This window comes from Dehalococcoidia bacterium, from assembly GCA_028711995.1.
GTDB lineage: Bacteria > Chloroflexota > Dehalococcoidia > SZUA-161 > SpSt-899 > JAQTRE01.
Genome location: JAQTRE010000008.1, coordinates 1 through 48,404 on the forward strand (window position 1 = coordinate 1; position 48,404 = coordinate 48,404).

Genomic DNA, 48,404 nt, shown 5'->3' on the forward strand with positions numbered 1-48,404 from the left:
GAGGTTTACTCTTCTACCGCCTGATGGAGCAGGCAATAGCTTGTGCCCCCGTGCCGCGTCAAATGATCGTAGGAGGCCATCCACAACATATGGTATATGGTTGAGTAAAGTGCATACCCACTTAAAGTAAAAGGCTATTGTTATTTCGAGAGAGAGGGGGCTTCGAGAGTGCAGAGACACTTCTCTGCCGAGGTTTTAGGGGTGTCCCCTAAATTTCTTTTTCTTCCCCAAGAGTGGGGGCAAGGGGGTTGATTGGCTCTTAGCTAGAGCTGCTTAGATTATGGGTATGCACGTTTTCACCTATGGTACTCTGATGTTCGATCCCGTCTGGTCGAAAGTGGTCAGCGGCACATATGAAAAGAAGGAAGCCAGGGTGTTCGGCTACAAACGGCAAAAGATGAAAGGGGAAGTCTATCCGGCGATGGTTCCGGGAGACGATACCGACTTTGTGAACGGAATCGCTTATCCCAATGTGAACTTCAACGATCTCAAACGGATCGATGAATTCGAAGGTCCCCACTTTCAGCGGGCCTTGGCGGGATGCCGGTTACCCGATGGAAGCACGCTGATTGCTTGCATCTACGTCCTCGATGACCGATTCAGCGATCGGGTGATGGACGAACCATGGGATCCGGCACGGTTCTCTGAATCCGGGATGGATGAGTTTTTGATGAATTATGGATTGGAACCCTGAAGACTACGCCAGAAACTCCGGCGCTCAGTTGGCATGGGCCCGGGAATTTATCTCTAGACTCAATCTGGCAGGGAATGAAGCGCTGCTGGACGTCGGTTGCGGCGACGGCAAAGTCACCGCGGAATTCGCCACGGTCGTGCCCCAAGGCTTCGTGCTCGGCATCGACAGCAGCAGTGCGTTTATCGACTATGCCCGGCTGCACTATCCACCTTCTCTTTACCCCAATTTGCAGTTCGAACAAATGGATGCCCGAGAGTTGGCCCATACCCGACGGTTCGACGTCATCTTCTCGAACGCCACCCTCCACTGGGTGGAAGACCATCGGGCATTCCTTCTCGGCTGTGCGCGTCTCTTGAAGCCGCAGGGTCGGCTGATAATATCCTGCGGCGGCCAAGGCAACGCAGCCGATGTGTTTGCGGTGATAGATGAACTGATCCGAGAGCCCCGCTGGGCTCCTCACTTTGAGGATTTCTCCTTTCCTTACTTCTTCTACTCTCCATCCAAATACGAACGCTGGTTAACCGAAGCAGGCTTTCACCCCATGCGATTGGAACTGGTGGAAAAGGACATGACCCACCATGGACGAGAAGGCCTGGCAGGCTGGATTCGCACCACGTGGATGCCCTACACGCATCGTGTCCCGGCCGATAAGCGCGAGAAGTTCATCTTCGAATGTGTGGACGGATACCTCAAAAAACATCCGGTAGACAAGCTATGGTGCAGCCATGTTAAAATGGTACGGTTGGAAGTGGAGGCCCATATCTAAGGAGGATTTAATGAAGCTCATACAGTACATCGATGTCAAAGCAACGCACCTCGAAAACGATCAGGCGAAAGGGGTGGATGCGCGAGTGGTCATCGGCAAAGCAGACGGCGCGACCAATTTCTGCATGCGAGTCTTTGAGATTTCCGCCGGAGGATATACGCCCAATCACTCCCATGATTGGGAACATGAGATGTTCATCCATTCCGGCAAGGGCGAAGTTTACAGCGATGGCAAAGGGAACCCAGTCAAGCCCGGCAGTGTGATTTTCATCCCCGCTAATGAGATCCACCAGATACGAAACACCGGCAAGGAGCTGCTGGTTATGGCTTGTCTTGTCCCATCGAAAGCCCCTGAACTATAATAAACTAGGATGGCTTTTGAGAGATGTTGGAGAGAAACATGCAGACATGGAAACCGACAACCAAGCGTTTTGTTGCCTATTTTGATATCATGGGATTCAAGGAAATGGTCTACCGCAATGGCCACAACACCGTATTGGACAAGATGATCAAACTGAGGGAGCGAGTGGATCTGATAGAGAACGAGGCCAGGCGATTGCTCAACCGTCAAGAGGATTCCGGCCCAAGGAAGAAAGCGCGCCGTTCTATGGATGTCCCCATCCTGCCCGTATTCTTTTCTGATTCCATCTTGTTCGTCTCCCAAAATGATTCCAAGGCCTGCGCCAGAAAGATATTATTATCGGCCTCATGGTTGCTTGCTGCGTCGCTCATCCAGGGCATTCCCATGAAGGGCTCGTTGGCATATGGGATGCAGACGGCGGACTTTGAAAAGTCGCTGCATTTCGGGAAACCATTGACCGATGCATACCTGCTGGAACAAGAGGTGGGCCTGTATGGCGCCGTCTTGCACAACTCCATGGAAACCTATCTCAAGCAAAATAACATGATTGACCGGCCGATTCGGAATCACAACATCGTGGTCCGTTACAACATTCCCCTCAAGAAAGGTAATGCCACACACTACTGTGTCAATTGGCTCGGAATGTTCGATTTCCTAAAGCAGGACCCGGAGCCAGTTGTATCTGCTCTGTATGATACAGTTTCAGGCAGCATCAGATCCTATGTGGATAACACGGTCACTTTTATGAGGGCCGTTCAATCCGAACAGCCTTGCCAGACATTCATCCCGGGCAACATACAGGAGGACCCTGAAAACTGAGTCCGATTTGTTCTCACCCAAGCGGCAGGAGCCCTGAAAGATGTCAACGGTGACACTTGAAACCGGTTCTCTCCGGCTTGAAATCCTTCCGGAAGCAGGGGCGAGCGTGGTGACCTTTGCCAGGCGGTTTGGCGGCGTCTGGCTTCCCCTTCTCAGAGAGACGCCCCCGGAGGCGATCGCAGCTCTCAATCCTTCCCTGATGGCTTCCTTCACGCTTCTTCCGTGGTCCAATCGCATTCCGGAGGCTACCTTTAGGTTTCAGGGACACCACTATCCTCTGCGGGCCAACACGCCGGAAGGTTATGCCATTCATGGTGATGTGCGCCGCCGACCCTGGAAGGTCATCGCCAAACGTCCCGCCGCAGTTACATGCGAGATAGATTCCAGGGATTTCTCCGACTTCAATTTCCCCTTTCCCCTCACCGCTCAAATCCACTACGAGTTGTCAGAGACTGATTTCGATACCACATTGATGCTCACCAATTCAGGAAACACTCCGATGCCCGCCGGATTCGGATTTCACCCCTATTTCAATCGAGCCTTTGGCGCACATGGTGTTGATGAAGCCCAACTGCAGCTTCACGTTGCAGGAGTATATCCTCCTTTGCCCGGAGGCCCGATGGCCTTGGTGACCAGAGAACAGGATTTTTCCCGTCTCGCTTCAATTGACAAGCGCGATATCAATCACTGCTTTGGAGGCTGGACGGGTCAGGCAACCATTGTTTATCCCGGTGCAGGGGTGCAACTTCGGCTGGACTGCGCCCCTGTTCTGGGGCACGTGGTGGTTTTCACCCCGCCGGACAAACCTTATTTTGCCGTCGAACCTGTTTCCCATGTGACGAACGGGTTCAACTTGTTCGCCCAGGGTCAAGCGGGCACAGGGATACAGGTGCTGGAGCCGAGAGAGTCGATGGCCGGAAGATTTCGGCTCAAGGTACTTCAGTAGAGGGATATCTCGATTTTTCCGCCAGGGAGCCCAGCAAGGCAGCCCCTTGGACCCGTGACAATGAGCCGTATCTATGGTAATATGGGACAACTCAGAGATATTTCCTGCAGTCGCCATCAAAAATCGGCGGGCGAAAAACGGAGTCAGATGACGCGGTTGATTCGCGCGAATTGATAGGAGGGCAAAGGATTGGAGTTTCTCGATAGTTGGCTATGGTTGATTTTCATTGTAGCGGGACTATTTCTGGCCATATTGGAGCTGCTGATTGGAGTGGATACAGGGCTCGATCTCGTCATCATGGGATCCGCCTTTGTTATCGGGGGATTGGTCACATGGCCAGCCGATTCCTGGGTGCTGACTGCTGTGATCGTCAGCCTGCTCTCATTGGCATATGTGGCATTCGGCAGAAGATATATTCACCGGCGCATGCTGGTCAAAGAAGAAAGGACGAATATCGATGCGCTGATAGGCATGCAGGGGACCGTATTGAAGGCAATTTCAGAGAACGTGGATGGACTGGTCAAGGTTGGGCATGAGGAGTGGAGGGCCAGAGCCGAAGGGCAGATTGCTGAAGGGATTGGGATAGAGGTTACGGGTATCAGTGGAGTGACTCTGCTGGTCACGAAAAGCGAAAGGAGTAGCTGAAAATGGTAATCGCACTAATCGTCGTACTGGTTGTGATCGCATTGCTGGCGGTGATCACGCTTGCCAAATCCATCGTCATCATTCACCAGGCACAAAAAGGGATTGTGGAGAGGTTCGGGCGCTATAAGGAGACGCTGGATCCCGGACTTCGATTTATTATCCCCTTTGCGGATTCCCTCATGGGCAGGGTAGACTTGCGAGAGAGTGTCCTGGACGTGGAGCCGCAGCCGGTCATCACCAAGGACAATGTCACCGTGACCGTGGATGCAGTCATCTATTACTACGTTACGGATGCCAAAAAGGTCAGCTACGAAGTGGCCAACTTCTACATCGCCATCAGCAAGCTGGCGCAAACCAATCTTCGTAACCTGGTCGGCGATATGAGTCTGGATGAATCATTGACCTCAAGGGAGCGTATCAATGCCTCCCTCCGCAATACCCTCGATGAGGCTACCGACAAATGGGGAGTGAAGGTCACCCGTGTGGAAGTGAAAGCCATCGAACCCCCTCGGGATATCTCGGATGCGATGAGCAAGCAGATGAAGGCCGAACGGGAAAAACGAGCCACAATTCTAACGGCAGAGGCCTATCGCCAGAAGCAGATACTGGAAGCCGAAGGAGACAAGCAGAATGCCATCCTGAAAGCTGAAGGTCTCAGGCAACAGTCGATTCTGCTGGCCGAAGGCGAGAGGCAAGCGGCCATCCTCCGCGCCGATGGCGAAGCCAAAGCCATCGAGACAGTCTCTGTGGCAGCCGATAAGTTCTTCGTCGGCAACGCTCAGAATCTCAAACAGCTTCAGGTGGCGCAGGCTTCCCTGGAGAAAAATACCAAACTCGTGGTGCCCGATAAATCCAGGCTCATTAATGTGATTGATATGTTCAGAACGCCGGAGTAGCAAGTAATCTGGCAGAATGGCGTAGCCAGTGGCACGGTAGGCTCTCTGACAAAGTGATGAGCCAGCCGTCATCCGGACAAAGACCAGCCGACTTCGGTCGGTGCAATGTTTCACCCAATATGGGCAACGTCTTAATCATTCTCCGAGTGAAAGGAGGCCAAAATGCCAATCAAATATTCAATCTCCGATGATGGACACTTCATCCATGCGGTCGCTAGTGGTTCCGTGACAGGCCCAGAATTTGTCGAATACGAAGTGGCCCACGCCATTGATGAACGGATCAAGCCTCCCATCGCCGAGTTGCTGGAGATTCAGCCTGGCGCTTTGAGGCAGGTCACAACGGACGATATATCGAAGGTGCTGGAGCGGCGCAAGGAATCAAAAACCTGGCCCACACCGCATCGGTGCGGCATCGTCGTATCGTTGAGCGATATGCACGCCTGGAATTTGGCCAAATTCTATGAAGGCATGACCATCCTTCATTCGCCGGAAATAGTAATCGTCTTCAATGATGTCAGTACTGCCAAAAGCTGGCTTGGCTTCAACAACTTCCATCCGAAGAAAGGCGGGGCACGCGGCTAATTTCCCATCCGACGGGCTCCCGCTGATCAGTGAATATGGGCCGGGAACTGCTCTCGTCGAGAGTGTGCCGATTTGGTGGAGTTTCCGTCCTGGCCGATGTTGCACCTCCCCATATATAATTGCTAGAATTGACACATGCAAATCAGCATGATCGAAGGAAGAGACCTGTCGGAGGCCTTCTTCCATTCCTGCCGCAAAGTACTGCAGGAAGGCTATCAGTACGTGATCGATAAGGGAAGCTTCGAGGGGGCAAAGAGAAGAGAACTCGACTTTGCAGTAATCCACATCAAACAGCCAGGGAACAGACCGCTTGTGCCGGATGTCCCCCAGGGTGTACCTCCACCGACCAGCGATAACTACATCAACGAATACATGTCCTATCTCATCACGGATGCCATTCAGCCGCATGAGCAATATACTTACGGTCAATATCTGGCTCCCCAAATCGATACGGTGATCCACCGCTACAAGAACGACGGACCAGAGTGCAATCAACTGTGCATGACGGTCGGAGGCAAGGAATCCCTCGATCTGGAGCATCCCCCATGCCTGAGGATGGTCGATACCCGGATCCGATATGGCAAGCTACACTTTATTATCTACTTCAGAAGCTGGGATTTATGGGCCGGGTTTCCCACCAATCTCGGCGGCCTCCAGCTTCTCAAAGAATATATGGCTGGTGAGATCGGAGTGGAGGATGGGGAGATGATCTGCGTCAGCAAGGGACTTCATCTCTATGAATACTCTTGGGAACTGGCCGCCTCTGTGGCGAGGATTAATCTTTAATCCTTCAAGAGCAAGAAGAGCATTACACCATGCATTCATCTCTACGGTATCGGGCACTCCATCATTGGCGATAGGCGCTCTGAGGATAAGGAAGTGCAGCGCATTTCCTCTGTACGATTTTCTCTAAACCAAGGAGACAAGCTGAGTCTTGGTTTCAGCCCTCAATCAATAGTTGCATCAACTTCAATTACCGTCTTACAGGAGCATTGCTGCGGCTTACCCCGGTCATCTAAACAATAGCAGCCCCTCTCGCATTGACAGTGTCAGAGGCGTTGACAATTGGAGCTGAAGTGTTTAATCTAAGCCAAATGCCTATTCATCCTCGAAAGGGGCAGCCTGCGGGCCAAATAGAAGTAACTTATCCCGATGGTTCAAAAGGCGAATTGGCGCTGGAATTTCTGGCTAGACTGGGTGGCGGCAGAGCGGCCGAAGTATATTTAGTCAGAGATAATCGGACAGGCAAGCTATACGCGGAAAAAGTATTTAAGACTCAACAAGGCCTCTCCACATCTGCCCGGGGTTTGGTCTATCGAATATTTTTTCAAGCCCCTCCACCATATGAGGCAAGGGAAAGCGCAGTCCGCGCGTCCCTGTTTCGCAGAAAAGTGCTGCGGGATTTAACAGAGCTCTGGTTTGGCAGACCGCTGGTCGCTGATGCCTACTATACCCGCTGGCATGAAGAAGAAAAAGCCTTTGTATTGGGCACAGAATATATCGAAGGGAGAGGTCCCAGACCAGGCCCAATTAACCGACGATTCTTCCGCCGCTTGCTCCACAACTATCCGACTCGATTCTTCAAAACAATCACCAGATCGAAGTTCAGCAGAGAAAAAAACTCGAATTGGGAGATCGATGAGGCTGTCGCTCAGCTGGACAGGTTCAAGGACAAGTTTCACCAGGCTGGATTCACAGGCTCGGAATGGCAGGTGGATAAGACCCTCTCCGTGCCAACCAGCAATCTGCGTAGAGATGCGAGCAACGAGTGGATATTGATTGATGTGGAATCGGCATTTCCAGCGCTAATCCGGCCCCATTATCTTTGGCAGGCACTCAAAATCGGCTCAGTTCCTCTGTTCGATGATGTTGATTTCACCACGCTCCACAAATATGTGGATGGCAACCGTGTGGAACTCGTTGATCGGCTCGGGGAGGATCGAGTACAGACACTGAATGGCTATGTAGAGCAGTTAGAATACTTTACCAGGGCGTGGAAGGAAAGCGAACCCGCTATATTCAGCCACAGACATCGCCTGATAACTGCCCCGCTGTTGCGAGCGAAAATCCGTCAGGGCCTTATCGATTACTGGCAGATAACCGGGCGGATATCGGCAGAAAAGGCCGAGCATCTCAAGACATCCCGATTGCGCTTTTTCGGCTACGCTTCATGGGATTTCGCCAGAGAACTCTGTTCCCTGCCTTTGAGCATTCCAGGCTCACTGAAGAAGCTCGGCCAACGCCTGATACAAACCGTGACATGGTCGCTTCGCCTGTTTTACTACGCGCTTTTCTCGGAGAACCGGCTGCGAGAGGAAACCGAACGCTTCGTGAACCAGAACATCAATGATTGGCAGAACTCAGGGCGGCTGACTGAAGCGGAGGTAGCCCAGTTGAGAAAGGATGTTCAGTCGCCCTCTTCGGCGGAATATCTGAAAGGCTTTTTGGTCCAGCTGGGACTTCAGGCGTTAGAACCTCCGGTCATTGGCTATGCAGCTGTTGTTTGGCTGGCTGTCTATCTGGGTTCCCCTGAAATCCTGGCGGCTATTTTCATCTCTCCATTGTTAAGAACAGGCTATACGCTATATCGAAAGCTGAAGAACAGGAAAACAGGAATATCCTACCGATACGCGTTTTGGGTCGGAGTACTCCCCCACGTAGGAATCATGGCTTACCCCGCGCAGATGTCCTCTGCTAATCCCGATCTTTCTATCTTTCTGGCCCGTTTTCAGGCATCCCGGTTCGGCTCTCATGTGCCGTTGTTTGGCGGCACCGATTCGCGTCTGGAACACCTTTGCATCAAGGCCATAAATGTACTGGCCTCACTGCAATATGAATTAGGCAATCTGACTGGGGCGATAGGGAAAAGCTTGCACTTGAACAAAGGCAACTCTTGAATAGGTGCCAATTTCGAAGATGGGAGAAGTTTCCCCGGGTGCAGTCGGACAAAAGAGGCTTTGATCAGTAAACCATCTTCAAAATCCAGGCGAAGGGCCGTATAGGTGCAGGAATACATTGGACCGGAATGTGGTCCCTGGGGTAGCGGCGTCTCCAGGCGATGTATCTCTGATGTCCCCAGATAATTGCCCAGAGGAACACAGCCCCGTAGATATACCCCCCAAGAACATCGCTGGGCCAATGAATCCCGCGGTAAATCAACCACAGTCCCATCATCGGGATATAGAGGCCCAGAAGGACACAAATGGCGGTGCGCCAGAACCCGGGTTTGAACAAACGGAGAACCAGATAGATCAGAATCCCGCAGAACATGAAAACGTGCATCGCCGTACCGCTGGGAAAGCTGCAGTCACCATTCGGTCGATAAACGACTACCAAATCAGTCGCCGGTCTGGGTCGATCTATGAGATATCGCAGCACCGGGTTCAGAAAATCGGCGACTCCTACTAGCCCTACGAATACGGCCTCGGCACGCTGGCCTTTCAGCCACAGCCATACAATGGCCGCCAACCCTGTTATCCCCGCCACCCCCACAACACCCATGCGATTGTTGAAGTTGACCAAAGGACCCAGAAAGTCTTCGGCATCTACTCTTTGAATCCATTCGGTTATGGCCAAATCCCAGGAGAACCAGTCCAGCCTCACCGCTTCGATGGTGAGAAATGCCAACACGCCCAGAATTATCAGGAAGACATACTTTCCCTGGGGCACTGCGCACAATGGGTTGCCTTTTGAGTCATTAGACATGGTCTGCACCGTGGTTTTCTTGCGCTTATTTTAGCATTATACTTTAGTTGAATGCATCTATTGCCACCACCCCAAGAGGAGCGATACTGTGAGCCCTCAGGGTATTCCGATTTTGTACGGTGGATTTGCCACTGATTCCACGGTGATGTAAACTAGGTTTTAAGGATTTGCCATTTCAATTGGGGGCATCTGCCGATGCGGATTCTGGTTGTCGAAGACGAGTCCAATATCGCATTATTCGTCAAACGGGGCCTGATCGAGGCGGGCTATTCCGTTGATCTGGCACAGGACGGTAATAGTGGGTTGGAATTCGCCATCAGCTATACCTACGATGTGATTGTGCTGGACATCATGCTGCCGGGAAAAGACGGCATTTCCATCGTTCGGGAGCTACGCAGTCGGGGAATCAAAACCCCCGTAATTTTTCTCACTGCCCGTGACACCGTGGAAGACCGGGTGCTGGGGCTTGAAATGGGTGCCGATGATTATCTGATCAAGCCCTTTGCATTCTCCGAATTGCTGGCGCGTATTCGAACCCTGCTGCGGCGGCCTCCCCTGCAGGCGCAGGCTGTTCTGACCATTGAGGCATTGGAGTTGGATACGATCCGGCATGAGGTGCGCTACGCCGGAAGGCGCATTGAACTGAGCGCTCGGGAATTCGCGCTGTTGGAATACATGATGCGCCACATCAACCAGGCTGTCTCCCGCACCCAGATAGCAGAACACGTCTGGAACATCGATTTCAACACCGATTCCAATGTGGTGGATGTATATGTAGGCTACCTGCGACGCAAACTGGACAGGGCCGGAGCCCCGCCAATCATTCGTACGGTGCGTGGCATCGGCTATCGTCTCGTCAGTACAGAGGCAGAGGATGAATAGGTGGATGCCATTTCGGACTAAAGCCTCCGCCAAAGAGAGATTCAAGGCTCTTGCTCCGCATTCCATTCAACTGCGCGTTCTCCTTCTGGTCTTTATTCTTGTTCTGGCAGCAATGGTTTTGCTGGCAGCATACACTCTCGACCAGTTTGAAAAATCCACCCGAATCGAACTCGAGCATGAGGGCCTTCTGTTGTCAAGCGCCCTGGAGGAGGCGGGTATTGTCCCGCTGGCTGAAGCAAGAGATATTCCCGGGCTGCAGGAGAGGATCAATACCCTTTCATCGGCTCTCCGGAACGCTATTGAAGTGAATGTCATACTGTTGAAGGATGATGGGTCGGCAATCGTTGCCAGCAACATCCCCGGTAACATCAGGGAGACGTCCACTCGGGAACATGAAGTGCTTCTGGAAGCCCTGAGCAGGGGAGGGCCCGTCGTATTCACGGGGCGTAATCCCGAACATGAAGGCCGCCCGGCTCCTTCCGGTACGCCAATCGAGGCATCACCAGAGCCTCATTTCTTTGAAGCCCACCGCTTCTTAAGTGTCACCACGCCGCTGACGATCGATGGCCAGAAGCTGGGCAGCATTAATGTAAAGGTCTCCCTGGACGAGCTTCACGAGGACCTCGTAGAAGTCCGCTGGACCATCATTGCTGCGGCCAGCACAGAGATCGCGTTGGTTTTGGGTGGCCTGATCTTCTTACTCAATATTCAAGTCTTCCGGCCGCTCCGGCGCATGGGTGTGAAGATGCGAGCTATTTCCGGTGGAGACCTGACGCAGCGAATCGGCCACCAGGGATCCGAGAATGAGATTGGGGAACTGGCGAACACTTTTGACCGTATGCTGGATCAACTGCAGGCATCTTTCGAGCGCGAGAAGCGTTTTACCACCGATGCCGCTCATGAGTTGCGCACCCCGCTGGCGGCTCTGAAAGGGCAAATTGAAGTTGCTCTAAGCCGATACAGGTCTCAAGAGGAGTACCGGGACACGTTGCAGGACCTTCAGGAAGAAGTGGACCGCCTCACTCGCCTGAGCGGTGACCTGCTGTTATTGGCCCGGTTGGGACAGGGTCGGCTTCAGCCGCGATTTGAAAGGGTTGATCTGAGCGACCTGCTTGGAGCCATAGCCGACCAAATGCGACCATCGGCCGATTTGAAAGGGATCAATCTGACGGAGAAAGTCCCCCCGGACATCACCATGCAGGGCGACGCCGATCATCTCATCCGTCTCTTCCTTAACCTGCTTGATAATGCCATCAAGTATACCCCGCCCGGCGGCCGGGTTGTATTAGAAGCTGAAGCTACTCTTGAAAGAATTCGTATTTCGGTCAGCGATACCGGACCGGGCATTCCAGAGGAGCATCTCCCCTTCCTTTTTGACCGGTTCTACAGGGTGGAAACGGCCCGGTCTCGGGATACCGGTGGTGCGGGACTGGGATTATCCATTGTCTATGAGCTGGCTCGCAGCCATCATGGCACCATTGCCGTGGATAGCAAACCGGGCCAAGGGACCATTTTCACCGTGGAACTGCCAAGAAATCCTCAATAGCCGCTTATCCCCATCCGGCCAACCATTGATATCTTCCCGCTCCGGACCCTTCGAAGTTAAGAGCTTTCTTATCTTTGTCTCATCGCTTTATTAACCTTCGTAGATATACTAAACTTATAGCTCTATCATTTCTCACCTGGGAAAGCTGTTGTTGGCAGAATAAATCGGTGGGCAGACTCATTGCCTGCGTCATCCGGATCACATGATGGAACTGAAAAGAGGCGGTACAATCCCAACTGGGGACTGGTGAAATTGTCCGGGAGATCAACCGAACGGAGAGTTGAAGTGTGAAAATAGGCATACTCATCCTGTGGAGATGTGGGTTTGTAATCCTGCTCTTGATACTGATGTTTGACGTATCAGGAGGCATTGCCAGGGCAATGTTTGTGGAGTCCTGGCCGCAGAATCCCGCTGCGCCCTCCGATTGCCATGCGGACTTCGTGGTATTCGGTGATTCTCAGGGCAGTTTTGATCCTCTCTGGACGATCTCCCCCGACTTCGATAAGCTGCCCGGCCTGATAAATCAAATCGACGTGCCGATGGCTTTCCACGTGGGAGACATGTACACCGGCGACACCTTCTTTGCGCGCGGCGTCAGAAACCAAGCAGAATCGTTTCTGGGAGATGTGGCAACCCTGCGAATACCGATGCACCCGGTCATGGGGAACCACGACGCCCGGGGAGGAGGGTGGAATGTAACCAAAGAGCTAATCTTTCAAAATACGAGCACTTACTATTCTTTCGATCAGGGAGACAGCCATTTTGTGATTCTCGATGCTTTCATGCCGGGATATGAGCATACCCTCTCGCAGGAGCAATTCAGATGGCTGGAGGCCGACCTCGCCAGCACCAGACAGCTCCATATTTTCGTATTCGTACATGCGCCGCTTTATCCTTTAGGGTCTCATTTGGGAGGATCGCTGGACAAGTATCCTGCCATGAGAGATCAACTAGGCGCGCTGCTGGTTAAATCCGGTGTGGATATCCTTTTTTGTGGGCATGAACATTTCTACGCCAGCTTCGGCTATGATGGACTGATGCAGGTCACTACGGGAGGGGTTGGTGCAAAGCTGAAGTCCCCCGCCAGCCCCAAAGAATTGGCCGGAGAATACGGTTATGATATGACTAAAGTGAGTCGGCTGAAAACACAGAAGGTGCTGCACTATGTTTGTGTGAGCACCAGCACTCTCGATATTACAGTTACGGCTTACGATCTTGAAGGCAATATGATTGATCAATTCAGTATCGCGCCCTAATGATGACACCGAATAGCCTGTCAGACAATGACGTTGGGGTGGCATTGCTCCGAGGTGTGAACTGCGTTTCCGTGATACTCATCGAGCCATGCACGCTGAGGCCACCAGCAATAGCATCCCTTTGATTTCACCACGCGGGCAAGCGAGATCATCAATAGTTATGCCATTGTTTAGACAATATCTGGCTCAATTCGCATCAGCCCTCTGGCCCCCTATGCTGCCAACAATTGAGAGTGATCTGCTCCGTTCTGCTTTTCCCCATTATTATGCTCCCATTCGGCATCATTCCCAATCAGATGGAAAACCCGGAAGCCTCTGCCGTATTTGTGCCCCTCGATTTCATGCGCCGCAAGAGATACGGATTTTCCGGCATAAAGCCATACCAATAAATGAATTGGGACCTTTTCCCAATCTCAATTCAGCCGTGCCGGCGTGTTATAATAGACTCTGCAAGGAGACCTAATATGGCAACAAAAGACCTCCCGTTTGACAAAGAGCAATTGGAACCCATTGTGCAGAGATATCCCACACCGTTTCACATCTATGACGAAGCGGCCATGAGGGAGAATGCTCGAAAGCTCAGCCAAGTTTTTTCCTGGAACAAGGGCTTCAAGGAGTACTTTGCCGTCAAGGCAACGCCCAATCCCTATATCATGAAAATTCTTCTGGCGGAGGGATTTGGCGCGGATTGTAGTTCTCTGGCGGAACTGGCACTGGCGGAGAAGGTGGGAATCAGCGGCGAGGATATCATGTTCACGTCCAATGATACCCCGGCAGAGGAGTTTCGGAAGGCAAAAGAGTTGGGCGCGATCATTAACCTGGACGATATCACCCATATCCCGTTTTTGGAAAAGCATGCGGGCCTTCCCGAGTTAATCTGCTTTCGATACAATCCGGGTTCGCTCAAAAGAGGCAATGTCATCATCGGCAGTCCGGAGGAGGCCAAGTACGGATTCACCAGGGAGCAACTCTTTGAGGGCTATCGCATAGCCCGGGATAAAGGCGTCAAGCGGTTTGGGATTCATACCATGGTGGCATCCAATGAGCTCGATGCCCACTACTTTGTAGATACTGCCGAAATCCTCTTCAATCTGGTGGTTGAGGTTTATCGAAAGTTGGGAATTCTGATTGAATTTGTTAATATCGGCGGAGGAATAGGAATCCCCTACAAACTCGACCAGCAGGCAGTTGATCTCGATGTGGTGAGCCGAGGAATACAGGAGCGCTACGAAAGGATTATCGCCGCCAACGGACTGGCTCCGCTGAGATTGTACATGGAATGTGGGCGCATGATCACGGGGCCTTATGGCTATCTAGTGTCCCGGGTCAGGCACATCAAGAATACGTACAAAAACTTTGCCGGTCTCGATGCGTGCATGGCCAATCTGATGAGGCCTGCCCTCTACGGCGCGTATCATCACATTACTGTTGTGGGGAAGGAGAAGGCTCCGCACAACATAACCTATGACGTCACGGGCTCGCTCTGTGAAAACAACGATAAATTCGCCATCGATCGCCAACTGCCCGAACTTGAACCCGGCGACCTGGTTGTGATTCACGATGCCGGCGCTCACGGCCACGCGATGGGCTTCAACTACAATGGCAAGCTGCGTTCCGCAGAGTTGCTCTTACGCCCCAGCGGAGAGGTAGTGCAAATCAGGAGAGCCGAAACCATCGACGACTACTTTGCGACCCTCGATCTGGATGGACTGGCACGTTTTCCGGTCTGACATCCATCCCGGGCAAGGGGGACATCCCTGCAGAATGCCACCCAGATTCTGCAACTGTGACGCGGACTGAATCAAGTTTATTAAGGAGAGTTCATGGATATTGCCTATTTTGAAGATATCGTAGTGGGACACAAAGGCACCGTAGGCACGCACATTGCTGAGAAGGATGAAATGATCGAGTTCGCCCGGAAATTACCAGGGGAAACACCCTGGATTTGAAGGTGCCGTCATGAAATCGATCGATTTTTCCAAAACAGCCGGTCAATACGGAAATGCCTCTCTGGTTCAAAAGTCAGCCAGTGGGAAGCTGCTCGAACTACTGGCCATAAAGGAGACTGACGACGTTCTGGACATTGGATGCGGGCCAGGCGATCTTACCTGTCAGATCAGAAAGCTGACCTGTGGCAGAGTGACCGCCATAGACTCGGCGGAAGGAATGATCGAGGAGGCGAGACGAAAACACGGCGTCTCCGGCATCTCTTTTGAAATGAGTCCGGCGGAGAAGTTCAGTTATGCCGGCGAGTTCGATGCTATCTTCTGCAATTCCGCGTTTCAGTGGTTTAACCCCCCGGGACCTGTTTTAGAGAGTTGCTACCGGGCGCTCAAAAAGCAGGGGCGAATGGGAATTCAGGCTCCGGCAAAACTGTCCCCGGCGCGTAAGATCCCCTCACCTAACTTCGAACGGGCCATCGAAAGCATCAGAAAAGACCCTGCGGCGAAAGGAACATTTGCCCACTTCCATGACCCCTGGGTGATGTACGACACATCCGAGGAATACCGGTCCTTGTTTGAGTCTTTCGGGTTCAAGGTCGAGCATGCGCTGATCGAAAAGGTAGTGAGTTTTCACACTCCCGAAGAAGTTTTCGCCATCTTCGATACGGGCGCGGCGGCAGGTTTTCTCAATCAGCAATACTACAGTGTACCCATAGACGAAAATTACGTAGATCATTGCCGGGGGATCGTAAAGCGCTCCTTTGCTGAACAAGCTGGCAAAGATGGAAAGGTAGAACTGATCTTCTATCGCGCATACGTGTTGGCCATAAAGAGCTGAATCAGCTGATCTCTGATAGCTAAGAAGCCTATGATTACTGGGGCAGGATTCTTTCTGCCGGGGGTTTGGGGGTGTCCCCCAAATATACCCTCTTCCCCCATGATTGGGGGGCAGGGAGTTGATCAAGATTCCCTAAATCCTATGATCATCATCGAGACCAGAAGCATCGTCAAACGGTATAAAGACATCACTGCCGTGAACGGCGTCGATCTCCGCATCGAAGCTGGCGAGTGTTTCGGGCTTTTGGGGCCAAACGGCGCCGGCAAGACAACGCTGATCAAAATGGTCACCGGGGTGCTTCCCATTACGGATGGGGAAGCCCGGGTGGCGGACATGGACGTCTCCAGAAAGCCGCGTCAAATAAAGGCCCTCATTGGCGTGGTGCCGCAGGAAGATAATCTCGATCCAGATTTCGGTGTACTCAAAAACCTTCTCGTCTTTTCTCGCTATTTCGATATTCCCTCAGCCGAGGCCAAACAACGGGCGCTGGCGAATCTGGAGCTTTTCGAGCTTGCCGGTCGGCAGAAGGCCAAGATAAGGGAGCTCTCCGGCGGAATGAAAAGGCGCTTGCTCATTGCGCGGGCCCTGATAAATCAGCCTCGTATCCTGGTACTGGATGAACCAACAGTCGGCCTGGACCCGCAGACCAGACACATGGTCTGGCAAAAGCTGAAGTCCTTAAAAGAGCAGAATACCACCCTGCTGCTGACAACACAGAATATGGAGGAGGCAGCCGTCCTCTGCGACCGCCTGGCGATAATGAACGAGGGCAGGATCATGGCTCTGGGAACGCCTCGGGAGCTTATTGACAGATACGGCGGCAGCCAAATCATCGAAGCCAAACTCAACTCGGCTGAAAGGGTCTCTCTGGAAGCGGGGTTGAAGCAACAGGGGCTCTTCTGGCAGGAACTCGGAGACACGCTCTATATCTTCGAATCAGACGGGCCTGAACTCCCCGCCGACCTTAAGAACAAGCTGATCATCATCAGCCGAAGGATACCTACACTTGAAGATGTTTTCCTCAGACTTACCGGGAGGGCGCTGGAGGAATGAGGATGTTTTCGCCGGCCGCGTTCCATGTGTGGCAGCGCAATCGGGATGTCTTTCTTGCCCTAGCGGGCAGCGAGGTGCCGGGACTGCTGGCGGAACCGCTGATGGTGCTGGTGGCTATGGGATTCGGACTCGGCGCTTATCTGGGCGTAATCGATGATCAGAGTTATATCGAGTTCATCGCTCCCGGCATCATCGCCGGATATGCCATGTTCAGCGCTGTCTTCGAATGCACCTACGGCAGCTTTGTCCGATTGGATTACCAGAGAACTTACGACGCCATTATTTCCACACCCTTGAGCGTGGAAGATGTGGTCGCCGGAGAGATATTCTGGGGAGCTACCCGGGCTTTTATCACTACCCTTGCGGTGATGATCATCGCTACAATGTTCGGGCTAATTCATTCGTACATGGCCCTTCTGGCTCTGCCGCTGAGCTTGATCTCAGGTCTGATGTTCGCATCCATTGCATTCACCTTTACCTCGATAGTCCCTTCGATCAGCAGCTTCAACTATTTTTTCACCCTTTTCATCACGCCGATGTTCTATTTCAGCGGCATCTTCTTCCCTCTGGACGAGTTCCCCTCAATGGTGCGAACCCTGAGCTGGATTGCCCCGCTCACGCCGGTGGCTCACGCCACCCGCTCGCTGGTCCGGGGCGAAATGGACATAGTTGTTCTGTGGAGCCTGCTGCTCATGATGGCCATAACAGCGATTTTCTTCTGCCTGTCGCTGGTGTTGATGCGGAGAAGGTTGCTGAAATAGGGTGCATTGCCGTGCGATCTCAAGAAAGGATGGTGGAGAGTGAAAGAAGTTATCGCTAAAGTAATCTCACAGCAGGGCACATGTTCTGCCGGACACAGAGTCGGGGAGGAGTTTATCATCGGTCAGGAGACCCCGCCGAAGATGTGCGCCTGGGCATATTACACCCTCTTCCCCTTTGCCACAACCTTGCAGTTCGGCGGGTCGTTTCCCTGGGAGAAGGATAAAGGTAGGGTCACTGTGGCTTGCCCGGATCCGGGGAACCCGGTGATTTTTGAGCTGAGAAGGATGGACTAGGGGACCTTTTGGATGTTTAGATAATGATATTGTCATTCCCGCGAAAGCGGGAATCCATATGACGAAGCCTGGATTCCCCCGTATCAAGTACGGGGCAGGCTTATCAAGTCCGGAATGACGGACGTTCTAAAGCCGTTACTGAAACGCTACACCAGAACATCGGATAAGCGGTTGCGAGATTACACTGACAATCACCCTTCTTTGCCGCTCTCTTCCCTGCTCGATGGGTCTTCGATATTCAACAGATTCTTGAGGTTAGCGAAAGGTTGGAAGGTGGCAGGCGGCTTCTGCTTGCCGGGCATGATATCGTTGGGATCGACCTTGGCCCGCTGCGCGTGCATCTGCTCGTGACAATAGATGCACAGAAGCTCCCAGTTGCTGCCATCCGGCGGATTGTTTTCGTGGTTGTGATCTTTGTGATGAACTGTGAGTTCGCGAAGTCTTACCCCGGAAAATTCACGTCCGCACCACGCACAGACCCAGGGGAACATCTTGAGCGCCCGCTCTCTGTAAGTCCTCTCTCGCTGATCCTGATACCTCAGCGAATCAGCAATGATCTGTTTCAGCCTCTCTTCATCCGATAATGGATTTTTCGATGACATGTCAGCACCCTAAATACGAATGGCCGTCGAATCTAAGGCGTAGTATATTCAACAGCCATGTCTATTGTCAATTGCTGCCGCTTTGTCACACTTCACCTTGGTGCCTACTCTCTTGTAAATCATGAACTCGTTAGCGATAATGGACTCATGGCAGTGGGATTCGGGCCCTTAAGAGAGGTTTAGATCGGAATATGGCGACAGGTCGATATCTGGCAACCGTTCTGGCAATAACAGTTCTTGCCGTTATTGCGGGCATCTTCCTCTGGAACAGCGAGACTTCCCAGGTTCTCTCAGACGATGGCAATACAATATGCGATGGATGGTGCCTTGGCCCCGAAGATGCCGCTCTAATTATTGAAACATTCCCGGACTTCACCTGACACATTTGTCGGGAAAAAGAGCAGTTTGCTCTGCAAGCCTTGGGAATGTACCCCGGACAGGTTCGGTTTGAATACCACCCCTATCCGTACTCCGATTTCGGACTCACGCTCGCCCAAGGACTTGAAGCAGCAGGTGAGCAAGGGAAGTTCTGGGAGATGCACAACCGGATGGTAGAGGATGCACCCGAGAACATGGCAGAGCTTGTGGCTGTAGCTGAAGCAGCAGGTTTGAATACGGAGACGTTCACCGCAGCAATTGACAGCAGGAAATTTGCCGAGAAAGTCCGTGCCGCTAAGGAGTCGGCGGCAGGCAGAGGGGTTGGAGAGGTGGCGTTGTTTATCAACGGCAAGGAATATCAGAAGTCCCCGGGCACATTGGATGATCTGATTGGGGCCATCGAAGATGAACTGACAAAGACCAAACAGACAGAGGAAGTTCATTGAGCCGCATTGCGCCCTTCCTCCAGAACCCCTATTTACACCTTTTCCTCCGTCTGTTCGTCGGCGGGACGTTCATGCTGTCGGCAATTTTCAAGTTTCCCCACCATACCGAGTTTGTGGATATTGTCAAAAGCTATGACCTTCTGCCCGATGCTCTGGCAGCAGCCTATGCCAATGCCCTCCCCTGGGTGGAGATTCTGGTGGGGTCATACCTGTTGCTGGGAGTACTGATCCGACCCGGCGCTGTGATTGCACTTCTGATGTGCGTCAGCTTCATGATCGCCAACATCACCTCTCTGGTGAGGGGAGATGAACAATGCGGCAGCTGTTTTGGAGACGTGATTACACTCCCGGTCTGGCAAGCCATCGCCATAGACATTTTCCTCCTTATTGCAGCCGTTGCGTTGCTGGCGGCCAGCGGCAGGTCATTACTTGCGCTGGATGACCTCCTCTTAAAAAGCGATAAACCCTCTTGATCCCAAACACCTCTCAATCACTTCCCCGATCTGCTGGAAGAAAACGACACCTGCCGTTGAACCGGTAGCATGTTGGGCAGTAGGTCATCCCCTGCGATTGCCCTTACGATCCGGGGGCAGACACTCACATTCGCAAAGCAGGCCAATTTGGTGTATAATACTTTTGTTAGTTTCAGTTTGGGCTGCTATTTACTGATCATCCCAATTCCCTCGCGTGTTGGATGACCGAACTCTAACTAGAATTCCCCAACAGAGGAGGTTATCCGGTGAGTTTTCAAGACAAGTCCCTCCAGTGTGCCGATTGTGGGGCCACGTTCACTTTCAGTGCAGAGGACCAAGATTTCTTCCAATCCAAAGGCTATGTCAATCAGCCCAAGCGTTGCCCTTCATGCCGTCAGGCTAAGAAGCAAGAGCGTAACCCAGGCAGCACCTATGGGGCCAATCGCCAGATGTTCCCCGCAACATGCGCCGAGTGTGGCAAGAAAACCGAAGTGCCGTTTGAACCACGTGGAGACAAACCCGTTTACTGCAGCGATTGCTATCGTAAAGCCAAACCGAACAGGTAGTGTTGCGAATAGTTGGCTCTGTGTGTGCCCCTGCCATCCGTTGCTGATCGGAGTCATTTCAAGCAGCTGGGGGCAAAGCGATCAGCGTGATATCACCAAAATCTAGCATAAAGGAGCAGAATATGAAAATCTATGTGGGCAATTTGTCCTATGACATGACACAGGAAGAACTACTGCAAGAGTTTAAGGCGTTCGGAGCAGTGACATCGGCCGATATCATCATGGATAAATTTAGCGGGCGATCCAGGGGATATGCCTTTGTTGAAATGCCCTCGATATCAGAGGGTCAGGCTGCAATTGCCGCTCTTAATGGAAAGATGCTGAAGGACCGGACTCTCAATGTGAACGCAGCTCGAGAGCGTACTGAGAACAGGGGCGGCCCTTCTCAGGGAGATCGGCGCGGTGGTGGTGGCGGTTTCAACAGAGGAGGAAGACCAGGGGGAAGATATTAGGGTGAGCCCTGAAGTTACCCGCCTCTCATCATGGTCAGGGCGCGATAAAACGAGCCCTGACAGAGGCACCCAACTCTCGGCAGAAAGTTTCCTGCACTAAGCAATCAGAGGTTCTTTAGAAACCTTTTTTCGTTTTTGATCAGACAAAGTATTCACTAACTCCGGAAGGCGATCAATCCGGGCCTTGGTGATTGGCAATGGGCCAAACATTATCCTGTTGACGCGGAAGGAGGCCGATATGAATATCTATGTGGGCAACTTATCTCTTGAAGTCACTGAGGAAGAGCTGCGCCAAGAGTTTGTGGCTTTCGGAGAAGTCCTGTTTGCGACTATCGTGGATGGTAAGTATGTCAGCGGCGGTCAATCCCGGGGGCACGGATTTGTGGAGATGACGTCGCTATCTGAGGGTCAAGCAGCGATTACTGCCCTCAATGGGAAAACCTGGAAGGATACGACAATCAACGTTGTTCAGGCCCTCCCTCTTTCCAGCAGGGGAATCGGCAATGGCTCTCGTGGTCCCAAGAGGGCGAAGTCCTTCAGCGGCAAATTCAGCCCTGGTAGATACTAGGCTGCTGAAATAGTCCAACTCAACCCCGGTGTAGGTTGAGGGCAGGCCATCTAACCCCCATTCGTGCGGCGATCAGGGTGAGATGGATCAAATTCCCTTCAGTCATACATCAGATTCATGACATCGGTCGAGGTAAGGGCTCGGAACCAAAAGACCGCATCACCTCTTTTCAACAGTCTCCTTTTCGTAAATATGGCGTCTTTTTTGTGCTATACTATTGGGCAGATTGAGATCACTCATCCACACAAAGCCTGTGGCTTGAGTTGTCGGCTCTCAACATCTCGAATTCGCAGGAACCATCGGCGTGAGAAGACTCTCCCTTCCTACCGAATCACTGGCGCGGAGTTGCGCAAACCACCCATGGCTCACAATTGGGATTTGGGTCGGCGTACTGCTCATCTCCCTCGGTCTCATAAGTGCTTTCCTCGGTGATGCCACCACCAGTGAAATCAGATTCACCGGAAACCCGGAATCCAAGCGCGCCAGTGAACTCCTCGAGCAGCGATTGACGGGGGAGAGAAAAGCCAATGAAGTGGTCATTATCACCTCGAAGACCCTCACCGTCGATGACGCTGCATTTCGTGAAGAGGTCCAACAGCTTTACGGCGAAATTATGGCCCTTGGCCCGGATGTCATCAGCCGAGGACTGAACTACTACCTGATTGGTTCCAATCAGATGGTTTCCTCGGATCGTCACACCACCCTTATCACTTTGGCCATGACTGGCAACCTGAATGACGCCCGGCAGAATATCGGCAAGGTGCACCGCATTCTTGAGCAGAACCACTCCGGAGATCAGTTTCAGGTTCTGATGACCGGCGATGCCAGCCTTAATCATAATATCAATGAGGCGGCTCGCAAGGATATGCAGACGGCTGAGATATTGGGCATACCGGTCGCTCTATTGATTCTATTACTGGTTTTCGGCGCTGTGGTGGCAGCACTCGTTCCGCTGCTGCTGGCAATGATAGCCATTGTCATTGCATTGGGCATTGTGGCCGTTTTGGGGCAGGCCTACGAGTTCTCCACTTTTGTCACCAACATGATTGTCGCCATGGGCTTTGCGTTGGGAATTGACTATTCGCTTTTCATCGTATCTCGATACCGAGAAGAACGCTCCCGCGGGCGGGAGAAGACGGATGCGATTGTCGCCTCAGCCGCCACAGCCACCCGAGCAGTGCTCTTCAGTGGAATAACAGTTGTGCTGGCGTTGCTTGGCATGATGATCGTCCCGATCACGGTTTTCACCAGCCTTGCGGCCGGCTCTATCTTTGTAGTGATCGTTTCTATTCTGACAACACTCACTCTGCTTCCGGCCGTGCTGAGTCTGGTGGGCGATCGCATCAACAGTCTGCACGTGCCGATACTGGGAAGGCGTCTGGATGCTCAAGCCGAAGCCAACAAGGATGGTTTGTGGAATGCAATTGCCCGGTCAGTAATGAAGCGCCCGTTACTCAACCTGATCCTAGCAGCTGGCATATTGATTGCCGCCATTGTGCCTCTATCTGGATTTCACCTCGGGGCAGCAGGAGTCAGCTCATTGCCGGATCGCATGGAGTCCAAACAGGCTTACCTGATTCTGGAAAAGGATTTTTCCTTTGGACTGGTCAGTCCGGCCCGGGTTGCCATCGATGGAGATATCGACTCGCCTTCGGTGCAAGGCGGAATTGAGCGTCTCAAGACAATGCTGGCCACAGACTCTTCCTTTTATGGGACGCCCACTCTGCAGGTCAATACTGGCAGAGATATGGCTGAACTCTCCTGTCCGGTGGTCGGCGACCCGACGAGCGAGCAAGCCATCGATGCTGTTAGGAAACTGCGCGCCGACTATATTCCAGAAGCGTTCAATGGAGTTGATGCAGAAGTGCTGGTAACCGGGAAGACCGCTGGAAATATCGACTATGTTGACATCACCGGCAACTATTTGCCCATCGTGCTGATCTTTGTCCTGATCCTGAGCTTCGTTTTCCTCACGGTGGTTTTTCACTCCATCGTGATTCCACTCACCTCCATCCTGATGAACCTTCTTGCCGTAGGTGCAACGTATGGGCTGGTGGTGCTTGTTTTCCAGAAGGGATTCGGGGCCGGTGTTCTGGGGTTGCAGTCAATCGACAAGTTCGAGGCGTGGGTTCCGATATTCCTCTTCTGCATTCTGTTCGGCCTTTCGATGGATTACAATGTCTTTCTGCTCAGCCGTATCCGGGAGCGCTATGAGCTCACCGGGGATAACGCGGAATCGGTGGCCTTTGGGCTGAGTTCAACCGGGAGCATTATTACCGGAGCGGCATTCATAATGGTGGCTATTCTCGCCGCCTTTGCTTCGGGAGACCTGGTCATGTTGCAACAGCTGGGGTTCGGCATGGCAGTGGCTGTGTTCCTGGATGCTACCATCGTTCGCTGCATCCTGGTGCCCTCCATCATGCAGCTTCTGGGAACGCGCAACTGGTATCTCCCCGGCGTGCTGAAATGGATACCTCAAGTCCGCCTCAGAGAATAACGAAAAAGGCCCCAGTCCTGTTCGACCTGGAGCCTTTGCTTTGTTTTTCCGTCTATCTGCTTTCGCCTAAAGCTCGATTTCCTTCAAATCCGGGCTGATGATCAGCTTAGGGCCAGTTACTGACTGGACATCCTCTGCGGTCAATCCGGCAACTACCTCTCTGAGGACAAGTCCTCGATGGGGAATGACCTCCATCACAGCGAGATCAGTAAATATCATGCTGACTCTGCCTACGGTGGTAGCAGGGTAGGTCAAATCATTGACAACTTTGAGCTGATTATCCGGAGTGGTGTGTTCCATAGCGATGTACAGTTTCCTTGCGCCGGCAGCCAAATCCATCGATCCGCCGATATTGCCTACGCCATCCAAACCTCTTGACGGGTTCAGCCATCCGGCATAGTCACCCTTGGCGTTAACCTGGAGAGCTCCCATGACCGCGATATCGATATGTCCGCCCCTGATCATACTGAATGACTGGACGATATCAAAGAAACCGCTCCCCGGCAACTCGGTCACCGGCTGACAGCTGGCATTGATTCGATCCTGGTCTACATCATTATCATAAGCGATGGGTCCGGTCTTCAGCATGCCGATCTCTGCCTGGAGACAGATGTCCTTTCCCTCTATCCAGTCGCTGACAAGCGTCGGTATACCGATTCCCAGGTTGACGTACATGCCGTCCTTGATCTCCCGGCTGACTCTCATGGCAATCATCTCACGAGGAAGCCCCTCGAGTTTTGGTTTGTTAATTTTGTTACTTGACACGCTTGCATTCCTCCTTGAATCTAGTTGATACCGATCTTGAACTTGGGACGCTCGACCTGGGCTACCTTCTGAACATATACCCCTGGAGTGTGTATGTCGTCAGACTTCAGCTCCCCGGGCTCAACCAGATTCTCAACTTCAGCGATGGTCACTTTGGCTGCCATAGCCATCACCGGATTAAAGTTCTGGGCTGTCTTGGCATATCTCAGATTGCCTTCCCGATCTCCGACTATGGCATGAATAAAGGCGAAATCGGGCCTCAGAGCAGTTTCCAGAATGTACTTTCTTCCGTCAAACACCCGGGTCTCTTTTTTCTTTCGGTTGACCACGATGTTGGTGAGGATGGTTTCCTCCACAACTGAGCCCACGCCCGTTGGCGTGTAAAAGGCAGCGATCCCTGCCCCACCGGCTCGATACTTTTCAGCCAGGGTTCCCATGGGGTAAACCTCGAACTCAATCTTCCCTGCTCTCACGGCCTGTTCGAAGGGATCTTGCAGACCCTTGCTGGCTGAGCGGGGAAGGCCATAGGAATCGACGACTTTCTTGACTTGTCCGTTCTGGATCAATTTGGCCGCTTCCTCAGTGCATCCCACCAGAGGGCCGCACCCGCAAGTCAGGGTCAGATTCTTTACCTTTTTCTCGATCAGCGCATTCAGTAACGCCCGGGGGACTCCGCACGTAAAGAAGCCGGGTATGGCTATCACAGCGCCATCTTTCACATCAGCGATCGCTTCTTCCAGACTGTTGACGACTTTGTCCATTAACGACTGCCTCCTAGCAAAATATGATCCGTTTGATGGATAGGCCCAGCTACACGATAAAGATATTGCACGTCACTTCAGGTGCATCCCATGTTCGTGGAAGACTATCCTCGTAAGACTATATTATATTATGCCGATGAGTGTCAAGGTGTAGTCTCTTCCAATACAATCTGCTCCTTCTCACCGGTGACATAGAAACTGCTTGCCTTTGCCGTGCTCTCGATCGTCCCACCACCGACCACAATATCCCCATCGTAAAAGACTACTGCCTGCCCCGGGGTAATGGACATCTGCGGCTCCTTGAATTTCACCCGCACCTGGCCGTTCTCCAATGGAGCAATGACGGCCTCCGCCTCCGGATGGCGATATCTAATTTTCGCCTTTACCTTCATTTTCGTCTGGAGCCTTTCCAATGCGATCCAGTTCACCCCTGAGGCCACCAGTTCATCGTTGTACAGGTCTTCCTCTTCACCTACAATAATGGTATTCCTCTGCGGGTCAATTCCGATAACGTAAAGCGGATGCCCGGCAGCAATCCCCAGCCCCTTGCGCTGCCCGATGGTGTAAAAGGGAATCCCTCGATGTTCACCCAGCACTTTCCCCCCTCTATCGATAATAGACCCGCGAGGAGTTGAATCCAGAAGAGAGGAATAGCCTCCGATCACGAAATCCTGGCTCTCAGGTTTCTCATGGACGGTCAAATGACGATCCGCCGCCATCTTTCGAACCTCTCTCTTGGTGTAACCGCCGAGAGGAAAAAGGGATCGGGCAAGCTGTTGCTGGGTCAGGGAGAAGAGAAAATACGATTGATCTTTGGTCAAATCCCTGGCCCTCTTGAGCAAGTAGCGCTTCCTGATCTGATCATATTCGGAGCGAAGGTAGTGGCCGGTGGCAAAATAATCGAACTCGATTCCACTGGCCCGGGTCTTTTCAAGGAGGGCATCGAACTTGATGCGGTGGTTACAGCGAACGCAAGGATTGGGAGTCTTGCCCGAGAGATATTCCTGGCAGAAGTAATCCAGAACTTCTGTTTTATATTCCCGACTGAGGTCGAAAACGTGGAAGGGGATATCCAGGCTCTGCGCCACCCTTCGGGCATCTTCGATATCCCTTTCCTTACCCGGTCCGTAGCAGCCGTGACCCCTTTCTTCACCACAGGAAGCCTCTCCCGCCCATATCTTCATGGTCACGCCAATGACGGCATAACCCTGCTCCTTAAGGAGAGCGGCGGCAACAGAGGAATCTACCCCACCACTCATCCCAACCACAACTCTGGACATCATTTCCCTTGCAGGGCGCCGTACTTGGCCAAGGCATCATAGAACGCCTTCCAGAAGGGATCGACAATCGGGTGCTCCAGCTTGCGCTCTTTGCCCTTTTCAATCAACACCATGCCTTCCTTGGGATCGGTCAGTTCCCCTACGATGGAGGAGCGAATGCCTTTTTTCGCCAGCGCATCCACGACTGCCTGCGCTTTGTGCGCCCTGCAGGAAGCGATCAGAGTGCCTTCGCTGATAGCCGCATAGGGATCCATACCGAAGTATCGGCAAATTTCAGGCACGCACTCTTCTATCAGGATGTCTTCCTTCTGAACCCTCGCACCCAAACCGGATGCCTGGGCCAGTTCGTAGAGCCCCCCCCAAATTCCGCATTCGGTGGCATCGTGCATGGAGCTGATCCCATTATCGCGCACCCCAACGCTTACGGCAGTGAGCGCATCCTCCACGGCGGACATCTGGTAGAAAATCCCCTGCGCCTTGTTGGCAAAATCCGCCCCGAACTCCTTCTCCAGCAGACTGGGGAACATGGTGGCGAAGATGCCGGAGGCTTCGATGGCCGGCCCTTTGGTGATAATGATCTTATCTCCGGCGCGGGCAAACCGGGGAGTCACGTACTCATCCTTTCCTCCGATAGCCAGCACCGTTGCTCCGCCAACCATCGGGTAGTGACAGTTCTCATACCGGGCAGTGTGCCCGCAAATGACGGCGATTCCCAATCGCTCACACTCGCGATGAATGACACCCCAGACAATATCCAGTTGTTCCTTGGTCATCTCCATCGGCAGGTTGAGATCGATGGAAAGGAATTTGGGCGTGAGTCCGCTGGTCACCGCGTCCGAGACCAGGATATGCAGGGCAAACCATGCAGCCCGCTCCCAACCATATTCCGGGACAATGAAGACCGGATCGGTGGTCAGAGCTACTGCTTTATCGCCGATTTCAACGATCCCCACATCCACACCATGCTGGGGTCCCACCAGGATATCTTTGCTCTGCGCACCCAGCCGGGGGAAGATCAACTCAGTGAAAATCTCCGGGGATATCTTACCGATTTCGGGCATTTCGCTCATCTGGTTTGTGACGCTCCTTTTGTTTCGTTGAAAAACCCCCTTCCTCATCAAGAGGACTGAGAGGGATTGTTTACCGTATCAGCGGCGATATGGCTCTCAGCTTGCTCACAATTGGAGGCAGAACCTCCAGCACCCGATCGATATCATCATCGGTAGTCCATTTCCCCAGGCTGAATCGCAGGGAACCATGTGCCTGCGCATGAGAGCAGCCGATAGCCGCCAGAACATGGGATGGCTCGGTGTCGCCGGAGCTGCAGGCAGAGCCGGTGGAAACACAAATGCCCGCCAGATCAAGATTCAAAAGCATCGATTCGCCCTCAACGAAATCGAAGGCAATGCTGACGTTGTTCGGCAGTCTCTTCTGGGGATGGCCGTTCAGACGGGTATGATCAATGCGGGCGACGATACCGCTGATCAGCTTCTGGCGCAGGCGGGTCAACCGCTCCATCTCTTCGGCCATTTCGTTTTGAGCCAGTTCAGCTGCCTTGCCGAATCCGACAATTCCCGGTATATTCTCCGTCCCGGCCCGACGCCTCGTCTCCTGTTCGCCACCGTGCAGCAGGGGAATCACCATTGTTCCTTTGCGAATATAAAGGGCTCCCATCCCTTTCGGTCCATATAGTTTGTGCGCCGACATCGAGAGCAAGTCCACCCCTAAATTATCCACATCCACAGGAACGTGTCCCACCGTCTGCACCGCATCGGTATGAAAATAAACTTCGGCCTCTCTGGCGATCTTTCCGATCTCGGCAATCGGCTCAACAGTGCCGATTTCGTTATTGGCATGCATGACTGAAACCAGAACTGTCTCTTTCTTGATGGCCCGGCGCACATCTTCGGGATCGACCAGACCATCTTTATCCACTGGCACTATAGTTACTTCAATCCCACGCTTCCCCAGAAACTTGCAGGTTTCCAGGACGGCATGGTGTTCCACAGAAGTGGTGATGATATGATTCCCTTTGGATTGGTTAGGCTGAGCTGTTCCGATGATGGCCATGTTATCCGCTTCAGTCCCGCCACTGGTGAAGACGATCTCTTCCTCCTGCGCCCCGATCAGACGGGCAACTTTCCTCCGGGCTTCATCGATGGCCTCTTTGGACTCTTGGCCGCACGAATGGATGCTGGAGGGATTTCCGAAGGTTTCATTAAAATAGGGCAGCATTGCCTTCACCACATCGGGATGAGTGGGTGTGGTCGCCGCATAATCAAGGTAAACTCGCTTCATCTTTCGTTCCGATGCCTTAAACCGGGGACACAGCCGCCGTCCAAGCACGTCTTTTTTCAATCCTGACAGTACTCGATAAAAGCAGAAATGAGCGGAAAATGCAAGTTTGGCGTATCGCCCTATACATGATTCCCCGACGCCGTGACAAGAGGGATTTGAGGGATCAACACGAGGATGCGGTAACGGACTCCTCGGGCGATAGTGCGGTTCGCGCCTGATCCCGAACGTCATTGATGGCGGAGAAAAACTCCCGCATCATGGCTACCAGCAGGTAGCGTCCTTTCGGCGTTAGAGTGACCACGCTGTCATTCCTGTCAAAGGCCCCAGCCAGTTTCATGAAGGCCATCTCAGCCCAAAGTCCTCGCCCCACAGAAACACCAGAACTCTCCTTGAAGCGCTCTTTGTCCAGGATGAGCCCAAAGAGGTTCATCATGAATCGATACCTCATCTGATCGGACTGCGCGAATGGCCTTACCTGCGAGACAGACATCGCCCCCGATGAAATACGCTCTCCGTATTCTCGGAGAGAAAAAGTGTTGACATAAAGCGAGCCATCCAGATAACTGAAGGCCCCGGAACCGATACCGAGATACTCCTCATAGTCGATGATGTACTCGTCGATCATATCTCCGCCCTGGCGCGAGAAACACCATGCCGATACAGGTTTGAAGGCATGGGCCAGCTCCTCGGAGAGAGTTTGATAGTAACTTGCCTCGCGGGAGTAATCGACTTTGCCGACGCTCTGGCGAATGGAACGGCCCACCGAAGGGGAAACCATCAGGGCATAGTAAGTGGTCTGGTTCACGCCGGACTGGATGACCTTGCGAACATCCTCCTTGAGGATTTGTTGAGTTTGGCTGGGAAAGTTGAAGATCATGTCGGCGTTCAGGGTAGGGAAATGCCCTGCCGCCACCTCGATGCGCTTCAGAATCTCCTCTCCGGAACCATACTTGTGGTAACGCTGCATTTGTTGGAGCAAGCCGGTGTCAAAGCTTTGAATCCCAACTGACAAGCGCTGTACGCGTCCCTCCAGCTCTCCCACAATTTCCGGCGTGAGGTGATTGGGATTGGTCTCGCAGGAGACCTCTTTGACGCCGAAAAGCCGACGCGCCAGATCAATGGTGAGGGTGAGTTCATCGACCAGCACAGTGGGCGTACCGCCGCCGATGTACATCGAGGGAAAAGTATATCCCAGATCAGCCACCATTTGCATCTCCAAGCGAAGGTGTTTGAAATAGGTTCTGGCGGCTGGTTCGTTGAAAGGAAATCGATTGAAGGAGCAATAGGGACAGAGCTGCTCGCAGAACGGCACGTGAACATAGAGCAAATACGGATGGTCTGCCTTCGGGCCGGGGAGGATTTTCCGGTTGGCAGGCACAAGCTGAAGGTGACGGCCGATTTCAAACCGGAGGATGGAGGTCAAAATCCGTTCCGAGATCATATCATACATCAGTATGGAGAATTGTGTCATCTCCGTCAAGGAAATGCAATCACACTTGATCCTCGGATTTAGCAGTGTGTTGAAGAAATCACAGCGCTCTCCATCACAATCCCGCTTGCCTCCGGATCAATGGATGAAAATGGAGAAGGGATGCCTTTAAACGGCATCCCTTCTCCACTGCACCAAGGAGGAACACGATGATGGTCAACGAACGGGTCTAGTGATTCTTGCCGCCGCCGGAATTTTGATTGGACGTAGGCTGACCGCCTGCTGAATTCTGATTCATGTTTTGATTGGCGTTTTGAATTGCGTTCTGGATAACTGCTCTGACTTGCTCATTGTTGGTGTTCTCGAGAGCGGTGTTCAGCATTTCCTGATTCCGTTCTTGCAGCCGCTCCAGCCATCGATTGAGGTTCTCTATGTTTTTATTCTTCTCGATCTTATTCTCTACCCTGTTGGATACGACATCTGCCAGATGAGTTTGAAGCCTTTCCCTCACTTGGTCCATGGTCTGGATTCCCGTGCATATCTTCTCCTTCTCACACTGGCGAACAGCCGCGCAGATCATATTACCGACCACAGCCCCTTTCAGTCCATTAGGCATATCAATCGTTATAGTTTCGCCATCGTCTGTAGTGATGGTCATGACTCCATTCTCAACCGACATCACCACGCCATTAATGTGTTGGACCTGACATCGATTTGCCTTCTCAGAAATTAACATCACCCGGGTGGCAGTATAGATTCCCTCTTCTTCAGTTGCCAGGATGGCCACACGCTTCCCCTCAGTGATGACTTCTGCCTGAGTGGCTTCTGTCTGGCCAGGGATCTTGTAGATTGTATCGCTATTTACCGCCACTTCTAATTCCCCGCGGGCGGTAGTGTCCAATGTTATCGCCGCTATGACGGGCGGAGTATCGCTATTCCACGAGATAGACTCAATCGTGCCCACCAACCCCTGATATTTTACCCCTGCCGCCGCAGGTGTCGCCACAGTTGTCGCGCTTGGTGTTACTTCAGGGTCATCGGCCAAAGCAGCACCGATACTCGTTGCCAAAAGTGCTATGCTGATGATGATCACCGGGATGATTCTCGAAATTTTCATTTTTCCCTCCTGCTCTGTTTTTGATATAACGCGGTTAACATCTGCCAAATTATCAGCCTGGTTAGTGTTAACCATGATGATCTCTCATTTAATTTTCACCTCCTCGCAGTTTTCCCTGAAGTGTTCTCTGCAGCCTTTCGAACGTCTCACACCCTTAATAACGCAAAAACCGCAGAACTGTCAGGTTTGACTACGGGATACGTATGATAGTAGTCATCACCGTGGAAGAGTTGCCTTCGAAATCACTGGCAACCACTTCAATCAGATTGGGGCCATCCTCCAGGTTTACCGATACACTGAAACTGCCGGAGGCATCTATATCGACGATTTCACCATTGACGGTGACCACTGCATTAGCGTTTGTCACTCCTTTTACTACCACTGAAGATGATGTGACCACTGCTTCATCCAGGGGTTCGGTGACGGTGAGTGGCAATGCGGCAGCATATATGACAGTCAGATTAACCGACTTCTCATCGCCGTCAAAATCGCTGGCGACGACCTCTATGGAATTTGGCCCGGCATCCAGATTCACGATGCTGCTGAATCTGCCCTGAGAATCGACTTCGATGATTGCTCCATTGATACTCACCACCGCATCGGATCGCGTGGTCCCGGATACAGTGATTCGGGAAGTATCAACCACTGCCTCATCCTGAGGTGTACTGACAACCAGGGTTAGTTCATCGGCCGGTTCTGCTGATGGAGTGGAGATCGTCGCAGTAGGGCTCGTCGCGGTGGGACTCGTTGGCGTTGTTGCATCCGAATCGTCATCGCCGCAGGCCATCACTAACAGCAATAACAACACCCCGATCAGCGCCAAGATCGGTATTCGATATGTCTTCATCTTCACTCCTTTTGAATTACTGGCATTCTATATTCTATAGGGTCTGCGTAACTAACCGCAATAGTACTATCGTCGTGATCTCGAATTTGCACAGATGACAGACCCGAAACATCAGCCGCCGGAAGCCTGACCTGACAAATCGTGCTGCAGTACGTTTTAGTGGTTAGAAAGAAACATTCTTCACCCAAGGACCTGATTCCTATGTGCGGATGGTATACTATTAACAAAAGGGAAACGGACTTAAATCGCTTATTCGGTAAGGAGTGTTTTGTCGGGAAAGGAAACCGCCCGGAAAAAGAGAGAAGAGGCCTTAACCGGTCTTTACGAAGGCAGTTACGAAAGGCTCGCCCGATATATCTTCGTGCGCATCGGCAATCAGACCGAGGCAGAGGACTTGGCGTCTGAGGTCTTTTTGAAGGCATTCAGGTCGCTGGATTCCTACGAGGAGCGCGGGCTGCCGATGGAAGCCTGGCTGTTCAAAATCGCGCACAATCTGGTTATCGACTATGTGCGCAAGGCGGGCAAAAGGCAGACGGTTTGCATTGATGATGTAGTGATTGCAGGCTCAGCCAATCCGGAAGAGGCCGCCGAGTCGAGTATCCAGGTAGAGAAACTGACCCAGGCCTTGAAGCAGCTTCCGGAAAGCCAGCGCGAGGTGATCGGCTTGCGTTTCTTTTCCGATCTCAGCTCTGAAGAGGCCGGAGAGGTTTTGGGAAAGAAAGCCGGAGCCGTAAGAGAGATGCAGAGGGTTGCGCTGCAATCCCTTCGCAAGGCAATGAACAAGGAAACGCAGATATGAAAAGGGCATTTGATCAAATACTGGATGAGTGCATCGACCGCTTGAATGGCGGAGAGAGCGTCGAGGAATGCCTCAAGCTCTATCCTGAATTCGCGGCGGAACTGGAGCCACTCCTTATCGCGGCCCTTGAGTTTCGGAGTGGACTTGCCTTCATGCCCAGTGCAGCGGCAAAGACAAAAGGAAAGGAAAGTCTCCTCCGGGAGATGGCTCAATCACATCAGAAACTCAACAGTCCGGATCCTTCAATTCTCCAACGATTGTTTGGAAGGCCAAAGATATGGGCTCCTGTCACTGCCGCCCTCATGATCGCGGTCCTGATGTTTGCCCTCTGGCCTTCTTCATCAAACCCTCCCGGGATCGGCCCCAGCCCGGCCTACGCCGGCACGATTGAAATCCGGATTACCGATGCTCCCAACCATGACGTGTCATCGGTTTATATGACAATTGGCAACATCGAAGTTCAAAAGAGCGGAGGGAGCGGAGGCACGGGCATTGCGGCAGGTAATGATGGAGACCGGGGATGGACTACCGTGATCGGGGAGGAGAGAAGTTTTGAGTTGCTCGAACTCCTGGGCGTGGAAGAGATTCTGGGCAGCAAGGAGCTTGAAGTGGGGCACTACACCCAAATACGTCTGGATGTAGCGGCTGTGAGAGTCACCGTTGATGGCATAACCCAGAGTGCTGCCTTGCCCAGCGGTAAGCTCAAACTTGTCGGTTCATTCGATATCGAGGCAGGCAAGACAACCGCGCTAACCCTGGACTTTGATGCTCAGAAATCGGTGGTGGTCGCCGGCAATGGGAAGGTTCAGTTCAAGCCGGTGGTCAAGATATCGGTTACCGAAGCTCATTAGATTCTCGCCTCTGCTTAGCTTCATAAAGTTGCATGTTTTCTCTAAAATGGTATACTCTGGAAATGGCGGCTTTGAAATATCGGGAAGGGTTGGGCTCTGCGGTTGAATTTGTGCACCTCTTTCCCCACAATCATCGCCCTGATCGAAAAAACATGACACGCGGAGGAAAGATGCAGATCACTAAAGACAAATTCGCCACTTTTGACTTCACCATCACCGATGAGAACGGAGACCTTCTGGACGATTCATCAAAAAGCGGCCCGGTTTCCTACGTTCATGGAGTGGGCTTTTTGATCCCGGGATTGGAATTCGCTCTGGAGGGCAAATCTTCCGGCGATAGCTTCAAAGTCACCGTTTCTCCTTCGGAAGGCTATGGAGAGAGAGACGAAGCACTGTTTATGGATGTGCCCAAAGAAAGGCTTGCAGGGCTCGATGGTCTGGAAGAGGGCATACTTGTTCAAGTGGGAACCCCTGACGGAATGCAAATCATGAGAGTGGCTGAAATGACTGATGAAGTTGTCACGCTGGACGGCAATCATCCGCTGGCTGGAACCGCCCTCAATTTTACAGTTTCTGTCATCGACGTCCGGGATGCAACCGAAGAAGAGCTGGGACAGTTCCAGTCAATGATCAACTGTTGCTCCGCCGGGTGCGATTGCGAGGAGGAATCCCACCACCACGGAGGCTGCGACTGCGGCTGCGACTGCTGAGAAACCTCTGATCAAGTGCTTATCAACCCCCTAACCCCCAATCTTGGGGGAAGAGGGGGAATTTAGGGCACCCCCCTAAAACCCAGGCAGAAGGTATCCTGCACTATCTAACCAGAGGCCCATCGCCGAATTATCCCTTGAGGCCGCATATCTGATAAATGCGCTCGATGTCCAAGCTCTGCCGCACCAGGTCGGCGAGCTTGTTGTATTGCTCGTCTCCGGATGGCAGGTCAGGCGGCGCTCCCGATATCTCATAGCTCGGCTTGATATTTCGGAGCAGCGCCCTTCGGAACCGTTCATTATCGAAAAGCCCGTGCAGGTAGGTGCCGAAAATCATGCCCTCGTTTCCCACCGCGCCATCCGGGTGGCTTTTTTCTGAATCCGATCTTTGGATAATCTCAAAAGCCGGAGCGGTGCTTCCGCGGCGAGACTGCCCCATGTGAATCTCATAACCCGTCAGTGTTTCGCCTTCCAGTCCCCGGAACAGACCCTTTCCGGCTACGATTTTGGCTTTGATCTGATGAGTGGTTTTCGCGCTCTCGAAATCCGTAACGATATCGAGCAACCCCAATCCTTCCACCTGTGAGTGCTCCGATTCGATTCGCTCAGGGTCGTCGATCCGCCAGCCCAGCATCTGAAAGCCGCCGCAAATGCCGATAACCGGCGTTCCCGACCTGGCCTTTTCCACGATCGCACTAGCCAGACCCGTTCCCTTGATGTGGGAGAGATCGGAGATGGTGCTCTTGCTGCCGGGTATGATGATAAGATCAGGGTTATCCATCTGCCAGGGCATGGTGATATAACGAACTCTTACCCCAGCCTCTTGCTGCAAGGGTTCGAAGTCGGTGGAATTGGAAATCCGCGGTAGATGCACCACTGCAATGTCAATCCCGGTTTTTCGGTCCCATTCCGAAATGGGCTCCCGATAAATGGAGTCTTCTTCGTTGATCATGATGTCGTGATAGTAGGGAACAACGCCGAGGACAGGTATGCTGGTGCGCTCTTCCAGATAGTCAAGCCCCGGTTTGAGAATGGAGACATCGCCGCGGAATTTGTTGATGATGAAACCTTTCAGGAGGCTTGCTTCCTCTTCTTCCAGGAGCACAACGGTACCCATCAGCTGGGCAAAGACACCGCCCTTATCGATATCCCCAACCAGCAGAACCGGCGCCTGGGCCAGTTTAGCAATGGACATGTTCACGATCTCGAATCGCCGGAGGTTGATCTCGGCCGGACTGCCCGCCCCTTCGATGATGACAATATCGTATTCGTCTCGCAGGCGGTTGAGGGACTTTTCCACAATGGGGAAGAGTTCGGGAGTGAGTTTGTAGTAATCGTAGGCGCTGGTAGTTGTAAAGGGTTTCCCCATCACTACCACCTGTGCTCTGGCATCCGCCTCCGGCTTAAGCAGCACCGGGTTCATATCCACCGTCGGCTCGATGCCGGCTGCCTCGGCCTGAACCACCTGGGCTCTCCCCATCTCGCCGCCGTCTCTGGTCACGAATGAATTCAGCGCCATGTTTTGCGACTTGTAAGGCGCTACCCGAAAGCCGTCCTGGTGCATGATCCGACACAAAGCAGCCACCATGATGCTCTTGCCCACCGAAGAGCCGGTTCCCTGAATCATCAATGTTCTGCCTCGCATTCTCACCCCTTTATTTTCAAAGGAATACCGGCGACCATGAAATAGACCTCATCGACATGCATGGCCATGATCTGATTGGCCCGCCCCAGGAGGTCCCGATAGAGTCTTCCCAGCCGGTTTTCCGGCACCAGTCCCAGGCCAACCTCGTTAGAAACGATGATGAAGACGGCATCGTGCTTTTGTGTGAGTTCGATCAAGGATTCCACCTCGGCTGTGATCCGTTTCTCGGCCTCCTGCATATCGATCTCCGGGGAATCGGAAAACCCTCGATCATCTCCCAGGAACAGATTAGTGACGAGCAGCGTCAGGCAGTCAATCAACACCACCTCTGAATCCGCTATGTGCTTCTCGATCCCGGCGGCGATATTCGTGGGAACCTCCAGGGTTTTCCAGGATCGAGGCCGTTCGCTCTTGTGTTTAGCGATTCGGACGCTCATATCCTTATCGAGCGGTTCGGCTGTTGCCACAAAGAGAATCTTCTTGCTGATAGTGCCGGCCATCTCCTGGGCCAATCGGCTTTTTCCGCTGCGGGCCCCGCCGAGAATCAGGATGCTTCTCTTATCCACGCCAATACCTCATGCCTTTCACTGAATCGCTGAGCAAAGGGCCATCTGATCAAGTGGTGCAGGATTTCTCCTGCCGGGGGCTCGGGGGTGTCCCCCGAAATCCTCATCCTTCCCCCATGATTGGGGATCAGGGGATTGACTATGATTTGATCAGAGCTTCCTTGGATTTCTTTACATTCGTACGCTACACTACGGACAATCCGATGTCAACGCCATTCCAGGGCAAGATGGGGGACAGCCTGCACAGAGGATACGGGATGCCCCCGTTCTTTTCTAAAACAGTTTTCTGCTAGGATGAGCTACCTGAGTTAAACACCATGCAATACACACATTACCACTGGCCAGGGAACGAGCCGATGAACCAAGTGAGGAACTCCGCGCTGGCAGATGCAGCACCTGTTAGTTGGCGTCACTCGCCGTGGCTACAGAGGTATGTCCCGATTGCTCTGCTGACGACAACCGGCCTGATGGTGACTGCGGTTATTTTTCGAATGGTGGAGGAATCGGAATGGGAAGTGGCAGCGGCAGGTGTGGCCTTTACTGCCCTATTTGCCGCTTACCTGGTGATACTGACAGGCCGTACCGCCGAAGTCGAAGGAATGGTAGCCAGGCGCACCATAGAGCTGGAAATGGAAATCGGCGAGCGTAAGCAAGCCGAGGCAAAGATTCAAGAACAGTATGTTGATATCCAGATTCACACACTAGAACTGGAGGCAGCAAACGATGATCTGCGCCAGACGCAGCAGAAACTCCTTGAAGCCAATCTGAACCTCGAGAAAAAGGTCAAGGATCGAACAGCCGAATTGGAGGCCGCCAACGACGAGCTGAAAGCATTCACCTATTCCGTCTCTCATGACCTCCGCGCGCCTCTTCGCCATATCAATGGATTCTCCCGGATTCTGCTGAACGAATGCCAGGACCAATTACCTGAATATGCCAAATCCTACCTTCTCAAGATTGGCGACAGCGCATCCAGTCTAGGCGCTCTGGTGGATGGGCTATTGAATTTGTCAAGAATCAATCGTGAGAACATCATCATTAAAAGGGTAGATTTGAACGGGATTCTCGATGAGGTAATAGCCGATCTTCGCTCTGAAACGGCAAGTAGAGACATCAATCTCAAAATTCAGCAGCTTCCGCAGGTTGAGTGTGACCCGGTGCTGATCAAGCAAGTGCTGGTGAATCTCCTTTCAAACGCGATCAAGTTTACTCGGAATACTAAACGCACGGTTATTGAGGTGAAGCCTTTGCCGGATGCCAAACCCGGGTTTATGGTCCGAGACAATGGTGCCGGGTTCGACATGGAATATGCCGATAAGCTGTTTGGAGTGTTCGAGCGCATGCATAAGAAAAGCGATTTCGAAGGGAATGGCATCGGCCTGGCGACAGTCAAGCGGATTGTAGTCCATCATAACGGCCGGGTTTGGGCCGAAAGCACAGTCAACAGAGGTTCCACATTCTATGTGGAGTTGCCCGCACCGCCCGCGAAAGAACTCAAGGAGGAATAGGAAAATGGAAGATGCTCGTGTATTGCTAGTGGAAGATGACCCCAACGATGCGGAACTGGTTATTCACGTACTCAAAAAGAACAACATCGCCAAAGATATTCATGTGGTTGGGGACGGAAAGGAGGCTTTGGACTTCCTGTTCTGCCGGGGAGCCTATTCGGGAAGGAATTTCGCCAGCCGCCCGGATCTGGTCATCCTCGATCTCAAACTCCCCCATGTATTCGGACTCAAGGTGCTCCAGGAGGTCAAAGAAAACGTCTTCACCAAGCCGATTCCCATAGTTGTGCTGACATCCTCTGATATCGATTATGACATAACGAGTGCATATGAGCTGGGGGTGAACAGCTATATCCAAAAGCCGCTGGAATTTGAGAAGTTCCAGGAAGCAGTGAAGATGATCGGGCGATACTGGTTGGACTTCAACAAGCGGCCGATCTACAAGCGACCGGTTTCAAGCGAAGACAGCCGAATGATACTGACTGGCGTCAAATGATGAGCTGATCCATTTGACCTTTTATGAAAAGGCTCGTTTGCTGTGCATGACATCAGAAATCGATCGTCATACCCAATATGGCGATCAATTTCTGATGGGTGCGGACGACGGTATTTGACTCACTTCGATTTTTCGCCTCGCTCGACGAAGCCTCCTTTCGATGATCTGATCGAATCACCTCCCCTCCACGTTTTGGGAGAACCCTCATTGTTGATGTTCCGCTACACCATCGTGGTATAATGATGCAAATAATACTGTCTTCAGCCCATGAGTAGCATATGTCGGTGAGCGTTTTTGAACCCAGGGTAGTCGCCTTTTGCTGTCACTTCTGCGCCTATTCGGCTGCCGATCTGGCAGGCTCGATGCGCCTGGAATATGCCCCGAATGTTCGCATCGTGAAATTGATGTGCACCGGGAAAGTCGACGCCCTGCTGCTGCTTAAGGCCTTCGAGGATGGCGCAGACGCCGTGTATGTGGCTGGTTGCGAAGAAGGGGATTGTCACTTTCTGGAAGGGAATCTGCGGGCGACCAAACAGGTCGACCGCGCCCGGAAGATGCTGGAAGAAGTGGGAATCGAAGGGGATCGATTGAGAATGTATCCCATCGGCGCATCGGATGCGCCGTCATTCGCCGCTGCTGCTAACGAGATGACCGAGAAAGCGCGGCAGCTTGGCCCGAGTCCGTTAAAGAAGGAAGGCTAAGATGATCGTAGGGGAAAGAAAGCCGTTTAACGAAATCAGGGCGATGCTAGAAGGCTACAAGAAAGTGCTGATCCTCGGATGCGGCACTTGCGTCAGCGTGTGCATGGCAGGCGGCCAGAAGGAAGTTTCACTTCTGGCTTCTCAACTGAGGATGGATGCTAGGCTCCGCAAAACAGAGATGGTGCTGGGCGAGAACACCATCCAGCGCCAGTGCGACCGGGAGTATATTGAACCGATTGTAGAACAAGCCGGAAACTACGATGTTGTTCTCTCAATGGCATGCGGTGCCGGAGTGCAACTGCTGGCAGAGATGTTGACACCGCTGCCTGTGGTTCCCGCTCTGAACACCACCTTTCTTGCCGTGGCCGATAGGGAAGGCACATGGCTGGAGCGTTGCCGGGGGTGTGGGAACTGCATTCTGGCCGATACCGGAGGCATCTGCCCCGTAGCTCGATGCGCCAAGAGCCTGTTCAACGGACCCTGCGGCGGATCGAAAGAGGGCAAATGCGAAGTCTCTCTGGACATCCCTTGCGCATGGCAATTGATCTACGATCGGCTCTCGGATTTGGGGCAACTCTCCCAAATGGAGATTATCCAACCCATCAGGGATTGGAGGCCAAGCGACTCCGGGGCTCCCAGAAGCATCGTTCGAGAGGATGCCATTGGGGTTTCGGGCGAAAAAGCGTAATGTCGACTCTTTAGTCTCTCATCAAGGGAGAGCAAGATTTTTGTTTGAAGCATCATGAAAGCAGGAACTAACCTGGAGAAAGTGCTGGAGAGTGGAACTTTCGCGGTCACTGCTGAAGTCGGCCCTCCTAAAAGCGCCACAGCTCGCGTTGTGGAAAAGAAAGGAGAAACGATCAAGCAGTACGTTGATGCCGTCAACGTCACGGATAACCAGACTGCCATTGTCAGAATGTCCAGTATGGCCGGATGTGTGATCCTCAAACAGATGGGATTGGATACGGTATTGCAGATCACTTGCCGCGACCGCAATCGGATTGCTATTCAGAGCGATGTTCTGGGGGCAGTGGCGCTGGGGATTGGCAATATTTTGTGCCTCTCTGGCGATCATCAGGCGCTGGGAAATCACCCTAGCGCCAAAGGCGTTTTTGATATCGATTCGATCCAGTTGATCCAAGCGTTAAAGGCAATGCGGGATGAGAGGAAGTTCATCTGCGGCGATGACATTACAGGAGAGGTCCCCATCCACATCGGGGCCGTTGAAAATCCCTTCGCCGACCCGCAAGCGTTCAGGATTCAGCGGCTGGCCAAGAAGGTAAGAGCAGGGGCCGATTTCATTCAAACACAGGTGATCTTCGATATCGACCGGTTTGCCAAATGGATGAGGGAAGTGACGGCTCGCGAACTGGACAAGCAAATACATATTCTGGCCGGAATCATACCGCTCAAATCGGCGGCTATGGCCCGCCATATGCGTGATCATGTCCCTGGTATAGAAGTGCCGGACCAGTTGATCCGACGGATGGAGAATGCCAGCGATCCCCAAGCAGAAGGCGTGACGATATCTCTGGAAATCATTGAGGATGTCAGAAGGATTTCCGGGATACATGGCATTCATCTTTTCGCTGTTGGGTGGGAAGACAGCATCCCTGTTATCGTCCAGAGAGCGGCGCTCTGGCCCAGGCCGCTTTGATCATCGGTTTTCAAGATACACTTTATTGAGGTCGTACTGAAAAGAAAATGCGAGGATTTCCCCTCGCATTTTCTTTTCACAGACTCCATTTCGAATGGGTATTTAACCATACATAACCGATAATTTCCCGCGCTGCCGCAACCCGTAATCGAGCCTATTCTGATAACTTTCGGCGTTTCTGAAGAAAAGGCCTTGCCTTGAGGAAAGGGCCTGTCTCTCCGTTGGAGTCATCGAAGGCTTTAAACCGGCAGATGAAGATCGAACCTCAGTGTTATTGAAATGATTCCTTCTCAGGGGAAGAGCCTCTCTTTCTCCCCGGGTCATCACAGGTTTGTGAACAGTGGAGCTACCCGTATATTTCGACCAGTCCATAGGTCTAAAGAAAAGGCCTTGCTTTGAAGAGAGCGCTTCGATCTCTCTGGGAGTCTCTACGATAGCCTTCAAATTGGAAGCCACACTGCGAGACTGCGGCCAATCCATAGGCCTAAAGAAAAGGCCCTCCCTCAACGAAAGAGCTTCGGCCTCCCTCGGAGTCATCGCATCAACCTTTGGAGCATAAGGCTTACCAGCGAACTTATCCCAGTCCCGAGGCCTGAAGAAGAGGCCTCCTTTCGAGGAAATGGCCTCTTTCTCTTCCCGGGTCATTAAAGGCTTCGGGGCAACAGGCTGGCTTTGATATTTAGGCCAATCGATCTCTTTGAAGAAGAGTCCTTGTTTTGAGGAAAGTGCCTCGATCTCTCTGGGAGTGATGAAAGCCCTGGAGGTAAATGGGTCCCTCCTCAATCTCCCCGCGCCTCGGGATTGGGAGTATGAACCCAGTGAACTATAGGCCATCACAGGCACGGGGATTGGCAACGGCGAATCAATATCAAGCGGGATGCTCCTGCGCAGCTTCCCTTCGTTCCCATGGCTTCGCGGCGTGATCAGCTGCTGATCTTTGATCATCGGCAGAACGAATCTCAAAACACCCAGGCGGAGCAGCCCTGAAACCAGGAACAAGCCTAACACTTTGCTGCCAAAGATAGGAAACATGAACATGACCAAGCCTACAGCGGAAAGAGAACCAAGCGCCATCGATACCGTATTCAAGGTTCGGCTGTAACAGATATAGTTCAACCTCTTTTCCGCTGGCGCGGCTTCATATATCAAAACATTGTAGCTCAGTTCAAACCCCGCCCACATAATACCGGTCAAGGCCTGAACGGCGGCGAGGTAAATGAGATTCGATGAAAACAACCACAGGAAGGGTACCACGCACAAGAATGGGGACACCTTGCAGATGATCCCCAGGTTGCTATGTGCGCCGGTATATCTTCGCCAGAACATGGAACCGATGACTTTGGCCGAAAATTCACTGGCGATCAGCATCATAAAAACGAAGTATCCCAGCTGCAGATCGTTCAGCACATAAACCGCCAACAAGGGGATTGATATGTACACTGCAAAATTGAACGTCGAAGAATAGAGGATAACGGTTCCCAGATAACCCTTGGTCGTCTCTTTCAGAAAATCGATAAATCCGAATTTTGGCTCCGTCACTCGGATTTCATCGTCATTGGGGTCAGTTCTCGCGGCAGGCTTAAAGTCGGTGCCTTCTTGTATCCGGGTGTAGAAGAAAAGACTCACAAGAGAAGCCATGGTGGACACGCCAAAAACGATGACAAAGCCGATAAGCGTCTGATTGCCACTGAAGATCTGCAAAACGGAACCCATGATGCAAAAAGTTATCAGGTAGACTCCGGCCGAAATGGCCGAGCGTAGTCCGAAATAACGGCGCAGTGCTGACGGGGAAACCATGCTCACCATCCAACTCTCTCTGGCAGGCATGAGAAGGATACTGGGGATCAAGTTCAAAACCCAGCATGCTGCGATCAGTCCGAAAGGACCGATGGGCCGCATGAAAAGAAAGATAAAAAGAATCGGGACCCAGGTCATCACATTGGCCACAGCGAGAATTGAAGTAGTCCTTTTGACCCCATTGGTCCTGCCGACAATTGAGGGAATCTTGATGCACATAAGCGCCAGAATGCCATACAATAGAGAGCTTACCAATTGCACGCCCTGGGCGCCGACTCCCGCGGCCACAAGAGCAGGCCCCTGATAGGCCGTGCCGCCGTTTTCAATGGAGGTCGATATTGCCTCTGCGTGAAAATAACCCAGGCTTCTGTTTTTTGTTCTATTGTCTCCTAGTTCCATCTGATTGCCTTTTGATAAAGAATGATCGAATGATTCGAAAAGTCGTCCCCATCTTCCTCTGAAATCAAAGGAGCTTTTCGGATTCTATTCAGATCAACCGGGGGGAGAGGTGGCTAAATTCCTGCCTATGAACGTCGGACCAAAGAGACATGTTTCAACGGATAACGAAGTCTGATGCTGTGCAGTATTTTCCAAGGATTCCCCGTGAAGACGCGTATATCTTTTTCCCCTCAGGAAAAGGCCATATCTGCTCGGATTGGAATGCTTATTGCTGCCCATAAGAGAGACCTTTTTGAGGACTGTCTACTGAAATCCTATTTCCGGTCACCAGTCCGCCAGTCCGTCAGTCCGTCAGTCCGAATCAGGTTGAATGATATAGGTATATCACTAAAGATCGAAGCTGTCAAGGGCTTAAACACTCAAACCGGAGAGAAATCCCGCGGCAATCGCTGAAAACAGTCCCTTGATCCAGCCCGTTCAGTGTTCCGCCAACCTGCGCAGGTGTATAATGATGATCGCAGGTAAGCATTGATCAAACGCGATTGACTGGAAGGCAGCGCTATCCAATGCCCGATTAAATATGCTCCGAAACACGTGGTTTCTCCCCGGTTCGTTGCTCATTCTGGCTCCTCTCTCCATTGCCTTAAATACTCTGGATATTGCTCCGGTGGCAGTATTCATCGTAACGTTGCTGAGTCTAATCCCAATCTCCAGCCTTGTGTCCAGATCAACCCAGGAACTTTCGTTGAGGACTGCCACTGTTGTGGGAAGTCTGCTCAATGCCACTTTCGGCAATATCATAGAACTCATGATTGCCATTTTTGCCATCAACCAGGGGTTGCAGGAAATGGTGATGGCTTCGCTGGCTGGTTCCATCATCCTTAATATTCTTCTGCTCATTGGCGTCAGCATGATCGCTGGCGGGCTCAAACATAGAGATCAAACCTTCAATACGTCCTCCGTCGGAGTTTCTTCCACTATGCTGCTTATTGCAGTTGCCGGCCTCGCCCTGCCGACGATTTACGCAGAGCTCGCAGAGCCAACAGTCCATACGGAACACTCGGTCATCCTCATGAGCCGCGCGGTCTCCATAACACTGGGAGTAACCTATCTGTTGAGTCTTGTCTTCGTTTTGTTCACTCACCGCCACCTCTTTGTCAGCCAACGCGAAGCCTCCGAGCCAGCCACATGGAGCACAGCCAAGGCGGCAATGATTCTAGGTCTGTCTGTCGGGCTGGCGGCTATCGAGTCGAACATATTAGTCGGTGTGATCCAACCCATCATCGATACCACCCATCTTCATCAGGCATTTGTGGGACTGGTCGTCATCGCGGTGATTACCAATATCCCGGAGCACATGGCAGCGATTCAATTCGGACTGAGAGACAACATCACACTGTCACTCGAAATCGGTATGAATTCCGCAATACAGATTGCGCTCTTTGTGGTTCCCATTCTGGTTTTGATCAGCCCGCTGCTTGGAACCAGCATGAGCCTTGCTTTTCCCCCATTCCTGATCGTGGGTATGATTTTGAGCGTGATGATCATCAATTACATCGGCAGCGATGGCATCTGCAACTGGCTGGAAGGGGTTCAACTGGTGGCTGTTTACGCTATCATTGCCATCGCATTCTACTTTGTATGAAGTCTGCGGAATAGACCCTCACCGGAAACGATCATTCGGAAGATACTCTGCTTGATTGTATGCATTGGAAAGGCTTCGCTTCATTCAACAACGCTGGCGATTGTTGCCGGGTTCTACAGGTTAACCAGCTTGTTCTACCAGATAGTCCGGGCTATAATAAAGAGTTGGCCCATTGAATGAATGCTGAGGAACATCAGAAGATTTCTTCAGCTGTATATCAGGAAAAGAGATTGATATGGTGACGAAACGCGATTATTATGAAGTCCTCGGTGTAAAGCGAGGCGCAACCGATGATGAGCTCAAGAAGGCCTATCGAAAGCTGGCCTTCAAATATCATCCGGACCGCAACGGTGAAAAGGAAGCGGAGGAGATGTTCAAGGAAATCAACGAGGCCTACGAAGTGTTGAGTGATTCCGGGAAACGGGCCAGCTATGACCGATTCGGACATGCCGGAGTTGATGGCATCGGCCGGGGATTTGAGGGGTTTGACTTCGGCGGCGTCGGCGATATTTTTGAAGCCTTCTTTGGAGGAACGGCGGGTGGCCGCAGGTCCACCGTTGAACGCGGGTCAGATATCCGCTACGGTCTGGAAATAACCTTCGCAGAGGCAGCATTCGGTTGTGAGAAGGAAATGCAAGTCGAGCGCGTCGAACCCTGCTCTATTTGCCATGGCAGCGGCAGCGAGGCAGGAGTTGAACCAGTGCAGTGCCCCACTTGCCGTGGCAGTGGGGAAGTCCGTCGCTCCCAGCGAGGACTTTTCGGCCAGTTCACCAATATCACACCGTGCGAACAATGTCGCGGGAAAGGCACCGTCATCACGAATCCCTGCAAGCAGTGTAGCGGTATTGGCAGAGAGAAGAGAGTGCGAAAGGTCATAATGAAAGTGCCTGGCGGTGTAGATGACGGCAATACGGTTCGGCTTACGGGCGAGGGCAACAGCGGGATCAATGGTGGGCCTCCGGGCAATCTATTTGTGACGCTCTCAGTTAGCAAGCATGAGTTCCTCCGCCGCGATGGAGCCGATGTCATATACGATCTCCCGTTGAACTTCGCCCAGGCTGCCCTGGGTGGCGAGGTTGAGGTTCCGACCCTGGATGGCGACTTTAGCATGAAGATTCCTCCCGGTGTGCAGAACGGCAAGGTCTTCCGCATCAAGGGAGCCGGCGCGGTGAATCTCAATAAGTCCGGGCGAGCGGATGAGGTGGTTATCGTTCATATCGTCACTCCCACATCCCTCGATGGCGAACAAAAGAAGCTGTTCCGTGATTTGGCCAAAACCCTGGAGCCGGCCAGACTGCCCAAGGACGAGAAGGGCTTCTTTGGCAAGGTGAAGGATACCTTCGCCGGGCGCAGTTGACAGATAACCATATAAAGATCGCTGCCAATCAGTCGGCCCGAATAGCAGAGCGCCACTGCCTTGCTCGGTCACCGCAAAATGCTGGTTACCGTCCATTCAGCAAAGTTGTTATGCATCGTTTTTTTATTCCTCCGGACTGGATCAAGGGCGACAGGGTTGTTATCAATGGCAGTCAGGCTCGCCAGCTAAGAGACGTATTGCGGCTCAAACCCGGCGATCTTATAACCGTCCTCGATAATACCGGTATGGAATACCGTGTCAGATTGGTGGCTGTAAAAGAAGCAGTTATCGGCGAAGTGGTGGATCAGTGCCGCTCTCAAAACGATCCGGGAGTAGAGATCATCCTGTATCAGGCTATACTCAAGGGCAATAAATTCGATTTCGTCTTGCAGAAATGCACCGAGATCGGGGTTTCCGGGTTTGTCCCAATTCTCTGTGAGCGATGTGTTGCTGGCAGTCCCAGCGATACCCGTATCAATAGATGGCATCAGATTCTCATCGAGGCGGCCGAACAGTCCAGGCGAGGCAAGGTTCCCGCACTGTACCCGGTGATGGATTTTCGGCAGGCCTGCGAGAAAGCGGGATATTTTTCATTATTGCCGTGGGAAGGCGAGCAAAATGCTGGGATCAAGACTGCTATCAGCAATGTCCCTGATGCAAGACAGATGAATATCTTCATTGGCCCCGAAGGCGGATTCACCCAAAGCGAAGTCGATTTTGCCCGAAGCAAGGGAATCAATCCGGTCACTCTGGGCAGGCGTATCCTTCGTGCCGAGACTGCCGGTCTGGTAGCGGGCGTTGCCATACTTTACGAGAGAGACGAACTCAGCGGCGCTCAGTTGACATAATGTAGTCAATGGAATTGAATGTGAAAGAAGACAGAAATAAGACGATCACCGTCAACCGAAAGGCCTATCACGACTACTTCATTGAGGAATCAATCGAGGCTGGAATCGTGTTGACCGGCACGGAGATAAAGTCCGTCAGGGAGGGTAGGGTCAATATCCGTGATGCCTATGCCAAGCTGGAGAACGGCGAACTCTGGCTTTTGAATTGCCACATCGCCCAATACAGCGCCGGAAATCGATATAATCATGAGCCAACCCGACCAAGGAAGCTTCTGCTGCACAAAAAGGAAATCGCCATGTTGAGTAGTGATGCAGCCAGGAAAGGCTTGACTTTGGTGCCGACCCGACTGTATCTTAAAGATGGGCGAGCCAAAATAGAACTTGGGCTTGCCAAAGGCAAAAAGCTTTACGATAAGCGGCGCTCCATTGCCCAGCGCGAATCGGATCGCGATGTAGCGCAAGCAGTAAAGGTAGACAGACGCTAAGCCTTAACAACTGAATATGGGGACGAGTGGCTTCGACAGAGGAAATGTGCGACCCGGGATTGCAGGCCGAGGATGCTATCACCCTCGTCAAAAGGTAGCAAAAAAACAACTGACAACAGAATGCCAGTAGCGGCCTAATCACTTAGGCCACGTTCAACCTTTCCTTTTCCCAACAGGGAGGGATTGAGCGACGAAAAGTTGGGGTGCTGCAACCCTGATAGCGATAGGGAGTGCCTAAGAAAAATCGCTTAGCCTGGCTGAAACCCGGCTGGCTGAGTGCGGTCAGGTGAATGTAGTGGCCAGATAAGCTTGTAGGATATCCTGGGCGGATTTCTTTTGGACGGGGAGTTCGACCCTCCCCCGTCTCCACCAGAAACACGAGAGAGCTTCCGAGTCTGATATATTCGGAAGCTCTTTTACTAAAACGACCTCTGAGCCTTCTTTAGTGGTAGCGACCTGGAAGGTTGGCCAGAATGCT

At 52.4% G+C, this 48,404-nt stretch carries 52 protein-coding genes and 1 other RNA gene; 40 read left to right on the top strand and 13 right to left on the bottom strand.

All coding sequences use genetic code 11. The annotated features are described in order from the left end of the window. Positions 1-280 precede the first annotated feature (280 nt). The 10 genes from PHV74_02580 to PHV74_02625 all read left to right on the top strand — a co-directional run bounded on the left by PHV74_02580 (position 281) and on the right by PHV74_02625 (position 8,605). Positions 281-694: a gamma-glutamylcyclotransferase gene (locus PHV74_02580; protein ID MDD5093250.1), complete on the top strand. Its 414-nt coding sequence runs from the start codon at positions 281-283 to the stop codon at positions 692-694. Further along, complete coding sequence (locus PHV74_02585; protein MDD5093251.1) at positions 678-1,460, top strand: methyltransferase domain-containing protein; 783 nt, start codon at positions 678-680, stop codon at positions 1,458-1,460. The genes PHV74_02580 and PHV74_02585 overlap by 17 nt, the downstream gene beginning before the upstream one ends. 10 nt (positions 1,461-1,470) lie before the next feature. Further along, on the top strand, positions 1,471-1,821 hold the full coding sequence (locus PHV74_02590) for a cupin domain-containing protein (protein MDD5093252.1): 351 nt from the start codon (positions 1,471-1,473) through the stop codon (positions 1,819-1,821). A gap of 38 nt (positions 1,822-1,859) precedes the next feature. Continuing rightward, on the top strand, positions 1,860-2,639 hold the full coding sequence (locus PHV74_02595) for a hypothetical protein (protein MDD5093253.1): 780 nt from the start codon (positions 1,860-1,862) through the stop codon (positions 2,637-2,639). Positions 2,640-2,679: 40 nt separating this feature from the next. Continuing rightward, on the top strand, positions 2,680-3,585 hold the full coding sequence (locus PHV74_02600; protein ID MDD5093254.1) for an aldose 1-epimerase: 906 nt from the start codon (positions 2,680-2,682) through the stop codon (positions 3,583-3,585). 189 nt (positions 3,586-3,774) lie between these two features. Further along, a complete protein-coding gene (locus PHV74_02605; protein ID MDD5093255.1) occupies positions 3,775-4,230 on the top strand; it encodes an NfeD family protein in 456 nt (151 codons plus the stop codon). Between the two features lie 2 nt (positions 4,231-4,232). Beyond that, positions 4,233-5,126 (top strand): SPFH/Band 7/PHB domain protein, encoded by an 894-nt coding sequence (locus PHV74_02610; GenBank protein ID MDD5093256.1) that lies wholly within the window; start codon positions 4,233-4,235, stop codon positions 5,124-5,126. Between the two features lie 162 nt (positions 5,127-5,288). Beyond that, positions 5,289-5,708: a hypothetical protein gene (locus tag PHV74_02615; protein MDD5093257.1), complete on the top strand. Its 420-nt coding sequence runs from the start codon at positions 5,289-5,291 to the stop codon at positions 5,706-5,708. Positions 5,709-5,843: 135 nt separating this feature from the next. After that, the gene (locus PHV74_02620; GenBank protein MDD5093258.1) at positions 5,844-6,494 is read left to right on the top strand and encodes a thymidylate synthase; all 651 of its coding nucleotides are present in this window, start codon (positions 5,844-5,846) and stop codon (positions 6,492-6,494) included. A gap of 290 nt (positions 6,495-6,784) precedes the next feature. Continuing rightward, a complete protein-coding gene (locus tag PHV74_02625; protein ID MDD5093259.1) occupies positions 6,785-8,605 on the top strand; it encodes a hypothetical protein in 1,821 nt (606 codons plus the stop codon). Positions 8,606-8,669: 64 nt separating this feature from the next. On the opposite strand, the gene PHV74_02630 is transcribed toward PHV74_02625, so the two are convergent. Next, positions 8,670-9,413 carry a phosphatase PAP2 family protein gene (locus tag PHV74_02630; GenBank protein ID MDD5093260.1) on the bottom strand — a complete coding sequence of 248 codons (744 nt, stop codon included), beginning with the start codon at positions 9,411-9,413 and terminating at the stop codon, positions 8,670-8,672. Between the two features lie 195 nt (positions 9,414-9,608). Between PHV74_02630 and PHV74_02635 the strand changes: the two genes are divergently transcribed. The 10 genes from PHV74_02635 to PHV74_02680 all read left to right on the top strand — a co-directional run bounded on the left by PHV74_02635 (position 9,609) and on the right by PHV74_02680 (position 17,986). After that, positions 9,609-10,295: a response regulator transcription factor gene (locus PHV74_02635; protein ID MDD5093261.1), complete on the top strand. Its 687-nt coding sequence runs from the start codon at positions 9,609-9,611 to the stop codon at positions 10,293-10,295. A 4-nt stretch (positions 10,296-10,299) separates the two neighbouring features. Beyond that, the gene (locus tag PHV74_02640; protein MDD5093262.1) at positions 10,300-11,841 is read left to right on the top strand and encodes an ATP-binding protein; all 1,542 of its coding nucleotides are present in this window, start codon (positions 10,300-10,302) and stop codon (positions 11,839-11,841) included. 287 nt (positions 11,842-12,128) lie between these two features. Beyond that, complete coding sequence (locus tag PHV74_02645; GenBank protein MDD5093263.1) at positions 12,129-13,097, top strand: metallophosphoesterase; 969 nt, start codon at positions 12,129-12,131, stop codon at positions 13,095-13,097. 233 nt (positions 13,098-13,330) lie between these two features. Continuing rightward, on the top strand, positions 13,331-13,486 hold the full coding sequence (locus PHV74_02650) for a hypothetical protein (protein ID MDD5093264.1): 156 nt from the start codon (positions 13,331-13,333) through the stop codon (positions 13,484-13,486). Between the two features lie 75 nt (positions 13,487-13,561). Then, complete coding sequence (locus tag PHV74_02655) at positions 13,562-14,827, top strand: diaminopimelate decarboxylase (protein MDD5093265.1); 1,266 nt, start codon at positions 13,562-13,564, stop codon at positions 14,825-14,827. A 93-nt stretch (positions 14,828-14,920) separates the two neighbouring features. After that, positions 14,921-15,046: a hypothetical protein gene (locus PHV74_02660; protein MDD5093266.1), complete on the top strand. Its 126-nt coding sequence runs from the start codon at positions 14,921-14,923 to the stop codon at positions 15,044-15,046. Positions 15,047-15,056: 10 nt separating this feature from the next. After that, positions 15,057-15,878: a class I SAM-dependent methyltransferase gene (locus PHV74_02665; GenBank protein MDD5093267.1), complete on the top strand. Its 822-nt coding sequence runs from the start codon at positions 15,057-15,059 to the stop codon at positions 15,876-15,878. A gap of 141 nt (positions 15,879-16,019) precedes the next feature. Further along, on the top strand, positions 16,020-16,931 hold the full coding sequence (locus PHV74_02670; protein ID MDD5093268.1) for an ABC transporter ATP-binding protein: 912 nt from the start codon (positions 16,020-16,022) through the stop codon (positions 16,929-16,931). A 2-nt stretch (positions 16,932-16,933) separates the two neighbouring features. Further along, on the top strand, positions 16,934-17,692 hold the full coding sequence (locus tag PHV74_02675; protein MDD5093269.1) for an ABC transporter permease: 759 nt from the start codon (positions 16,934-16,936) through the stop codon (positions 17,690-17,692). Positions 17,693-17,731: 39 nt separating this feature from the next. Further along, on the top strand, positions 17,732-17,986 hold the full coding sequence (locus PHV74_02680) for a TIGR04076 family protein (GenBank protein MDD5093270.1): 255 nt from the start codon (positions 17,732-17,734) through the stop codon (positions 17,984-17,986). A 191-nt stretch (positions 17,987-18,177) separates the two neighbouring features. Here the strand turns inward: PHV74_02680 and PHV74_02685 are convergent, their stop codons facing one another. Further along, positions 18,178-18,588, bottom strand: a complete 411-nt coding sequence (locus PHV74_02685) for a YajD family HNH nuclease (GenBank protein ID MDD5093271.1) — start codon at positions 18,586-18,588, stop codon at positions 18,178-18,180. A gap of 191 nt (positions 18,589-18,779) precedes the next feature. On the opposite strand from PHV74_02685, the gene PHV74_02690 reads away from it, so the two are divergent. The 7 genes from PHV74_02690 (at position 18,780) to PHV74_02720 (ending at position 23,968) form a co-directional block, all read left to right on the top strand. After that, positions 18,780-18,968 (top strand): hypothetical protein, encoded by a 189-nt coding sequence (locus tag PHV74_02690; protein ID MDD5093272.1) that lies wholly within the window; start codon positions 18,780-18,782, stop codon positions 18,966-18,968. Positions 18,969-18,971: 3 nt separating this feature from the next. Continuing rightward, positions 18,972-19,412, top strand: coding sequence for a thioredoxin domain-containing protein (locus PHV74_02695; protein ID MDD5093273.1), 441 nt, complete (start codon positions 18,972-18,974; stop codon positions 19,410-19,412). Then, positions 19,409-19,885, top strand: a complete 477-nt coding sequence (locus PHV74_02700) for a DoxX family membrane protein (protein MDD5093274.1) — start codon at positions 19,409-19,411, stop codon at positions 19,883-19,885. The genes PHV74_02695 and PHV74_02700 overlap by 4 nt, the downstream gene beginning before the upstream one ends. A gap of 266 nt (positions 19,886-20,151) precedes the next feature. Next, positions 20,152-20,451, top strand: coding sequence for a zinc-ribbon domain containing protein (locus tag PHV74_02705; GenBank protein ID MDD5093275.1), 300 nt, complete (start codon positions 20,152-20,154; stop codon positions 20,449-20,451). Between the two features lie 122 nt (positions 20,452-20,573). Beyond that, positions 20,574-20,903, top strand: a complete 330-nt coding sequence (locus PHV74_02710) for an RNA-binding protein (protein MDD5093276.1) — start codon at positions 20,574-20,576, stop codon at positions 20,901-20,903. Positions 20,904-21,141: 238 nt separating this feature from the next. Further along, positions 21,142-21,471, top strand: a complete 330-nt coding sequence (locus PHV74_02715; GenBank protein MDD5093277.1) for an RNA-binding protein — start codon at positions 21,142-21,144, stop codon at positions 21,469-21,471. Between the two features lie 304 nt (positions 21,472-21,775). Next, positions 21,776-23,968: an MMPL family transporter gene (locus PHV74_02720; protein MDD5093278.1), complete on the top strand. Its 2,193-nt coding sequence runs from the start codon at positions 21,776-21,778 to the stop codon at positions 23,966-23,968. 66 nt (positions 23,969-24,034) lie between these two features. Here PHV74_02720 and PHV74_02725 read toward each other — a convergent pair whose 3' ends face one another. The 8 genes from PHV74_02725 to PHV74_02760 all read right to left on the bottom strand — a co-directional run bounded on the left by PHV74_02725 (position 24,035) and on the right by PHV74_02760 (position 32,465). Beyond that, a complete protein-coding gene (locus PHV74_02725) occupies positions 24,035-24,733 on the bottom strand; it encodes a succinyl-CoA--3-ketoacid-CoA transferase (protein MDD5093279.1) in 699 nt (232 codons plus the stop codon). A gap of 20 nt (positions 24,734-24,753) precedes the next feature. Then, positions 24,754-25,494 (bottom strand): CoA transferase subunit A, encoded by a 741-nt coding sequence (locus PHV74_02730; GenBank protein MDD5093280.1) that lies wholly within the window; start codon positions 25,492-25,494, stop codon positions 24,754-24,756. A 143-nt stretch (positions 25,495-25,637) separates the two neighbouring features. After that, positions 25,638-26,777, bottom strand: coding sequence for a tRNA 2-thiouridine(34) synthase MnmA (gene mnmA, locus PHV74_02735; GenBank protein ID MDD5093281.1), 1,140 nt, complete (start codon positions 26,775-26,777; stop codon positions 25,638-25,640). Continuing rightward, entirely contained in the window at positions 26,774-27,844 is a 1,071-nt protein-coding gene (locus PHV74_02740; protein ID MDD5093282.1) for an AIR synthase family protein, read from the bottom strand. The genes mnmA and PHV74_02740 overlap by 4 nt, the downstream gene beginning before the upstream one ends. A gap of 70 nt (positions 27,845-27,914) precedes the next feature. After that, complete coding sequence (nifS, locus tag PHV74_02745; GenBank protein ID MDD5093283.1) at positions 27,915-29,072, bottom strand: cysteine desulfurase NifS; 1,158 nt, start codon at positions 29,070-29,072, stop codon at positions 27,915-27,917. 163 nt (positions 29,073-29,235) lie between these two features. Then, positions 29,236-30,522, bottom strand: coding sequence for a coproporphyrinogen III oxidase family protein (locus PHV74_02750; GenBank protein MDD5093284.1), 1,287 nt, complete (start codon positions 30,520-30,522; stop codon positions 29,236-29,238). 208 nt (positions 30,523-30,730) lie between these two features. Continuing rightward, a complete protein-coding gene (locus PHV74_02755; GenBank protein MDD5093285.1) occupies positions 30,731-31,618 on the bottom strand; it encodes a hypothetical protein in 888 nt (295 codons plus the stop codon). Between the two features lie 190 nt (positions 31,619-31,808). Next, positions 31,809-32,465, bottom strand: a complete 657-nt coding sequence (locus PHV74_02760) for a hypothetical protein (GenBank protein ID MDD5093286.1) — start codon at positions 32,463-32,465, stop codon at positions 31,809-31,811. A gap of 268 nt (positions 32,466-32,733) precedes the next feature. Between PHV74_02760 and PHV74_02765 the strand changes: the two genes are divergently transcribed. The 3 genes from PHV74_02765 to PHV74_02775 are packed head-to-tail and all read left to right on the top strand — an operon-like array spanning position 32,734 to position 34,825. Beyond that, positions 32,734-33,264 (top strand): sigma-70 family RNA polymerase sigma factor, encoded by a 531-nt coding sequence (locus PHV74_02765; GenBank protein ID MDD5093287.1) that lies wholly within the window; start codon positions 32,734-32,736, stop codon positions 33,262-33,264. Then, positions 33,261-34,115, top strand: a complete 855-nt coding sequence (locus tag PHV74_02770) for a DUF4382 domain-containing protein (GenBank protein MDD5093288.1) — start codon at positions 33,261-33,263, stop codon at positions 34,113-34,115. The genes PHV74_02765 and PHV74_02770 overlap by 4 nt, the downstream gene beginning before the upstream one ends. A 32-nt stretch (positions 34,116-34,147) precedes the next feature. Further along, complete coding sequence (locus PHV74_02775) at positions 34,148-34,825, top strand: peptidylprolyl isomerase (GenBank protein ID MDD5093289.1); 678 nt, start codon at positions 34,148-34,150, stop codon at positions 34,823-34,825. A 130-nt stretch (positions 34,826-34,955) separates the two neighbouring features. Here the strand turns inward: PHV74_02775 and PHV74_02780 are convergent, their stop codons facing one another. Together PHV74_02780 and cobU are read right to left on the bottom strand one after the other, a co-directional pair. Then, a complete protein-coding gene (locus tag PHV74_02780) occupies positions 34,956-36,470 on the bottom strand; it encodes a cobyric acid synthase (GenBank protein ID MDD5093290.1) in 1,515 nt (504 codons plus the stop codon). Between the two features lie 2 nt (positions 36,471-36,472). Further along, positions 36,473-37,036: a bifunctional adenosylcobinamide kinase/adenosylcobinamide-phosphate guanylyltransferase gene (gene cobU, locus PHV74_02785; protein ID MDD5093291.1), complete on the bottom strand. Its 564-nt coding sequence runs from the start codon at positions 37,034-37,036 to the stop codon at positions 36,473-36,475. A 356-nt stretch (positions 37,037-37,392) separates the two neighbouring features. Here cobU and PHV74_02790 point away from each other — a divergent pair, with 356 nt between their 5' ends. From PHV74_02790 to PHV74_02810, 5 genes are all read left to right on the top strand, one after another. Then, entirely contained in the window at positions 37,393-38,544 is a 1,152-nt protein-coding gene (locus PHV74_02790; GenBank protein MDD5093292.1) for an ATP-binding protein, read from the top strand. Positions 38,545-38,548: 4 nt separating this feature from the next. After that, on the top strand, positions 38,549-39,037 hold the full coding sequence (locus PHV74_02795; GenBank protein MDD5093293.1) for a response regulator: 489 nt from the start codon (positions 38,549-38,551) through the stop codon (positions 39,035-39,037). Positions 39,038-39,321: 284 nt separating this feature from the next. Beyond that, positions 39,322-39,738: a hydrogenase iron-sulfur subunit gene (locus tag PHV74_02800; GenBank protein ID MDD5093294.1), complete on the top strand. Its 417-nt coding sequence runs from the start codon at positions 39,322-39,324 to the stop codon at positions 39,736-39,738. Position 39,739: 1 nt separating this feature from the next. After that, a complete protein-coding gene (locus PHV74_02805) occupies positions 39,740-40,426 on the top strand; it encodes a methylenetetrahydrofolate reductase C-terminal domain-containing protein (GenBank protein MDD5093295.1) in 687 nt (228 codons plus the stop codon). A 54-nt stretch (positions 40,427-40,480) separates the two neighbouring features. After that, positions 40,481-41,395 (top strand): methylenetetrahydrofolate reductase, encoded by a 915-nt coding sequence (locus PHV74_02810; protein ID MDD5093296.1) that lies wholly within the window; start codon positions 40,481-40,483, stop codon positions 41,393-41,395. Between the two features lie 102 nt (positions 41,396-41,497). On the opposite strand, the gene PHV74_02815 is transcribed toward PHV74_02810, so the two are convergent. Continuing rightward, positions 41,498-43,591, bottom strand: a complete 2,094-nt coding sequence (locus PHV74_02815) for a hypothetical protein (protein MDD5093297.1) — start codon at positions 43,589-43,591, stop codon at positions 41,498-41,500. Positions 43,592-44,171: 580 nt separating this feature from the next. Between PHV74_02815 and cax the strand changes: the two genes are divergently transcribed. The 5 genes from cax (at position 44,172) to ssrA (ending at position 48,298) form a co-directional block, all read left to right on the top strand. After that, positions 44,172-45,236, top strand: coding sequence for a calcium/proton exchanger (gene cax, locus PHV74_02820; GenBank protein MDD5093298.1), 1,065 nt, complete (start codon positions 44,172-44,174; stop codon positions 45,234-45,236). A 235-nt stretch (positions 45,237-45,471) separates the two neighbouring features. Continuing rightward, the gene (dnaJ, locus tag PHV74_02825; protein ID MDD5093299.1) at positions 45,472-46,593 is read left to right on the top strand and encodes a molecular chaperone DnaJ; all 1,122 of its coding nucleotides are present in this window, start codon (positions 45,472-45,474) and stop codon (positions 46,591-46,593) included. Between the two features lie 110 nt (positions 46,594-46,703). Further along, entirely contained in the window at positions 46,704-47,441 is a 738-nt protein-coding gene (locus tag PHV74_02830; GenBank protein MDD5093300.1) for an RsmE family RNA methyltransferase, read from the top strand. Between the two features lie 20 nt (positions 47,442-47,461). Next, positions 47,462-47,926, top strand: a complete 465-nt coding sequence (gene smpB / locus PHV74_02835; GenBank protein MDD5093301.1) for an SsrA-binding protein SmpB — start codon at positions 47,462-47,464, stop codon at positions 47,924-47,926. A gap of 18 nt (positions 47,927-47,944) precedes the next feature. After that, positions 47,945-48,298: a transfer-messenger RNA gene (ssrA, locus tag PHV74_02840) on the top strand. Positions 48,299-48,404 lie beyond the last annotated feature (106 nt).

Excerpts from the sequence above, each read along its gene's own strand:
- PHV74_02760 (MDD5093286.1), bottom strand. The coding sequence starts at position 32,465 with ATGAAGACATATCGAATACCGATCTTGGCGCTGATCGGGGTGTTGTTA.
- PHV74_02790 (MDD5093292.1), top strand. The coding sequence starts at position 37,393 with ATGAACCAAGTGAGGAACTCCGCGCTGGCAGATGCAGCACCTGTTAGT.
- PHV74_02795 (MDD5093293.1), top strand. The coding sequence starts at position 38,549 with ATGGAAGATGCTCGTGTATTGCTAGTGGAAGATGACCCCAACGATGCG.
- PHV74_02715 (MDD5093277.1), top strand. The coding sequence starts at position 21,142 with ATGAATATCTATGTGGGCAACTTATCTCTTGAAGTCACTGAGGAAGAG.
- mnmA (MDD5093281.1), bottom strand. The coding sequence starts at position 26,777 with ATGATGTCCAGAGTTGTGGTTGGGATGAGTGGTGGGGTAGATTCCTCT.
- PHV74_02660 (MDD5093266.1), top strand. The coding sequence starts at position 14,921 with ATGGATATTGCCTATTTTGAAGATATCGTAGTGGGACACAAAGGCACC.
- PHV74_02750 (MDD5093284.1), bottom strand. The coding sequence starts at position 30,522 with ATGTATGATATGATCTCGGAACGGATTTTGACCTCCATCCTCCGGTTT.
- PHV74_02755 (MDD5093285.1), bottom strand. The coding sequence starts at position 31,618 with ATGAAAATTTCGAGAATCATCCCGGTGATCATCATCAGCATAGCACTT.
- PHV74_02805 (MDD5093295.1), top strand. The coding sequence starts at position 39,740 with ATGATCGTAGGGGAAAGAAAGCCGTTTAACGAAATCAGGGCGATGCTA.
- PHV74_02615 (MDD5093257.1), top strand. The coding sequence starts at position 5,289 with ATGCCAATCAAATATTCAATCTCCGATGATGGACACTTCATCCATGCG.
- PHV74_02610 (MDD5093256.1), top strand. The coding sequence starts at position 4,233 with ATGGTAATCGCACTAATCGTCGTACTGGTTGTGATCGCATTGCTGGCG.
- PHV74_02780 (MDD5093290.1), bottom strand. The coding sequence starts at position 36,470 with ATGCGAGGCAGAACATTGATGATTCAGGGAACCGGCTCTTCGGTGGGC.
- PHV74_02665 (MDD5093267.1), top strand. The coding sequence starts at position 15,057 with ATGAAATCGATCGATTTTTCCAAAACAGCCGGTCAATACGGAAATGCC.
- PHV74_02815 (MDD5093297.1), bottom strand. The coding sequence starts at position 43,591 with ATGGAACTAGGAGACAATAGAACAAAAAACAGAAGCCTGGGTTATTTT.
- PHV74_02640 (MDD5093262.1), top strand. The coding sequence starts at position 10,300 with ATGCCATTTCGGACTAAAGCCTCCGCCAAAGAGAGATTCAAGGCTCTT.
- PHV74_02630 (MDD5093260.1), bottom strand. The coding sequence starts at position 9,413 with ATGTCTAATGACTCAAAAGGCAACCCATTGTGCGCAGTGCCCCAGGGA.
- nifS (MDD5093283.1), bottom strand. The coding sequence starts at position 29,072 with ATGAAGCGAGTTTACCTTGATTATGCGGCGACCACACCCACTCATCCC.
- cax (MDD5093298.1), top strand. The coding sequence starts at position 44,172 with ATGCTCCGAAACACGTGGTTTCTCCCCGGTTCGTTGCTCATTCTGGCT.
- PHV74_02675 (MDD5093269.1), top strand. The coding sequence starts at position 16,934 with ATGTTTTCGCCGGCCGCGTTCCATGTGTGGCAGCGCAATCGGGATGTC.
- PHV74_02690 (MDD5093272.1), top strand. The coding sequence starts at position 18,780 with ATGGCGACAGGTCGATATCTGGCAACCGTTCTGGCAATAACAGTTCTT.
- PHV74_02810 (MDD5093296.1), top strand. The coding sequence starts at position 40,481 with ATGAAAGCAGGAACTAACCTGGAGAAAGTGCTGGAGAGTGGAACTTTC.
- PHV74_02685 (MDD5093271.1), bottom strand. The coding sequence starts at position 18,588 with ATGTCATCGAAAAATCCATTATCGGATGAAGAGAGGCTGAAACAGATC.
- PHV74_02770 (MDD5093288.1), top strand. The coding sequence starts at position 33,261 with ATGAAAAGGGCATTTGATCAAATACTGGATGAGTGCATCGACCGCTTG.
- PHV74_02590 (MDD5093252.1), top strand. The coding sequence starts at position 1,471 with ATGAAGCTCATACAGTACATCGATGTCAAAGCAACGCACCTCGAAAAC.
- PHV74_02775 (MDD5093289.1), top strand. The coding sequence starts at position 34,148 with ATGTTTTCTCTAAAATGGTATACTCTGGAAATGGCGGCTTTGAAATAT.
- PHV74_02580 (MDD5093250.1), top strand. The coding sequence starts at position 281 with ATGGGTATGCACGTTTTCACCTATGGTACTCTGATGTTCGATCCCGTC.
- PHV74_02585 (MDD5093251.1), top strand. The coding sequence starts at position 678 with ATGGATTGGAACCCTGAAGACTACGCCAGAAACTCCGGCGCTCAGTTG.
- PHV74_02740 (MDD5093282.1), bottom strand. The coding sequence starts at position 27,844 with ATGAGCGAAATGCCCGAAATCGGTAAGATATCCCCGGAGATTTTCACT.
- PHV74_02595 (MDD5093253.1), top strand. The coding sequence starts at position 1,860 with ATGCAGACATGGAAACCGACAACCAAGCGTTTTGTTGCCTATTTTGAT.
- PHV74_02670 (MDD5093268.1), top strand. The coding sequence starts at position 16,020 with ATGATCATCATCGAGACCAGAAGCATCGTCAAACGGTATAAAGACATC.
- PHV74_02830 (MDD5093300.1), top strand. The coding sequence starts at position 46,704 with ATGCATCGTTTTTTTATTCCTCCGGACTGGATCAAGGGCGACAGGGTT.
- PHV74_02655 (MDD5093265.1), top strand. The coding sequence starts at position 13,562 with ATGGCAACAAAAGACCTCCCGTTTGACAAAGAGCAATTGGAACCCATT.
- PHV74_02620 (MDD5093258.1), top strand. The coding sequence starts at position 5,844 with ATGCAAATCAGCATGATCGAAGGAAGAGACCTGTCGGAGGCCTTCTTC.
- PHV74_02635 (MDD5093261.1), top strand. The coding sequence starts at position 9,609 with ATGCGGATTCTGGTTGTCGAAGACGAGTCCAATATCGCATTATTCGTC.
- PHV74_02710 (MDD5093276.1), top strand. The coding sequence starts at position 20,574 with ATGAAAATCTATGTGGGCAATTTGTCCTATGACATGACACAGGAAGAA.
- PHV74_02600 (MDD5093254.1), top strand. The coding sequence starts at position 2,680 with ATGTCAACGGTGACACTTGAAACCGGTTCTCTCCGGCTTGAAATCCTT.
- dnaJ (MDD5093299.1), top strand. The coding sequence starts at position 45,472 with ATGGTGACGAAACGCGATTATTATGAAGTCCTCGGTGTAAAGCGAGGC.
- PHV74_02730 (MDD5093280.1), bottom strand. The coding sequence starts at position 25,494 with ATGGACAAAGTCGTCAACAGTCTGGAAGAAGCGATCGCTGATGTGAAA.